Here is a 57671-nt window from a genome sequence, read left to right as displayed (position 1 = left end):
TTTTATTATTTGCTACATCATCATTTGCAACAAGAATAAGATTTGCGCCAATAACCTTTGTCCATTGAGTAGCAACTTGTCCGTGTAATAGTCTATTGTCTATTCTAGTTAGAACAATATTAGGCATAATAAAACTTCCTTTCAAATTAATTTAGTATTTCACTAATAGAGTAACGGCTAACTTTAATTTCAACATCCTTGGCAATTTTGATGATAGCATAATCTTCTTTCAAAGAAACAATTTTTCCATAAATACCATCAGTCAACATAACTTCCTTGCCAGGTTTAAGATTTTTGTGTAAGCTTTCAAAATATTTCTTTTTCTTTTTTAGATTTCTGTGGCTTAATATTTGACTAATTAGTACAAAAATAGCTATAAAAATCAATAAAACCAAGGATGTCCTTGCTATTTCACCTAACATAATCCTCCTTTCTTAAATTATCGAAATAATTTTAAAAATTTTTAGAAACATTTTCCCAAATTTTAAAAAAATTATTCTCTAAATTTGAAATATAATTGCCAAAATTTTAAAGTGAGAAAAATTTTATAAAAATAGGATATTTTCTAGAAAACCAGAAAAATAAAATCAAAATATTTATCTGGTAATTACCATTATTTTATATAAAATTAATTGATATGTCAAGAATTAATTAAAAAAATAATTTTAAAAGCTCATTTAAGCATAAAAAAGTCAAAGCAAACTAATAAAAAAACAAATTACAATAATAAAAATTCAATCAAAAATTATTCTTGCAAGAAAAATAAATTTTGCAAAGTAAAGAAAACGATACATTAAAAAAAAAGAAATTATAAAAAATTTTAAAGCTTAGAAAATTTTAATTTGAGATTTTTAAAATTAAAAATTATTTTTAAATCCTGAATTTAAATTTATTTCCTTGACCTTGGTCTTTATTTTATATATACTAATATTAGCAATGGTAGTTACCAATGAAAAACTTTTAAAAAGGATGGTATCATATGAGAGAAGTTTTTTTGGGGATTGATGGCGGTGGAACAAAGACGGCTTTTGTTCTTGAAGTTAATAAAAAATTATATGAGCACAATGAAAAAACTATTCACTTAAAGCAAATTTCTAGAGATGAATTTTTTAAAAGATTAAAAAATGGAATTGAAATTTTAGTTAAAAAGGCTGGAATAGAAATTTCTGATATTGATTTTACTTTTTTGGCTATGCCGGGCTTTGGGCAATTTAAGGAAGATGAATCTTTTATTCTTGAAAGTCTTGAAAAAATTTTGGGATCTAAAAATTTCAAAGTTGGAAATGATTGTTTAAATGGTTGGGCAGGCTCTTTGAATGCGAATGCTGGTATTAATTTGGTTCTTGGAACTGGCTCAATTGGTTTTGGTGTTGATAATAATGGAAATAGTATGATGTGTGGAGGCTGGGGACCTTTGCTTGGAGATGAGGCTAGTGGGTATTATATTGGTCTTAAAATTTTAAATATTTTTACAAAAATTTCTGATGGTAGATATGAAAAAAGTCCGATTTATGATCTATTGAAAAAGGAATTGGAAATCTCTGATGATTTTGAAATAATTACTTTGGCAAATAATATGCAAAGGGACGAGCTTGCAAGTCTTTCAAAAATTTTTTCTAAGGCAATTGATGAAAATGATCCTCATGCCTTAAATCTTTTGGATAATGTTGCAAAAGATGCTAGCCTTGTTATAAATACTCTTATCAAAAAACTGGATTTTAAAGGTGCTGTTAAGGTTTCATATTCTGGTGGCGTTTTTAATTTGGGTCAAAGATTGCTTGATAAGATTGAAGAATATGCTGATGATAGGGTGGAGATTGTAGAGCCTTTTGCAAATCCTTCTATTGGTTCTTTGATTTTGGCAAAGAAATTTTATGAAAAAGGAGAGATGATTTGATTTTAAGTATAACGGCAAATCCTTCTGTTGATATTTCATATAATATTGAAAATCTCAAAATTGATGATGTTAATAGGGTAGAGCTTGTAAATAAAGATGCAGGTGGCAAGGGCATTCATGTTTCTTATGTTTTGAATGAATTGGGAGAAAAGGTAATAAATTCTGGTTTTGTTGGCGGAAAACTTGGGGAATTTATTGAAAAAAGGCTTGATGAAAGAAAAATATCCCATGATTTTATTAAGCTTGATGATGAAACTAGAAATTGTATTGCAATAATTCATGATAATAAGCAAACGGAAATTCTAGAAAAAGGTCCAAAGATTGGCTTGGAAAAGGAAAAAGAATTTTTGGCTCATCTTGAAAAATTATCAAAAAATATTGAAATAATAAATATATCAGGTTCTTTGCCAAAAGGTCTTGATGCAAGTTTTTATCAAAAAATTATAAAATTTGCAAAAGAAAATAAAATATTTGTATCACTTGATACATCTGGAAATACTTTGAAAGAAATTGTTAAAGGCGAAATTAAGCCTGATTTGATAAAACCAAATGAAACAGAAATAAAAGATATTATTGAAAAAGAATTTCCAGAAAATGAAGAGGAAATAAGAAAAATATTTGAAAAAGCTCCCCTTAAAGATATTCCTTATGTAATTGTTTCTCAAGGAAAAGATGGTGCTTTATTTAAAATAAAAAATAAAATCTACAAGGCTAAAGTTCCAAAGGTTAAAGCTATAAATCCTGTTGGAAGTGGCGATTCGACCTTGGCTGGAGCTTTATCTGCAATTTTTAATAAGGAAGATGATGAAGATTTTATAAAAAAATCAATGACTTGTGGACTTTTAAATGTTCTAAATGAGGAAATTGCCCACATAAATATAAATGATTTTGATAAATACAAAGAAAAAATAGAAATTAAGGAGTTAATATGAAAATTTCAAAAGAAAAATTAGAAAATCTAGAAAAATTAGCAAATGAAGATGGAGTAATAGCAGCTCTTGCCATAGACCAAAGAGGTTCTATGGAAAAAATGATGAAAAAAGCAAACGAATCATTGAATAATGTTGAAGGAATTTCTGAATTTAAAAGACAAGTTTCAAAAGAACTTACACCTTTTTCATCATCAATTTTGTTAGATCCAATTTATGGAAAAACTGCTATTGATGCAAAAGATGAAAATGCGGGCTTAATTATAAGCTACGAGCAAACTGGATATGATGAATATGAAGTAGGCAGACTTCCTAAATTAATTGATTTTATGTCAGGACTTAGGGCAAAAGAAATGGGAGCAAACGCTCTAAAAGTTCTTTTGTATTATGATGTTGACGAAGATGAAAAAATAAATGATGTGAAAAAAGCTTGGGTTGAAAGAGTTGGTTATGAGGCAGAAGGCTTAGGACTTCCATATTTTTTGGAAATTGTAACTTATGATTATACACTTGATAGCGAAAAAGATGAAAATTATGCAAAAGTTAGACCAAAAAAAGTAATTGAAGCTATGAAAGAATTTGATAATCCTAAGTATAAGGTTGATGTTTTGAAAGTAGAAACACCAGTTAATATGAATTTTGTAGAAGGCTATGGAGAAAATTTTGTTTATAGCAAAGACCAAGCTAAGAAATTTTTCAAAGACCAAGCTGATACGACAAGTATTCCATTTATATTTTTATCAGGTGGAGTAAGTGCAGAACTTTTCAAAGAAACTTTGGTTTTTGCCAAAGAAGCAGGATCAAATTTCAATGGAGTTTTGTGTGGAAGAGCTACATGGAAAGATTGCGTTGATATATATGCAAAAGATACAGAAAAATCAAAACAATGGCTTAAAGAACAAGGAAAAGAAAATATTCAAAGCTTAAATGAAGTTTTGAAAGAAACAGCTGTTTCAATATTTGAAAAAATTGAAAAATAAAAAAATTTAAAAAACAAATTAAGATAATTATTAATAAAACAAGCAAATTGGTCTTGAATAAAGTACCAGAGAAGATATAATATTATTTATATGATGGTTACTACCAATGAAGGAGGGCGTAATGCTTTTAGATGAAAGTAAGTTGGAAGAAAAAGATTTTAAATACACTTACACAGAAATTTTAAATCAAGCAGATACATGGCTTGAAGTTTATGATTTATACGAAAAAAGAAAAAATGATATAGAAAATTTTTTAAAAAAAGTTGGTAAAGATTGCAAGGTTATTTTTACAGGTGCAGGAACAAGTGAATACGTGGGAAACATTGCCCTTGATTATTTAAAAACTCATGGAGAATTTGAATTTGAATCAGTTGCTACAACAGATTTGGTTTCAGCTCCTTACCTACATTTTGAAAAAAATCAAAAAACACTTTTGGTTTCTTTTGCAAGAAGTGGAAATTCCCCAGAATCTCTTGCAGCTGTAAAACTTGGCAAAGAAATCGTAGATGATTTTTATAATTTGCCTATAACTTGCGCAAAAGAAGGAAAACTTGCTCAAGCTTTGAAAGATGATGAAAATTCTTATGTATTTTTAGAACCAGAAATAACAAATGATAAAGGATTTGCTATGACAAATTCATTTTCATCAATGTTGCTTGCGACTTTATTAATTTTTGATACAAAAACACAAAATAAAAAAGAAATCGTAGAAAAAATTTCAAAACTTGGAAAAGAAATTTATAATAATTTGGAAGAAATTGAAAATTTAGTAAATTTTGATTTTAATAGGGTTGTATATCTTGGCTCAGGTCCTTTGGGAAAATTAACAAAAGAAGCAAGATTAAAAATTCTAGAATTAACAGCTGGAGAAGTTGCAACAATTTGGGAATCATCAATGGGATTTAGGCATGGCCCAAAATCATTTGTTGATGAAAATACCCTTGTAATTTCTTTTGTTTCATCAAATCCTTACACAAGATTATATGATTTAGATATTTTAGATGAAATAGCAAATGATAAAATAGCAAAAAAAATAATAGGAATTTCAAATTCAAAATTAGATAGGGATTATGAATTGATATTTGAAGAAGATGGATTAGATGATGTATATCTTTGCCTTGCCTATATAATTATTGGACAAATAATTGCCTTAGTAACTAGCCTTAGAGTAGGAAATACTCCAGACAATCCATCAAGAACACACACAGTAAACAGGGTTGTAAAGGGAGTTACAATCCACGATTATAAATAAAGGAGTAAAAATAAATGTCAGCTCTTTACTCAAAACTCATAGATGAGTTGATCACAAAAATTTCCTTTATGGAAAAAGGAGACAAGCTCCCATCAGAAAGGCAACTTTGTAAAGACTACAATGTATCAAGAACAACTGTAAGAAATGCAGTTGGCTCTTTGGTAAATTCTGGTATGCTTTATCAAATTCAAGGCAAGGGAACTTTTGTTAGAGAACAAAATAGGCAAAATCTTTCAAATTATTATTCTTTTACCGAACAAACAAAAAGAAATGGCAAAAAGCCAAAATCAATCGTTATAAATTTTGAAATAAAAGAAGCAAATAGCGAGCTAAAAAAATTGTTAAAATTGGAAAAAGATGACAAGATAATTCAATTTGATAGGCTTAGGCTTGCTGATGACATAGCAATGATGTATGAAACAACAATTATTCCTTACAAGAAATTTTCAAAAATAAATAAACAATTATTATCAAAAAAAGCCCTTTATGATATATTTGATGAATTATTTAATACAAAAATTTACCAAGTTAAGGAAAGTTTTTCAGTATCAAGTGTAGAAAATGAAAAGGCAAAAGCTTTAAATATAAAAAGCCAAAGTCCTTGTTTAAAAATTCAAAGAGAAAGTTTCGATATAGAAAATATAATGATAGAATATACAATTTCTTATGCGAGAGCAGATAAATTTTATTATGAAACATCTTATAATCCCCAATCATTAATTAAGTAGGTCAAAATGACCTGCTTTTTTATTTTCTAAAATATAAATCAATAAAATAGAAAATCAAATAAATATTATTAAAAAAATATCAAAACTTGTTTAATTTTTTAAAAGCAGTATATTAAGACTGTATAAATTTTAAAATATGGAGGCAAAAAATGAAATTTAATAAAAATTTAAAATATGGAGCATCTGCTCTTGCCGTTGCTCTTTTACTTTCAGCTTGTTCTGGAGAAAATGCAAAAAATGCAAAGGAAGATGCAAAAGATGCTGTAAGCAATACAAAAGCAGCAGTTTCAGAAGAAGTAAATTCAGTTAAAGACAAGGCTGAAGACAAAAAAGATGAGATGACAACAGGAATTGAAGATAAAGAATTTAAAATCTCACTTGATGATGCTGTTAAAAAATTTAAAGAAGAATTTAAGGCAGATGAGATAGAAGTTTCATCTCTTGAATTTGATGAAGATAATGGAAAATATGCTTATGACATCAAAGGATTTAGTGGAAACGATGAATATGAAGCAAAAATAGATGCTGATAGCGGAGAAATTTTGTCAAAAGAACAAGACAAAGAAGATGATTCTAGTGATAAAAAAGCTATCGACTTTACAAAAATAAAAGATGCAAAAGAAGCTATTAAAAAAGCACTTGAAAACAACAAGGGATTTGTAAAATCCTATGAATTAGATGTAAATGATGAAGGAAAAACTATTTACGAAATCGACGTTGTTGGCGGAGACGATGTAGAACTTGATGCTGAAACTTTGGATATAATTCAAAAATAATTGTTGAAAATTAAAAAAAATTTGATTTTAAATGCTTAGCTTGTATAATGAAAGTGTAAAGAAACTAATGTATAAGATGCATTAAAAAAGACAGGAATTGCACTTCCTGTCTTTTTTTGTGGCTTAATGTTTTGCTTGATTCTTATCGTCAAGCCATTTGCAAATAAAATCATAGATAAAATTTGCTATAACGCTAAGAATAATTGAAACTAATATATTTTTAAGATGCATAATACTCACCTCCTTTTTAAATTATGGAGATGTTAGCAAAACATCATTTATATTTTATCACAAGAATTATTTAAAAAATAGGAAATTTCAAAATGGATTTTCTAATTTTAACTTGTATAATGAAAGTATATAGAAGTTAACAAGTTATATGCATTTAAAAAGACAGGAATTGCGCTTCCTGTCTTTTTTGCTTTAATCATTTGTGTAAATTTCTATAAACTTAAGAATAATATCAACAAACTTATTCCTAATATTAATTCAATTAATCCTACTTTTTTTGCATAAGATTTATCTTTTAATCCGTTTTTATAATCTTTTTCAAAGTTATTTATAAAATTATATTTTTTCTTAAAATAAATATTGAATCCAAAAAATATAAAGGCAATTGCCAATATCAAACTTATTATTTTAAATAATTTCATAAATTTCTCCTAGTAAGGAGCATTTTCTGGTTGTGCTCCCAATTTTTTTATCTCTATTCGTAAAATTTTTGCAAGTTTTGGCAAAATTATTAACAAAACTACGGTGTGAAATACGAAATTTATTGCCATCGTCGGAACTCTCACAGCAAATTGTGCCATAAATGGATTGCCAGTAAGTTGGCTAGTCCAAAGGGTATTTAAAAATAAACTGGTTATAAGAGAGTTCAAAATCGTAGCAAATACAATATTTTTTCTTGTGATTTCTTTTCTATAAAAAAAGAAAGTATAGATTAGGGCTGTGGCAATTTTTGTTGTAACAAAGGGAAAATAAAATCCTCCAGCTGTTGGGAAAATTAAATTTGAAATTACATCAATAATTATTGATGCAAAAACAGCAAGTGATGGATTAAAAATCGAGCACATAGCTGACGTTACAATAAAACCTAGTCCAACTTTTTGGCTTACTGTAGTTATAGAAAAAAATCTTGAAACTACAATTGATAATGCTATAAAAAAAGATAGCAAAATCAAAGTTCTGATGTTCTTTAAATTTTTCATTTTTTCCTCCTATTTGGTAGTCTGCCATCATAGGAAATGATGTAGCGGATGCAGGTTAAAATCTTTCGTCTAGAAACAACATCCCATTTTCTAGCACTTAACGCCTTAACCCTACTCTACCTATTTTATTTTTCTATATAATTATATCACTTAAAAATTTAAATAGAAATTATCTTTAATTTTCATTCTCACGCCTAAGTTTATTAGCAAATTTTTCCATAATAAAAGGAGTAAAAAAACTTGTAAGCAAAACGCCAAGAGCGATTTGAGCCGTTGTAGTTTGACAAAGAGCTGCAAGAGTTTGGTCGCTATTAGCTAAAATTTCTGGAACAGAAGTTGAAAGACCAGCAATAGATGAAATTCCTATACTTGTTATACCATTTTCCTTTAAAATTTTTCTTTCATAGAAAAATAATATAGGCAAGGTTAAAATATAAAATAAAATACTTATAAAAATCCCTTGAAAACTAGCCTTGAAAGCACTAATTAAATTTATACCAGAACCAAAAGACCAACCCATAAAAGGAGTCAAAATATTAATAGCAGGATAAAAAAATTCAGCCATTTCACGGTCAAAATTTCCGATAATTATACCAAAAATCAAAGGAATTAAAATCGAAATAAGAGGAGTCCAATCAATTACAGAACTTTTTGAAATTGAAAAAATTAAAATAGGAAAAGCGGGCATACACAAAATTTCTGCAAGAGAAAAAGCTGCAATATCATCCTTATTCCCATAATCATAAGAAAGAGCAAGATATAAAGCAGGATTTAAAGAACAAATACAAGTGATAAAAGCAAGAGCAGAAATTCCAAAAATTCCATCAAGTCCAAAAAATTTAACAAATAAAATTCCAAAAATCAGAGAAATAATGAATTTTAATAAAAGGATAGAGCCTTGTTTTCTAATGATGTTTTTCAAATTTTTCAAATCAAGAGAAGTTGCCGATAAAAAACAAATCAAACCGAGAATATAATTTATCCCCTTTTTTGTAAAAAAAGTCCCAGAAACTGTACCAACATTAAAAAAATTTGGGAAAAAAGTATAAAAAATTGCAGAAATCAACATAGGAATAAGCAAAAGCCCTCCTGGGATTTTTTTCATAAATTTTAACATAAAAACTCCTTTTATCATTATAAAAAAAGAATTTTCCTAAAAATTTAAGAAAATTCTAATTTTTTTAATTATTTTCAATATCAAGTTTTAATTGAATATTGTATTCGTCCTTGATTTTTTCAATTAGTCTTTGAGCAAGATCCTCAATATTTTCATCAGAAAAAATTTCCTCTTTTTTAACTTCCTTGTAAGGAAGGACAATATATTTAATCTTGTTATTTTTCAAAATTACAGCAGAACCTTTTTTGTCAGCAAGCCTTGCAATTTTTGAAAAATTTTTGTTAGCAGTGGATATAGAAACTAAATTGTCGCCATTAATTTTCATACAAGCCTCCTATCCTATTTATAGCCATTTTACAAAAATTTAAAACAAAAATAAGAAAAGGCAATATGTAAAATTTAAAAATTCCATATTATTTTAAAACATAAATCCAATAAAAATTAAATTATATCAATTAATTAAAATGAAAAAAATAATTTAGAACAGATCCTCATCTTCATCATTTGAAAAATCAATATCTTCAAGACTTGACATAGTAGTTGCCCAGTTTTTTTCTAAAGCCTTTAAAGCCTTATCCAAATCTCTTTTTTTCAAAAATTTGATAATTTCTGCGTGTTCATCAAAACTTGACATCTTGTGGCTATCATCCTCAAAAAAATAAATATCCACCCTAGAAACTTTTCTTTTTAAACCATCAAGCAAAGATTCGATTTCTTTGTTTTGTGCAAGATCAATAATTTCTTTGTGAAAAGCTTGGTCTAATTCTAAAATTTTTATATGATTTTTTTTGTCTTGAACTTTTTTAATATTTTCATTAATATATTCAAGATTTTCTATAATTTCATCATTAACATTTGAAAAACCAAGCTCCAAAGCAAGTTTTTCCAAACTAGAAATTATAGGATAAATATTTAAAGTTTCATCAACATCAATAGGAGCAACCATTGTCCATCTGTTTGCCTTTGACAAAATAAGCCCTTCATCTTCAAGCCTTAAAATAGCCTCTCTAACAGGAGTTCTAGAAATCCCAAGGGCCTCAGACAATTCATTTATACGAATTTTTGATTTAGGTTTTAATTCGCCAGAAATGATTTTTTTGAAATAAGGTCATAGGCTTCATCTTTTATAAATTTTCTTTTAATTGGAGAAGGTGTAAAATCCATAATAATTCCTTTCTTATTTCTTATAAGTATTATATCACATATTAGAAAATTTTAACAATTTTCTCTAGATTTTTAAATAAAAATTCATAGGCAAGTGAAAATCATTTTGCTTTTATTGAAAAAATCCGAAAACATTTTTAAAAGAATTTAAAAATAAAATTTTTTAAAAATAAATTTGCAAAAAAATATTTTGCTAGTAACATAGATTTATAAGAAAAAATAGTTTAGATGACGGGAAGAGTAAGGATTTTACTTTTTTTACAGAGAAAAAGTGTTTGCTGAGAGCTTTTGATTAAGATTATCCCCAAGACCACCCCTGATATTTTCGCTAATACGAAAGGCATGACCTGCCTTAAAACATTAATGAGTATAAATTAAGGTGGAACCACGACACATCGTCCTTTGGGATGGTGTGTCTTTTTTATTTAAAATTTTTAAATTCTATCTTAAAATTTATTTAATGGTTGTGCTTTATTTGAAATTTGTTACTAAATCTTTCTGAATTTTTAAGAAAGTGTGGATAAAAATTTTTAAGGAGTGAGAAAATGATAAAAATTAAATTACCTGATGAAAGTGTAAAAGAATATGAAAAAGGCGTAAGTGTTGGAGATGTTACAAAAGATATTTCCGAAGGCTTATTCAGATCAGCTTTGGGCGCTGTAGTTAATGGAAAAGTTATGGGTTATGCTGAACCTATAAATGAAGATTCAGATTTTAAAGTTGTAAAATTTGAAGACAAAGAGGGAAAAGAAATTTTCTGGCATACTTCAAGTCACGTTATGGCTTCAGCTATTAAGGAAATCTGGCCTGATGCAAAATTTGCAATTGGACCTGCAATTGAAAGCGGATTTTATTATGATATAGATCTTGAACACAGATTTGTTCCAGAAGATCTTCCAAAAATTGAAGAAAAAATGAAAGAAATTGCCAAAAAAGATTTGAAAATGGTAAGAAAAGAAATTTCAAGAAATGAGGCTTTGGAATATTTCAAAAAAGAAAACCAAGAATACAAGGTTGAATTAATTGAAGATCTTCCAGAAGATGAACTTATTACTCTTTATGAAATGGGCGATAATGTATTTGTTGACCTATGCAAGGGACCTCATCTTCTTTCAACAAAATCAATCAAGGCAATCAAATTAAATTCTATAGCTGGTGCTTATTGGAGAGGCGATTCTGATAGAAAAATGCTTCAAAGAATTTATGGTATAAGCTTTGAAAAGAAAAAACAATTAGATGAATACATTGAACTTCAAGAAGAAGCTAAAAGACGTGACCACAGAAAAATTGGTAAAGAAATGAATTTATTTTCTTTCCATGATGAAGCTCCAGGATTCCCATTCTTTAAAGAAAACGGAATGATTTTAAGACATGAGCTTTTAAATTGGTGGACAGATGTTTTAGCTGAAAATGGTTACGGCGAAATTCAAACTCCACTTATAATGAATGAAGAATTGTGGCACAGATCAGGCCATTGGGATCATTACAAGGAAAATATGTATTTTACAAAAATTGACGGGGAAAATTATGCAGTAAAACCAATGAACTGTCCTGGATCAGTTTTAGTTTATGGAGAAGAACCACATTCATACAGAGATCTTCCAATTAGACTTGCAGAATATGGTCAAGTTCACAGACACGAATTATCAGGTGCCCTTCATGGACTTTTCAGAGTAAGAACATTTACTCAAGATGATGCCCACGTTTATTGCTTGCCAAGCCAAGTAAAAGATGAAGTATTTAAAATGATTGACCTTGCAGATCTTTTATATTCAACATTTGGTTTTAAATATAAAATAGAATTATCAACAAGACCAGACGATTTTATGGGAAAAATTGAAGAATGGGATTTTGCAGAAAAAGCCCTAGAAGATGCTTTGATTGAAAGAGGAATTGATTATACAATAAATCCAAAAGACGGAGCATTTTATGGACCAAAAATTGACTTCCACTTGGAAGATGCAGCAAAAAGAACATGGCAATGTGGAACAATCCAACTAGATTTCCAATTACCACAAAACTTTGACCTAACATATATAGACGAAAACGGCGAAAAGAAAAGACCAGTAATGCTTCACAGAGCCCTTCTTGGATCAATCGAAAGATTTATTGGTTCAGTTACAGAACAATTTGCAGGAAGATTCCCACTTTGGATAAATCCAAAACAAGTTGAAATAATTCCAGTATCAGATAAATTTGCAGATTTCGCAGACGATTTAGCTAAAAAAATTAAAAAAGCTGGCTACAGAGTAGAAGTTGACCACAGAAGTGAGGGAGTAGGATATAAGATAAGACAAGCTCAACTTATGAGAACAAACTACATGCTAGTAGTAGGCGAAAACGAAGAAAAATCTGGAAAATTAACAGTAAGAAATAGAGACGGAGAAGAAACAAAAGACGTATCTTTCGAAGAATTTATTGAAAAATTAGATGAAGAAAGAGATAATAAATCTTTAGAGTCAATATTTTAAATAGATATTTTAGAAGATTAGGGTTATAATTTAATCATTGGATTTAAGTCTAATGATGATTATTTCCCTTATTTTCTTTGTATATTGAATAAAATATTTTAAAACTTTATGATTTAGGAGGTTTTTTATTAATAATGGAAAAATTTAATGCTTTAATCTTGGGAACAGATTCCAATTCTTACTCCGTAGCAAGAAGTTTCTATGAGGCTTTTTCAAAAAAAGCTATTGTAGCTGGTAGTGCAGTATTAGTACCTTTTGTCGATTCAAAGATTGCTGATATTAATACAAAAAAGAATTTTTCAACAGATGATGATGTTTTTGTAAAACTTTTAAATAAGATAGGTAATAAACACAAGGATGAAAAATTAGTTTTTTTTGTACCAACTGAAGAATATATGTCAATGCTTTTAAAAAACATAGACAGATTAGAATTTGATTTTGAAATTCCTTATCCTAACAAAGAAATGGGGGAAAAACTTATAGAAAAATCAAATTTTTATAAGTTATTAGATAAAAACAATATCATTTATCCAAAAACTCAACTAATAAATAAGGATAATTTGGATCAGTTGGACCTTGATGGCGAGCTTTTTTTAAAAGCTGATGATTATTCACAATTTTTGGATTTAGACCTTAAAAATAAGAAAAAGGGTTATAAAATAAAATCAAAACAAGAGGCAATAGATATTTTAAAGGAAATATTTGAAAAAGGCTACGATCATAATATGATAGTCCAAGAATATATAAATGGAGTAGATGGAAGCGAATATTCCCTCAATGGATATAGGGCTAATGATGGAAAAGTTTCAATGACCTTAGCTAGAAATTTATTATCAGATCATAGAGATATGTGGGTTGGCAATCATCTTGTTCAAATCGACTATGAAGATGAAGAATTTTATGAAATTGCAAAAAAAATAGTTGAAAAAATAGATTATTATGGTTTATTTAACCTTGACTTCAAAAAAGATTCTAAGACAGGAAAGATTTATTGTTTGGAAATGAATGTCAGACAAGGTAGAACTTTCTACTATACAAATCTTTCAGGTGTAAATTTAATAGAGCTTGCTATAAAAGATAAGGTATTTGGCGAATCTTATGAAAAAAGACCAGACAAAAAATTTATGCTAAAAGCCTTGTCAGATAGCTTTATAAGAGAAAATATTAATAAAAACTTGCTTGACGATTTTAACGAAAGATTAAGTTTTTCCCAAAATCCATTAATAAATGATCAAGATGATTCTAGAAAAAGAAGAAAAACAGTAGAAAAAAGTATAATAAGAAGAGAAAAGCAAATTGAAAATGAAGAATAAATAGCGGCTTTTGCCGTTATTTTTTCTGTTTTTTTGTTTAAAGAAAGGAGTTTTGATGGCAGAAGTAAAATCAGAAAAACTTGGGAAAATGCCTGAGGGAAAATTGTTGTTTGAAATGAGTCTTCCAATTATAATATCCATGCTTGTTCAAGCGATTTATAATATTGTCGATTCAATTTTTGTAGCTAGATTATCAGAAAAAGCTCTTACGGCTGTAACAATTTCTTTCCCGATTCAAAATATAATTATAGCCTTTAGCGTTGGTTTATCTATTGGTGTTTCGGCGCTTTTGTCTAGGTATTTGGGAATGAAAAATGAAAAAAAGGCGAGCAGTGTTGCAGTTCACGGAATAATTTTGTCAGCGCTTATGTCTTTGATTTTTGTTTTTATTGCAATATTTTTTGTTGAACCTTTTATAAAAATGCAAACAAATGATCCTAAAATTATTTCTTATGGTATAGATTATCTTCACATAGTTTGCCTATTTTCTTTGGGAGTATTTTTCGAAATATTTTTTGAAAAACTTCTTCAATCAACTGGACTTACGGTTTATACTATGCTAACTCAAGTTATTGGGGCGGTTATAAATTTGATTTTAGATCCCATTTTTATCTTTGGACTTTTTGGATTTCCAAGACTTGAGGTAAAAGGTGCTGCCATTGCAACAGTTACTGGGCAAATTTTGGGAGCTTTGATAGGACTTTTATTAAATTTAGTAAAAAATAAGGAAGTAAAATTAACTTTCAAAGGCTTTTCAATGTCCCATTTAATTTTTAAAGAAATTTTTTCAATAGGACTTCCAGCAGCTTTGATGAATGCGATCACATCCTTTGCAACATTTTTTATAAATACAATCCTTGCAGGCTTTGGCCAATCAGCAATAGCTGTTTATGGGGTACTGTTTAAACTACAAAGTTTTGAATTTATGCCAGTTTTGGGCATATCAAACGCTATAGTTCCAATAATTTCTTATAATTTTGGGGCGGGAAACAAAGAGAGAATAAAAAAATCAATAGAATTATCAATCACGTGGGCAACCCTTATGATAATTTTTGGTATGATAATATTTATGGTATTTCCAGAGACAATTTTAAATTTATTTTCAGCCACAGATAGAATGAAAGAAATAGGAATACCAATGATTAGAATTGTTGCGATTTCATATTTGCCAGTAGGATTTTCCATAGTATGCGCATCAATTTTCCAATCCCTATCAAGTGCAGGCATAGCACTTTTTGAACCATTTTTGAGACAATTTATAATTTTATTGCCATTGATGTATCTTATTGGAGAAAAAACTGGAGATATTAATAAAATCTGGTATTCATTTATAATAGCAGAATTTTTGGCAGGACTTTATTGTGCATATTTTTTAAGACGTGATTACAAAGAAAAAATAGAAATTTTATAATAAATTATTTTTTACCAGACTTATGTTCTTAGGTCTGGTTTTTTTATTTTAAAATTTTTAATATTAAGAATATTTACACCTAGGAAAATGTTTTGACAGCTTTGAGCAAATAGTGTATTATAAATTTGAAATGGTAATTACCAAAATGTATATTGAAAACGATTTATAAAAGGGAGAAGATTTATGAAGTCAAAAAACCATGAAAAAAATAAATTGCCTAAAAAAATACTAGCTTGCGCGATAAGTTTATCTGTGCTTACTATTGCGTCAAATGAGGCTTTTGCATCTGAAGAAAAACCTACAAATGAACTTGTTGAAAAAGAAAATTTTGAAAAAAATGATAAAAATGAAACTGAATTAAAAAATGACCAAATAAATAATGATGTTTCTAAAGAAGATGAAAGCAAAAAAGCTTTAGAAAATGAAAATAATAAAGAAGTTGAAAAAGAAAAAACAAATTCTTTTGAAAATAATGAAAAGCCTAAATTAGAAGAAAATAAAAATGATTTGCCTAAAAAATCTCCAGCAAAAGAGAATGAACAAAAGGAAGTTATAGAATGGAATAAGGCTTCAAAAGAAGGAGAGGTTGAAGAAACTATAGTAGATAATACTCGCTATAATAATTTAAAATCAACTCAAAAAAATGATAATGGTCAAAATACTGCAAATTTTAAAAAAGAAGGCGTTGAATCAAATCCTTCTGGTAATACAAATGTAAATGTTGATTTTATAGATAATTCTAATGAAAACCAATCTAGATTTGGTGTGTTTTTATATCACAAAGATAATTCAAATAATATTTTTGTAGGCTATGATAGGGCAGGCTGGTTTTGGGAATATAAATTAAATGGAAAAGGCGATTATTATGGCGGAAAAAGAGTAGAAGCTCCTAAAAAAGGAGAGAAAAATTCTCTTTCAATTTCTATCAAAAGTGATGGTCAATTAAATGCAACTAATAATGGAAATGCTGTTTTTGATACAAAAGTTATTCCAAAAGAAATATTTGATGCTTTAATTAATAATAGGTCAGTATTATTAAAATTGGGTTCTTATGGAAATGAAACAACAAATATTTTAGTAAAAACTGACAATCAAGAAAATATTAAAGCTCAAGAAAAACCAATCGAAAAGGCAGATGAGGCTGATGATTCTAAGGCTGTTTATGACACCATAGAATCAAAAGAAATGAAAGCCACAATTGATACTTTATTTCCAAGAGTAAAAGAATATTCATATAAGGGAAAAACATTTAAGGCAAATGTAAATTTCACTGATACTCTAAATATAAATGGAATAAAAGTAAAACCAGATGTAAAATATGAAAAAATTTCAGCAAATGAAGCCAAATATACTCTAACAATAAAAGATGATGCAAATTATATAAATGCAATTCTTGATGTTAGAATGAAAATTCTAGATAATCAATTACATTTTAATATTGTAAATATAGTAAATAATAACAACATCAAAGGTGGCTCTACAATTGATAATCCAAAAAAATTGATAACTACGATTGATTTTAAAGATAATTTTTTAGCATCTGTTTCAAGCAGTGAAGAAAATGCAAAATTTGATGGGGCAAGAATGAGTGTAAATACTCATCAAAAAGGCGATGACCATATTGATGTTACAAATCCTATGGGAAAAATAGAAAACAAGGGTTATATGTATGGCTTTGTTTCTAATAAAAATATTTCAGCAGGAGTTTGGTCAAATTCACAATTTAATTATGGCGGTGGAGCAAATGATTACACTAGACTTACTGTAAACAAAAAAACTTATGGAAAAGAAAATTTTGTGGGAATTGGCTCATCAGCTTTTCTTTATCAATTAGCTCACAAAAATGAAGATGGAACTTATAAAGTTTATGATGAGAGAACTTGGATAAAACCTGAAGCTAAAGTTATTTTAGCAGATGATTTAAATAATGATGGTAAAGTAGATTGGCAAGATGGAGCTATTGCATATAGAAATATAATGAACAATCCAAAAGGATCTGAATATGTAAAAGATTTGATCGGACAAAGAATAGCAATGAATTTTGGTTCCCAAGCTCAAAATCCATTCTTGGCAACTCTTGATGGAATTAAAAAAGTTTATCTAAACACAGATGGACTTGGACAAATGGTTTTATTAAAAGGATATGGCTCAGAAGGACATGATTCTGGTCACTTAAATTATGCAGATATAGGAAAAAGAATTGGTGGCGCAGAAGACTTTGTAAAATTATTAGAATTAGCAAAAAAATATGGAGCAAGAATAGGAATCCATGTAAATGCATCAGAAACTTATCCTGAAAGTAAATATTTTACACCAGATAGACTAAGAAAAGATGAAAATGGCAATTTTAAATATGGATGGAATTGGCTAGACCAAGGAATAAATATAGATGCGTCATACGATTTGGCAAATGGTAGATATAATAGATTCAAAGACTTATATGATATAGTTGGAGATAAATTAGATTTTGTTTATGTAGACGTTTGGGGCAATGGTCAATCAGGAGATAACAATGCTTGGCAAACTCATCAACTTGCAAAAGAATTAAATGATCTTGGCTGGAGAGCAGCTTTTGAGTGGGGATTTGCTGGAGAATATGATTCTACATTCCAACACTGGGCAGCAGATTTAACATACGGTGGTTATTCATTAAAAGGAATAAATTCTGATATAGTTAGATTTATTAGAAATCATCAAAAAGATTCATGGGTAGGAAATTATCCTAAATATGGTGGAGCGGCAGTTAATCCATTACTTGGTGGCTATGATATGATTGATTTTGAAGGTTGGCAAGGAAGAAATGATTGGGATGGATTTATTAAAAATATTTTCAAAACAAATCTTCCAACCAAATTTATCCAACATTACAAGGTATATGAATGGAAAAATGGAAATCCGGTAAATATGTCTGACAATGGACAAAGCTATAAGTGGACTCCAGAAATGGAAATTAAATTAAGAAATGAAAAAGAAAATGGCAAATATGATGAGCTTATAATAACTAGAAAATCAAATGATGTAAATAATCCTTTGTACAAACAAAGAAAAATGACTTTAAATGGAAAAGTTGTGTTTGATGAAGGAAAATATTTGATTCCATGGACTCAAAATGGCGTTGAAAAACTCTACCATTTTAATCCACAAGCTGGAAAATCTACATGGGAAGTTTTAGATGGTTGGAGCGGAAAAGTTTACGTATATGAGCTTACAGATTTAGGAAAAACTAATGAGAAAATAGTAGAAATAGTAGATGGCAAATTGGAACTTGATGCAAAAGCAAATACAGCTTATGTAATCTACAAAGAAAAACAAGAAAAAGAAAATGTGAAATTTTCTGAAGGCATGGGAATTGAAGATGTAGGATTTAATTCAAAATCACTTGAACATTGGGATATAAAAGGAGATAAAAAATCCGCTGATGTATTCTTATCACAAGGTGCAAATCCAATGCTTAGAATAAATGATAATAAAGAAGAAGTAAGCCTTACACAAAAAATTACTGGACTAAAGAAAAATACTAAATACGCAATATATGTAGGAGTAGATAACAGATCAGATGCTAAGGCTTATTTGGAAATAAAATCTAATGGAAAAACTTATTCTAACTACACCGAAAAATCAATAGCAAAAAATTATGTAAAAGCTAACGCCCACAATACATGGCAAAAATCTGCAACTGTTGATGACACATCTTATTTCCAAAATATGTATGTTTATTTTACAACTGGAGATAATCCAGAAGATGTAACAATAACATTAAAAAGAGAAAAAGGCGAAGGAGCAACTTATTTTGATGACTTGAGAGTTTTTGAAAATAAATCACAAATGTATGAAAATAGCCACGATATTGGCGATGGAGAATTTTTCCAAAACTTTGAGCAAGTTGGACAAGGTATTTTCCCATTTGTAATAGGAAATGTTGAAGGAGTAGAAGATAATAGGACTCATCTTTCTGAAAAACACGATCCATATACACAAAAAGGATGGAATGGAAAAGTTATTAATGATGTAATTGAAGGAAACTGGTCCTTAAAAACAAATGGACTTACAGGAAGAAATGCCCTAGTTTATCAAACAATTCCGCAAAATTATAGGTTTGAAGAAGGAAAAACTTACCAAGTTGTATTTGATTACGAAGCAGGTAGTGATGGAACTTATGCATTTGTAATAGGAGAAGGAGAATATACAAATCCATCAAATTTAAAAGTGTATCATTTGCCAAAAACTTGGGAAGATGGAAATGATAAAAGTACAAAGAGAGTTAAATTTTTGGTAGAAGGAGCAAAAGGAAGATGGATTGGAATTTTGTCAACAACAAAAGCAGCTGATCTTCAAAAAACTTCAGGCTCAGTATCAGATTTTAGATCTTACAAGGATTTTGTTTTAGATAATCTTTTGATAAAACAAGTAGAAGTTACATCAAAAATATTAAAAGAAAATTTCTTGGAAAGTTTTGCTCCACAAAAAGATTTATCAAAATATAAGGAAGAATCAGTTAAAGATTACCAAGATGCTCTTGCAAAGGTAATATTGGCAGATGAAAATATGAAACCAGAAGATATGCAAAAATTGATAGATGATGTATATCAAAAACAATCCGAATTAGAGGCTGTAAAAGATTCAATAGGCCTTGAAGATATAGAAAGTCTTGATGCAGTTGCACAATCTGGCGAAGAATTGGAAAAAGCCTTTGATAAAAACACATCTACCACATGGCATTCTCCTTGGTATGATAATTCAATTGGAAAAAGTGCAACAGTAGAATTAAAACAAGCAACCTTGATAAAAGATTTTATATACATTCCAAGACAAATTGGACATAATGGAATAATAAAATCAGGAAAACTTGAAATAATTGACGATAAGGGAAACTCTACAATTATAGAATTTAAAAATTTTGCAAAAGATGCAAAAGCAAAAAAAGTAGAATTTGAAAAACCAATAAATGCCAAAAAAATCATAATCACACCAATCGAAACTTATGGAGATAATAATAACGTATTTTTATCAGCAGCAGAATTTATTTTCTCACTTCAAGATATAGGACAAGGACACGAAAAAATTGACTATGATAAATTAAAAGAGATTATAGATTCAGTAGATGATGAAAATTTAGATTCATTAAAAGAAAATTTTGAATTTATAAGAGAAAATGATTTGATAAGCAAAGATTCATACGAAAAAATCTTGGAATCTGTAGAAAAATACGAAAAACTAAAAAAAGCACAAGAAGATGCAATAAAGGAGCTAAATGATGCAGGAATAAAAGAAGATTTGTATTTGGAAAAAATAAGAAAGGCAAAAACAATAGAGGAAGTAGAAAAAATAAAAGAAGAATTACTAAAATTAAACGAACAAAAACTAGACGAACAAACTCCTCAAAATCCATCAAATCCACAAAATCCAGATGATTCATCAAATCCAAAAGATTTATCAAAAAATCCTAAAGAAAAAAATAATTCTAATAAGGATGATGACAATAAAGCTCAAAGAAAATCTAAAAAAACTATTAAAAACGAATACAGCAAACAATCAAATAATGTAAAAACAGGAGTAGCAAGTTCTACAGGAGCAATACTAGCACTATTGGGTTCAGCTGTTGGTCTATTTAAAAGTAAAAAAAGAAAATAATTAAAAAAATAAGGGCGAATGCCCTTATTTTTTGTTTTTATGGATTCCCAAAAATATATAATCTAAAAATCCTAATCTTATTTGATAAAAAATAAGAGATAGGAAAAATACTACAAGTCCTGTTGCTATTTGTAGCAGTGGGCTTGTTAGGTTTAGGAAGGAATTTAGGATTATTTTTGTAAAGGGGAATAGGTAGAGTAGTCCGCTCAAAAAATATTTTTCAAAATTCACTTCGTAAACATTTGTTTTTAGTATTAAATAAATTATCAAAACTACTGAAATGTGAAAGCCTATAAAAATTTTATATTTGTCTATGGCAAGGATTTCTATAAAAAATATCAATAGGGTTATTATATAAAGGTACTTATTTACTTCTTTTGCTGGAAGAATTCTTGCAAAGGAGAAATAAATAAAAATATAAAATAAGTATTTTTGATATTTTTCGATAGCTTCTAGATATTTTGTGTTATAGGCAAGTAAAAATAAAATTAGACTTATTATTCCAACTGCCATGGAAAAATAAGAGCCAAATATTTTGGTTGAGCATCTTTCTATAATATATAAAAAGAAAATTCCTAGTAAAATTCTGTAATTTTTATTAATTATAGTCAAAAAATTTTTTCTTACTACATTTATGTTGTAAATATCTACTTTATCTAATAAAATAAGTATAAGGCTTAGTGTCAAAAGGGGAATAAAAAAATAAAATACTTTTTTATCCTTTTGATTTGAAAAGATTACTGAAAAATATGCGCAAATATACAAAAAATATATTTGTGTAAAGGTTATTTTATTTGTAAATAAGGGTAAGTATATTGTAATTAAGGTAAAAATAATTGCTATAAGATCTGCTATTATTATTTTTTGTTTTTTCATAGTATCACCACTATGATTATATAATAATATCGGCTTAAAAGAAAATTATTTAGGGGAAATTATGACAAGGAAAAAAAGAAGTGAGGCTTTTTTGGAAAAAAGCCAGACAAACAGACAAAACACAAATAAATACAATAATAAAAAAATCCAAGATAAGAAAAGAAATAGAAGAAAAAGAAAACAAAGGGATAGATTAATCAAGCTCTTACTTGTTTTTATAATTTTAATGATACCATTGTTTTTATATCAAAAATTTATAAATACGCCTCAAAGGACTATAAAAAGGGCTGTTTCTTCAATTAAGAATTTGGATTATGAAAAACAAGAAAAATATTTTGATAAGATTACCAATGTAGAGGACATTTTGAAAAAATCTTATTCATCTGATAAAAAAGAACAAGAAGAATTTTTGAAGGCGAACTTTGCCAATTTAAAAGTCGATGTGAAAGGCAAAAAAAAGACAAAAGATGGATTGGAAGTTGAGGTTGATGTAACAAATATTTCCTATGTCGATGTATACGATAATTTAAAAAATAAAGACACCAACGTCCATGCGACCTATATAAAAAATTTATCCAATGATAAGCAAAACAAACTAACGATAAGGTCAAAACTTCTTCTAGAAAAGAAATTTACCTACTACAAAATATACGAATCTAAAGATTTTGTAAATGGACTTTTGGGTGGGGCATTGAAATATTCTGATAAATAATAATATAAAAAGCTGTAGATTGCTACAGCTTTTTTTGTAAAACACATTATAAAATTTTTAAATTTTTTTAATATCCTGGTTTACCTAATAATTTGAACATTTGAGATTTATATTCTTCAACTCCTGGTTGATTAAATGGATTTACTCCTAGCATATATCCACTTACTCCAACAACTATTTCAAAGAAATAGAATAATTCTCCCAAACTTTCAGCTGAAACATCATCAATTGTCAATAAAATATTTGGAACATTTCCCTTAACGTGGGCAATTATAGTCCCTTCCATTGCTTTTTCATTTACAAAAGACATTTTTTTGCCAGCAAGATAATTTAGACCATCAAGATTTTCCTCATCTTCCATAATAGTAAGGTCCTTATTGGCATTTTGAACTTTCAAAACAGTTTCAAATAAATTTCTCTTGCCTTCTTGAATCATTTGACCAACAGAATGAAGGTCGGTAGTATTATTTACAGAAACTGGGAAAATTCCCTTACCATCTTTTCCTTCACTTTCAGCAAATAATTGCTTCCACCATTCAGAAACATATTTTAATTTTGGCTCATAATTTACCAAAACTTCAAGGTCTTTGCCATCTTCATTTAACATATTTCTAATAGCCGCATATTGAATAGCCTTATTTTCTTCAAAAGAATCTACAGTATAATTTTCAATCCCTTTTTTAAATCCAGCGACAAATTTATCAATGTCTACTCCAGCCACACATAAAGGCAAAAGACCAACCGCAGAAATTACAGAAAATCTTCCCCCAATATCATCAGGAACTACAAAAGTTTCATAGCCTTCCTTGTTAGCTAAATCTTTTAAAGCTCCCTTTTGCCTATCAGTTGTAACAAATATCCTTTCTTTAGCCTCTTCTTTTCCATATTTTTCTTCCAAAAGCTCCTTAACAAATCTAAAGGCAATAGCAGGTTCAGTAGTAGTACCTGATTTTGAAATTACATTAATAGAAAATTCTTTTTCCTTTAGATAATCAAGAAGTTCATGCAAATATTCCCCAGAAATTTGATGACCTGCATAAATTAATTCAGTCTTATCATTTTTAGGAAAATATCCTTTCATAGCATAATCAACAGCCTTAGTACCAAGATAAGATCCACCTATGCCAATAGTTACCAAACAATCAGAATTGTTTTGGATTTTTTTGCTAGCTACTTTAATTCTTTCATATTCTTCCATATCTAGGTTATTTGGCCTATCAATCCAACCTAAAAAGTCATTGCCTTCTCTGTCTTTGTTCATTAAAGAAGAAAAAGCATCAAGACTTTTTTCCTTATAAGAATTGAGATTTGATAAGTCGACATTATTAAAATCAATTTTCATTACAAATCCTCCTTTGGATAAATTATACCCAAAAAGGAATAATATGGGAAATTTATTTTGCTAATATAGTTAATAAATAAAGTAAATAATTAATTAAATAAAATTAAAAAGCAAAAAATTATAAAACTAAAAGCTTATCTTTAATCCTTAACTAGCTAAATATAATTTTATAATTTGCTTACAAAATATTTTGAAATCTAAATAAGTCAAAACTTTAAAAGTAAGAAAACATTTCTAAATTGATAATGATAATAAAAATCATTATTTAGAATGATTAAAACTTTAGAATCATTCTTGACAAATCAAAATAAAAAGATATACTATAATTGTAAAGACGAAACGGTAAAAAAATACGTAGAAAGGAAGTACATATATGCCAGAATTAAAAGGAACAAAAACAGCTAGCAATTTAATTACATCATTTGCAGGTGAATCTCAAGCAACAATGAGATACACAATCGCAGCTAAACTTGCTAAAAAAGAAGGATATGTTCAAATCAAAGAAATTTTTGAAGAAACAGCAAGAAACGAACAAGAACACGCTAAAGTATTCTATAAATATTTAAAAGAAGAATTTAAATTAGATGCAATCGAATTAAATCCAGAATATACAGCATTTCCAGTTGTATATCATGATACATTAACAAATCTTGAAGGTGCAATCGGCGGAGAAAACGAAGAAGCTGAAGATATGTATCCAAAATTTGCAGAAGTTGCAAGAGAAGAAGGATTTGAAGAAATCGCAAGAAGCTGGGAACAAATCGCAAAAGTTGAAGCAGCTCACAGAGATAGATACCAAAAATTACATGACAATATAGAAAATGGAAAAGTATTTGAAAAAGAAGAAACAGTTAAATGGAAATGTTTAAACTGTGGATATATCTACGAAGGCAAAAAAGCTCCAAAACTTTGTCCAGCATGTAAACATCCACAAGAATACTTTGAAGTTGCAAACTTTAACTATTAATAAGTAAAAAATAAACACGAAAATATAAAAAAAACAAAAATTAGAATCTTTCAAAAAAAGTCCTGCATAAAGCAGGATTTTTTTTGTCCAAAATTATCTTATTTTAAATTTTGTTTCGATAAATTTTTAAAAAATTTAAAAGTGCAAATTAAAATTTCTTAGACTTTATTTTTAGTCCTTATTTTTTTGAAATTATTTTCAAAAATTATAAATAAATTTCAATATTTTCGCTAATGTGCTAAAATATTTGTAAGAAAATAAAAGGAGATTTTTATGAAAGCAATTTTAACCATAATTGGAAACGACAAACCTGGGATAGTATATAGGGTAAGCGAATTACTTTATAAATATAATATGAATATTTTAGATTTTAACCAAACTATAATGGAGAAAAATTTTGTGGGAATCATTAACGTTGATTTGACTAATTCCAATGAATCTTTTGAAAAAATAAAGGATGATTTGACAAAATTGGGCGAAGAAATTGGTCTTGAACTAAGACTTCAAAACGAAGACCTTTTTGATAAGATGGCAAGGATTTAATATGGATACAAAGCAAATTATTGAAACTATAAAAATGCTCGACCAAGAACACCTTGATATTAGAACCATAACTATGGGCATATCTCTTCTTGATTGTGCAGATAGCGATTATAAAAAATCTTGCCAAAAAATTTATGACAAGATGATGAAAGAAACTGAAAATTTTATCAAAACCACAAAACTTGCCCAAGAAATTTATGGTGTTCCTATAATTAATAATAGAATTTCTGTAACTCCAATTTCTCTTGTTGCGGCAAGCTCAAAAATTGATGATTATACGCCTTATGCAGAAGTTTTGGACAAGGTTGCTAAGGAAGTAGGCGTTGATTTTATTGGGGGATTTTCTGCCCTTGTTCACAAATCAATGACAAAATCTGACGAAGTTTTGATAAATTCCATTCCTCATGCCTTATCTACTACAGATTATGTTTGTTCATCTGTAAATGTTGGTTCAACAAGATCTGGAATTAATCTTGATGCTGTAAAACTTTTGGGCGAAAAAATCAAAGAATTGGCAAAATTAACCAAAGACCAAGATTCCCTTGGCTGTGCAAAATTTGTTGCCTTTGCAAATGCTGTTGAAGACAATCCATTTATGGCAGGCTCTTTTCTTGGAGTAGGAGAAGGCGATACAGTCATAAACGTAGGAGTTTCAGGTCCTGGCGTTGTAAAATCTGCCCTTGAAAAAGACAGGGGAAAACCAATCAACGAGGTTTACGAAACAATCAAGAAAACTGCTTTCAAAATCACAAGAATGGGAGATTTGATAGGTCGTGATGTTGCCAAAAGGCTTGGCAAAGAATTTGGAATTTTGGATTTATCACTTGCCCCAACTCCAGCAATTGGCGATAGCGTTGGAAGAATTTTAGAAGAAATTGGAATTGAAAATGTTGGAGGACACGGAACAACAGCTGCCCTTGCTATGTTAAATGATGCGGTCAAAAAAGGAGGCCTTATGGCATCATCATCAGTCGGCGGACTTTCTGGAGCATTTATTCCAGTAAGCGAAGATGAGGGAATGATAAAAGCTGCCCAAGCTGGACATTTGACTTTCGATAAACTTGAAGCCATGACTTCAGTTTGTTCTGTTGGTCTTGATATGATTGCAATTGCCGGTGATACACCAGCATCAACAATTTCTGCTATGATTTTGGATGAGGCATCTATAGGAGTTATAAATCAAAAAACAACAGCCGTAAGAGTTATTCCGGTTTATGGCAAGAAAAAAGGAGAATTTGCAGAATTTGGCGGACTTTTGGGCTATGCTCCAATTATGGAAATAAATAATTCAAGTGCAGAAAAATTTGTAAACAGGGGAGGAAGAATCCCGGCTCCAGTTCATTCATTTAAAAATTAGAACAAGGAAAAATCTTTTAAAAATCTAAAAGTCCAGTAAAATACTAATATCAAAACTTAGGCAAAATAAATTATATCCAAAGCCTAAGAGCAAAAAATATAGGATAAAAAATAAAAAGGAGAAAAAATGAAAGTAATAGTTTCAGAATCATACGAAGAATTATCACAAAAAGCAGCCGATCTTTTTATAAGCATTTTGCAAGAAAAACCTCAATCAAAATTGGGACTTGCAACAGGCTCATCCCCAATCGGATTATATAAAAACCTAATAAAAGCTCAAAAAGAAGGAGAAATTTCCTTTCATTGGGCAAAAACAATAAATTTAGACGAATACGTAGGAATTAGTCCACAAAATGAACAATCCTACCAATATTTTATGAATGAAAATTTATTTAACCACGTAAATATCAAAAAAGAAAATACCCACCTACCAAAAGCAGACACAAACGACGAAAAATACGCAGAAGAATACAATAAATTATTAGACGATTTTGGAACAAGAGATTTGCAAGTTCTAGGCCTTGGGCCAAATGGCCACCTAGCCTTCAATGAACCAGGAGAATTTTTAAACAAAAGAACATCAATAGTAAAATTAGCAGACGCAACCATCGAAGCAAACTCAAGATTTTTCGAATCAAAAGATGATGTTCCAAAATACGCCATTTCAATGGGAATGGCAGATGCCTTTAATGCTAAAACCCTAATAGTTGTAGCAAGCGGTAAAAATAAAAAAGATGTAGTAAAAAAATTAATAGAAGGCAAAGAAATCTCCCCATCTTTCCCAGCATCTTTCCTATCACTTCATCCAAACTGCTACCTATTTGTAGACAAAGAAGCAATGGGAGAATAAAAAAATAAGAGGCTGTTGCAAAAATGAATAAGTCATTTCAAATTGCTAGAAAAATATCTACAAAGATTTTTCCAATTAGCCTAAGGCTAAAAATCTTCGAAAGAATTCCTAGCATATAATGATGATTATTCATAATTTTGCAACAGCCCTTTTTTAACCCGAATTTTCAAATTCCATAATAAGAAAATCACAAAGCAATTTCATCAATGAAATCCATAGATCTTCTCATCTTTGCCATATCTCTTGCAAATTTCATATACATAATCTTGCTTGCATTGTTGAAATTATTTTTAATAGCCCTATCCCTATTTAGACTTGAAAGAGTCATACCATTTTTAAGAATTATAGTTGAGTTTTTAATATCCCTTACATAATAACAATTCACAAAACCACGCCTAAAATCGTCATTTTCGGTTTGGTTAATCTTAAAAGGAAAAAACACATTAAAAGCATCGATGCAATAAGGCAAATTCCTAGAAACCTTTAAAATTTCCCTGATATTTTTGTGCATAAGTTTAACAGAAATAGACCTTTCACAAGCCATGTGTTTCAAAAAAACTTCGCAAGATCTCCTATCAACAAAAACTTTTTTGTTGGTATAAACTTCACATCCAATCCCAACTCCCTTGATTATAGTTGGAAGAATTGCAACAACCTTGTCCATAAATCCTCCTTTCTTTAAAGAAGAAAGACTTCTCTAGACATTAAGTGTACAATAAATTAATAATTTAGTCAATAATAGACTAAACCAAATCCTCTTTCTCAAAATATTTCCTAAGTTTTTTAATAATAAGGTAGTGATAATTAGTAATAGATTTAGGAGAAAGATTCAAAAGCCTTGCAATTTCCTTGTGAGAAAAATTTTTATCATATTTTAAATACAAAATTTCCCTCTCTTGCTTTTTTAAAGATTTAAGAGCATTTTCCAGTTCCTTTATTTCAATCTTTCTTACAAAATCATCCTCAATTGAAATATCATCATCTATTTTTTCTATAATTTCCACACCTTGCATATCCTTAGAATTTAAAGAATAAATTTTTTCTTTCTTACACTCATTCAAAAAATAAAAATACAGCCTATATTTCAAATATCCACCAAAAGACCCCTTCTTAGCATCAAAGTCTTCTACAATTTCAAAAACCATATCCCTTGCCATAATATAAGCCTCATTTTTGTCAAAAATATCAAACCTATTTGCCATAGAAAGCAAAAGAGGTTGATATTTTTCAATAATCGCATCCAAATTTTCTATACATATTTTCATTAAATTTTCCTAACTGCGATCGCTTGTATTTGTCGACACCATAATTCTAGTAAAAATTTTGGAAAAAGTTTAATCAGATAAAATACAAAAAAATAAAAAAAATTCGCCTAAAAGAGATTTGGCGATAGAAAAATTAAAGTAAAAGGAATTTAATATAAAAATTATTATAAAAAAAGAGCAAAATAAAAGACGGGAAAACCCGTCTTTTATCTTATGCTAGTGTAAAATCATCTCTTGAAATATTTTCCATATAGGCTTTGTTCATAGTTGTGATTTTACCTTCTTTTGTTTGGAGAACTTTTGAATTTATCATCTCTCCCATTTGTGCTTTTACGATTTCGTCATTCAAATTTGCTTTTGGATGGTCTATACTTACCATTTTTGTTTTGCCCAAGGCATCTTTGAAAGATAGTTTTAGTTTTTTTGTTTGCATATTATCTCCTTTCTTTTAATTAAATAACTTCTTCAGTGATTTTTTCAAAACTATATGAATCTGTTTCGCTTAGCTTTATATAAGCATTAGCAAAATTTTTAAGCTCGTCATTAGTTAGAGCATCATCTAGATTTGAAAATGTTCTAGAAACTTTCTTTACTTCTTGTCCTTCGTTTACATCGAATTTAATTTTTAGTTTCATATTATCGCTCCTTTCATATATAGATAATCAAAATCGAGAAAATGTCCATAAAAATTTTATAGATTTTCAAATTTCTAGAAAAAAGCCTTTATTAATAAGTATTTTTGGTGTAAGATTAAATCTAGTAAGAAAGATTTATAAAAAATTTATGGTGATAAAATGGAAAATAAAAAGAAAAAATCAAAAAAAACGAATATAGTGTGGAAATTAATATTTTTAATAGGAATATTAATTTTGTTGTATCCTATTATATCCAGATTTTATTATAGGATTGAATCGAACAATCAAGTTGAAGTTTTTAATCAAGGAAAATCAAAACTTGATAAAGAAGAAATCCAAAGAAGAATGGGACTTGCCAAAGCCTATAATGACTCCTTGTCAGGAGGTCCTACAAATGATCCTTTCACTGAAAAAAGATACAAAGAAGGTAGGAAAGAATATGCTAGGATGCTTGAAGTTGAGGAAATGATCGGCCATATTGAAATTCCAAAAATAAACCAAGACTTGCCAATCTATGCGGGAACAAGTGAAGATATTTTGCAAAAAGGAGTTGGCCATTTGGAAGGAACATCCCTTCCAATCGGTGGAAATAATACCCACACAGTCCTTACAGCTCACAGAGGTCTTCCAGAAAAAACTTTGTTTACAAATTTAAACGAGCTTGAAGTAGGAGATAAATTTTATATTCATAATATAGAAAAAACTCTAGCCTACCAAGTTGACCAAATTAAAGTCATAGAGCCAAGCAATTTTGAAGATTTAATGATAGCACCAGGTCACGATTATGCAACCCTTTTGACCTGCACACCTTTTATGATAAATTCCCACAGACTTTTAGTAAGAGGACACAGAGTAGAATACGTAGAAAGTGTAGATGAAGAATTGATAAAAGAGAATAAAACAAATTGGATATTTAGAATTTTATTCTTCCTAGCTCTAATTATAATTATCATACTTTTATGGAGAATTAGAAAACTAAGGAAAGAAAATAAAAAAACATCAAGTAAAATTGACCAAATCAAAGAAAAATTAGACAAGATAGGTGAAAATAATGAAAAGAAAGATTAATATAAAGAAAAATCTTCCTTTTTTCCTAATATTTTTACTTGGATTTTTGATTTTTTCCTATCCATTTATAAGCCAAAAATTTTATGAAATAAAAGCCAATGATGAGATTGTTATTTTTAATAAAGAAAAAGAACAAATCGATAAAAAAGAATTAGAAAGAAGGATGGAGCTTGCAAGAATTTACAACCAAACTCTTGATCCATCAAAACTTGTAGACCCATACGATGAAAAAGTAAAAGACGCCAAAGCAGAATACGCAAAAATGCTAGAAGTTCACGAAATGTTGGGACATATAGAAATCCCAAAAATTGCAGTCGATCTTCCAATTTATGCAGGAACAAGCGATGATGTTTTGGAAAAAGGAGCGGGCCATTTGGAAGGAACATCCCTTCCAATAGGAGGCGAATCAACCCACACAGTTATAACAGCCCACAGAGGACTACCAAACGCACTTTTATTTAGAAATTTAAATCAAATGACAGAAGGCGATATATTTTATATCCATAATATAAAAGAAACCTTGGCATACAAAGTCGACAAAATTCAAGTTGTCGAACCATCAAACTTCGAACCGATTTTAGTTTCAGAAAAAAAAGATTATGCGACCCTTTTAACCTGTACACCATACATGATAAATTCCCACAGACTTTTGGTAAGAGGATATAGGATTCCATATACCCAAGCTATAGACGACGGAAAAGCAAACACACCAAGACTAAAACCAAATTTCTTCCAATTATTCTTAGTACTCTTGCCAATATTATTATTTACAATAATGGTATATCTAAGAGAAAAAAGATATTCAAAGAAAATAAAAATGGAGGTAATAGACATTGAAAGAAAACTCAGCGAAAAAGAAAATTAAAATCTTTGGCTATATATTAATACTTTTTGGACTGATAACACTTGCCTTTCCATTTTCAAAAAGAATCTATTCAAATATAGAAAACAAATATAAAATAGAAAAAATAATAAAAGCCCAAAAAGAAGACGAAAAGTTTGACCAAATAGAAGAAAAAGCCAAAGAATATAACGAAATAGTAAAAAAATCCGATATATCTATGGTTGACCCATTTACAAGCAAAAATCTTGGCTCAGTAAATATTTTAAATAATCAAGATGATATATTTGCCTACATTGAGATCCCAAAATTAAACAAAAAAATCCCAATCTATCTTGATGCAAGCTATGAGCATATAGCTTGGGGACTTGGACAAGTTTCAGGAACATCAATTCCCATAGGAGGCAAATCTACAAGAAGTGTCCTTGCAGGTCACAGAGGCTGGTGGGGAGATACCATGCTTTTGTATGCAGATGACTTAGTAGAAGGCGATAAAATTTATATAAAAAGAGCAGAAAAAACCCTAACATACGAAGTTTCATCAAAAGAAGTAATAGGACCTTACGATTGGGAAAAATTAAAAGTTGTAGAAGGAGAAGACATTATTACCCTTCTAACTTGCCACCCATTTAGATGGCCAAGACCAAAAAGACTTCTAGTAAACGCAAAAAGACTAGAAGAAAAAGAAGAAATAGCACAAGATGAAATCCAAACTACCCAAATAAGCAAAAATGTAAAAATTACAAATTATTTGTATGTCGGATTTTTGATAATAGATTTTCTTTTGATCTTGTTTGTAATATCAAAAATAATAAAAACTATAAGAAAATAAAAATAAAGAAAAATCAAAAAACTTGGAAGAAATTTCCAAGTTTTTTTGTGCTTAAAATTAATTTTTACATTTGGAAAATTTTTTTCCGTAAATAAATTCACTATCATTCATTTTCTATTGAAAAAATATTTTATGCTTTCTTATAAAAAACAGCCACATATTAACATGTATATGAAACATTTACAAGAATAAATAAACAAAAAAATCGAAAAATATTTGTGATAAATTGAGTAAGCAAATATTTTTAAATATATATTAAGTTTTTAAAAATATGTAAAAAATATGTTGACTAAAATTTTTTTTTTAGATATAATTAAGAAAACTTAGAATTGTCTAAATTCTAAATAAATATTTTAGGACGATTTAAAATTTAAATTAATTTTTTGAAATAAGATGATTTCAAAGAAATTTTTCCATGCTTAAATCAAAATCCTAAAGACATACTAATTTATTTAAGAAAAAATGTAGGCTGATACTTTAGCAATGCACAGGAAAAAAATGTGGCAATAATTTTACTGCTTAAAAATCATGTGCTATTTTTGGCTAAAAAACTAGACTTGTGGATAACAAGTCATAATTATTTAGGTAATTTTCAAAAAAAAAAAACATAAAATTGCCCTTGAGGAGTTCTTATGAAAAGGTTATTAAGAAAATTGACATCATTTGCAATCGCACTTTTTATGGTATTGCAAGTTATGCTACCAGCTTTTGCTACGAGGTCGAAGGCTGAAGAGCTTGAACCAAATACTATAAAAAACATTGAAAATCTTGAAACGAACGAAGATGCTTATTTGTCTATCACAGATTCCCAAAAAATTTATGATAAGAAAAAGGTAGATAAGGATGAAAGCAAATTTTCTATTGCAGTAGGTCTTCCTTCTACAAGTTCAAGTTTTAGACTTGTAAAAAGAAATGACCTCAAGCTTTATGAAGATAAATTTTTCCAAACAAATGAAGATGCCAGCAAGGAATATTGGCGTATAAAAGATATGCTAAACTTGCAAGGTCTTGATCTTGATCTTGAAATCATCAAAGAAGACCAAGGATATAAAATCCTTACAAAAAATGAGATGGAAAATCTTGAACAAGGCAAAAAAGATAATTTTTATGGAGAAAATTATTCATACATAGACTTTAAAATATTAGATGATTTCGATTTTAATGAAAATGGAAATCAAAAATTACTTAACCAAGATAAATTAGTATTCAATTTAGAATTTATTAAAAATATATCCCCTGACCCTAATTACAATTTGTTTGAAAAGGATGAACAAGGAAATTGGAATATAAAAAATGAGGGAGATATATTTTCCCTTATTAATGAAGATAAGAAAAATCTTTATGACACCAATTCTTTGACAAATGATTTAAATAGCTTGAATGCTTATAAAGAAGAAAGAAAACAAGCTGAAGAAGAAAAGGCACAAAAAGAGGCTGAAGAAAAAGCTGAAGAAGAAAGAAAAGCCGAAGAAGAAAAAAAGCAAGCCGAACAAAAAGCTAAAGAAGAAGAAAAGAAAGCCCAAGAAGAAAAACAAAAAGAAGAAAATGCAAATTTTGAAAAAGCCAACAAAGAATTAAAAGAGGCTTTGGAAGATGAAAATAATTCAATCGAAGATATACAAAAACTTCTTACACAACTTGGCGAAAAATATAATTTGTCATTAGAAAGTCAAGAAAAATTAATGACAGAAAATGATTCTGCAATAAAAGCTCTTGTAGAAAAAGATAGGGATGAAAATTTTAGGGCAAATATGCTTAGACAGTTGCCAAGAAAAGTCCCATCAAATTCATGGGATGGTAAACTTTTCCACCTAAATCTTGAAATGAATGTCAAAGCATCTCCAGCAAATCCTATACCTCAAGGCTGGTATTTTGAAGTTCAACTTGGACCATATTTAAAAGATGACATCGGTCAAACATGGAATGATTTGTATGATGGTAACAGACTAATAGCAAGCCCAGTATATGATAAAGCAAAACATACAATAAGGTATGTTTTCCAAACCCGTGTTACAAAAGATACTAAATTAACAGTAGACCAATATTTGGGTTTTGATTTAGCTAATATTGGGAGACAAACAGAAATTGACATTGACATCAAGGTTGCACCAAAAAACAACCCAATCCAATCAATGCCAACTAAACATGTAACTATAAATGATGAAAATCCTGTAGAAAGCTCTTACAATGTTGTAAGCCAAGGACAAAGTGAAGCAAAACATTATCCATTCCAACTAAATTGGACATCCGAACAACAATATAAAGGTGGTACAAATCCAACTGTAGAATGGAACATAGAAGTGGATACAGCTTCCCTAAAAGATAAGAATCTTGATTTTAATAATTTAAATGTTTCTATATTTGCAGGAGCGGAACAAGGTTTAAATAATTTCAAGTTCAAGGCATCAACAAATAAGTATGATCTTGACTATACAGATAATTATATTTCATCATCAAAATTGGGAGAAATTCTACAAAAAAACACTTCAATAGCTAAAAATGCTCTTGGAGAAAAATTATATATTAGAGTAAAAGCTGAAGTAAACAAAAATCGTCTACACGATTATTATTCTATAGGTCTAAGAATAAATCCAGATGGCAATTACATTAAAAAAATGCTTGACGAATTTATAGAAGAATATAACAAGCTTCCAGCAATCATCAAATGGATGAAGGGAGCTGAACAAGCAAGAGAATTTTCAAAACTTCCATTTAACCTAGTAGAAACAATGATTCCTGCAAAAAGTACCGAAAGAGATAACTTTACAAGCGAGAACTTCTACTACGATTCATCAAGAACAATCTATGCAAAAAGAGATTCTGATAAAAATGTCGACTGGTACGCACTAGACTTATTAAGACTTGGCGAAAAACCAGACCAAGCCTTTAACTATCCTAATTTTTTAATAAATAATACACCAAGCAAACCAATTAATCCAAAAGTGTTCTACTATGTCCCACTAGAAAATGGACTTTATAAAAGAACTCGTGATATAGGTGAAGTTGTAACAGAATATGGAGATTTTTATCCAGGAACTTTAATCTCTTATGAATATGACAACCAAATAGGTACAAGAGATGATACTTATCGTTTCGAAGCAAATATCAAAGAGAAAAAAGTAAACAATCTAGTAGGAGAAACAACTACTGGTGGACGTATAAACTTATTTACAAAAAAAGTTTCCAACAAAGACCTAACAGATAAATACCTAGCCTACCTAGAAAATCCATATCCAATAATGCGTATCAACAAAAACTTTGATATGGTACAATGTTTCAACAATGGTACTCCAGACCCGGCATTTAAAGGTAGTGATGGAATATTCCTAGATATTCACGAAGATCCATCAGGTGATTATTTAATATCAAGACTTAACGAAATTGTAGGAAATCCTAAGGGAAATTATAGACTTGTTAACCACTTAAATGGAACACCAACAGACGATGGTATCGTATTAAATCCAAACGGAATGAGCCAAGGTCAAGCCATGGAAGATTTGATGAAAAGAATTTATTTCTATGGTGAACAAGTCAAAAAAGAATATACCCTAGGTAAATTCAACGACTTAATTGGAAGCGAAACTAATGGCGAAGTAATGCACAGGCTCATCGAAAACTCCATGTACCAAAGAGTACTCCATCACTTTACTGATGGTTTAAGCATAGGAGAGGACTTTTTCGAAACTTCATCAAATTATAACGAAGATTCATGGAAAGTAAACTACACCCTAACAGGAGATAGAAATTCTGATGGTAGTTGGAAAGGTGATTATTTCGATGGAGAGAAAAAAAATCACAATACTTACGAAGGTCTTAGAAAATTAAAAGATAAAGAAACAACTATCAAAAATTATCCAATCGTAAAAAACACTCAATATGAGATGGCTAATGAATTATTAAAGAAAGTCATTGCATCTTACAAAAAAGGTTCTGATTGGAACAAAGATAAAGCAAACACAGTTCAATTAGTTTTCTACAGCCACACCAAAGAAGGACAATACCAAGAGCTAATCACAGGTCGTATTACAGAACCACTTGAAATTGACAAATATACAAATGATGGAAAGACAAAACTTGAAGGAGCAAAATTTACTTTTATCAACAAATACACAAATGAAAAAGTAGAATGGACTTCCAAAAAAGATAATAACGAAAAATTATATTTAAAACCAGGTTATTATATAGTTCAAGAAGAAGCTCCATCAGGATATGAGCCAATCAAAGAATTTGAAATTCAAGTAAAAAGAAGCTTAGTAAATGAAGATAAAGGACCATACAAATTCAAAAACTTACCAGAAATTCATGTAAACGATGGCTACAAAACAGAAGTAATAATAAAAGACAAAGAAATTCCAAAATCTGCTGAAGGCAAAAACTTGGTAGAAATTGACAAAGACAACAAAGTCAAAGTCAAATTAACAAATATCCAAGATAACCTTGGAGATTTAGAATTTGTAAAGAAAAATGAATTTACAAAACTAAATGGAGCAGAATTTACACTAAGAAAAGTAACAGCAGACTCTGTTGAAGATGTAAAAAATCAAATAAAAGATCCAGCTACAATTAAATACGATGATACTTACAAACAAACATCAAAAGGATATTATGGAGAATTCAAATTTGAACAAATTCCAAAAGGCTACTATATCCTAGAAGAAACAAAAGTACCAGCAGGCTACCAAAAAGCCCCACTTTATATTCTTGAAGCAAAAGAAGAAACAGTTGCTGGAAAAAATAAAGTAGTTTTACATTTTGTAGGCGATAATATTCCTAATGAAAAAGAAGATGATTTTACAATTGTAAGAAACTATCCAAAACAAACTAAGATTAGAATAAGGAAAGTTAGAAGCGAATATATTGGAGATAATGACAAAGAACACCTTGGATTAGCCAACGCAAGATTCAGGCTTACAGCCCTATCAACCATCGATGGAGATATCTATACTGGTGGTAAGGCAGGAGATGGTAGATTTGAAACCGATGCTCCTACTCATAGCGATGAAGAAGTTGATGGACAAAAATTCAGAGGCGGTGGATATATAGAATTCGACGAATTAAAAGTCGGTAGCTACCTACTCCAAGAAGAAGTAGCTCCAGATGGCTACAATAAAAGCAACCTATATGGATGGAAGCTTGTAGTATCTGAGATCAAAGACGGAGCTAACAAGGGAGAACTTCAATATAAATTATATGAAGTAGACAAAAAAGAAAATATCAATTCTGATAGTCTAAAAGAAGTGCCTTTGGATAGTATCATAAATGGCAAAGATCGTGTACAAGCTTTCCAAATAGGAAATGAAGCTAGAAAAAAAGATTTCGTATTTGATAAATACTTATCTACTGGAGATTTGGAAAGTCAACCACAAAAAGCCACTGAAATACTATATGATGAAGATGGAAACCCACTAGAGTTTGACTTATATGCAGCGGATGTATATGGACAAATTGTTGGACAACCTATAAATAAACATCCTATAGTACAAAATAAAGCGAAAAAAGAGGGTAACCCTAGAAAGTTTACAGACCCTAAATATGACTACTCATTTGAGCTTCACGATCTAGAATTTGATGGATATTACAAGTTGGTTGAGAGAAAACCTCCAAAAGGATATAGAAAAACATCTGGTATAACCTTATTAGTAAATGGTGCGACAGATGGAACAATGAAAATAATTGTAAGACATCCTACCCAATCTGCTAAGACAGGCCCTCATTCAATATTTGAAGGAGTTATAAACTTCAGTAAAGAACAAAAACTTGGAGAATTTTCAATCAAAAAGACCGGTAATGCAATAAAACCTTATACAGGTAAGGTTGGTCTAAGACGTGCTTACTTTAGACTAAGCAAGGCTGATGAAAATTATAATATCTATTACAAAGACAAGGAAAAGAGATTCCCTGAAGAATATATTGAAAAAGTAACGCCAGGTGATCCTATAACAGAACCAGGACCAGATCACAAAGAACATCCTAGAGATCCTAAATTACTTCCAGATTACCAAGGTATAATCACTTTCGATAACCTAAAACCAGGTTACTATGTACTAGAAGAGTTCAGAGGACCAGCAGGTTACGAAAAAGATCCTAACTTCTGGTATGTCCATGTTGATGAATTTGGTGTTGTAAAGAAATATAGAGAAAATCCAACAAAAAATAAAAATGCAAATCAAGTTGATTATTCTGCACAAAGTCTAAGATACAAAATGTCAGGACTTGATGTATCAGGCCAATTGCCAATAAACAGACTTCTTGCTCCAAGCTTGGAAGAAGATTTACAAGAAATAAAATACGATTCAAGCACTGACGATTTAAATGTCACAGTAAAGGCAAGCAAAGTTGATACAACAAATGGAGAAAGAACAATAAACTTTTCAATTAGCCCTAAAGAAAAACAAATTTCTGGAGAAGAAACTATAATTGGAAATAATATCCAATTAGTATTTGTTATAGATAGATCAAAAGATGTATCAGAACGCACAAATAAGAGTAATCCGAATGGAGCAACCTTAGATAAAAATATCAATAAGTTGATAACAGATATAGTTGAAAAGGCTAAAAAATCAAATGCAAACATAGATGTAACCTTTATCCAATATGATAATGCAACTAACGGAATAGTAGGAGGAGTAAATCAAGACTTACTAGCACTTGATAAGTCAATTACAGATACTCAAACTTACAAAATGACAACTCCATCAAATCCAAATGGAGAAGATGTTACAATCAAAGACTATCTTGGAAAAGTTGGAATCAAAAAAAGAGTTACAAATAATATTGACGGAAATGATAGATTAGCAAAAAATAGAGATGTTTATTATAACCAAATTACAAATACAACAAAGGCTTATGATAAGAGGATATTTATTGATATATCTAACTTTCTATCTACTGATGCAAAAACTTTTCGTGATAAAAACGATGGAAATCGTAAAAAGTTCCAAGCAGCAGAAATAATTTGGCAATTTAGAAATAAAGCTAAACCAGTTCATTTTGATACTTGGATGACACACGTAGACTTTTATTCTGGATTAAATAATGAATATATTACTTATATGTCAAATAACACTGCCAATGATATAAAAGGTAATGTACAAAGTGATCATTTTAAATTTTTCCAAAATGATGTTGACAATAACAACAGTAAAGGATTATATGTAAATAAAGATTTCTTTGATAAAAACATTTTAACTGATGATAATTTTATTAAAGAAAGAATACAAAATCCAACAGATGGTTATTTAGTAAAAGATGGAAAACTTGATATAGGATTAAGACCATCAATAAATCTATTAAGTACCAGTGCAAAACTTGGAACAAATGATATTTCTAATAACATTGTAAAAGATAGCACAAATAATACCATAAGCCTTGATGGAATTAATCTTAAAAAAGGCGAAAGTTTAGAATTTTCTTACACAATTGATTTAAAAGAAGGCACCGACTTTGGTAAAAATTATCCTATCAATAAATCTGATATAGATAAAGGTGTTAAATTTACAAATAATGGAAAAGAAAATCTAATAAGCAGTACTTATCCAAAAAGTAATGGGGAACTTTACACTAAAAAAATAAAAGAAACACCACCAGCACCAAACACTTACAAAATAACAATAAATCCAAGTGAAAATGGAAGTGTTACTGCAAGTAAATCAACAAATATTAATAAAGATGAAGAAATAACTCTTACAGTTAATCCATCTAATGGCTTTAGATTAAAAGACCTAAAAGTAACAGATGCTAATGGAAAAGAAATCACTCTTAATGGCAACAAATTCACAATGCCAGCATCAAATGTAACAGTAAATGCTACTTTTGAACAAATACCTCAACAAGGAGATGTAAATCTTAAGGCAATATTTACTTACTTAAATCAAAAAGATGGAAAAGATAATAGTAAGGAAGTACCAGAAGGATTTGCCGGAAAACTTACACTTAAAGTATTCCAAGAAGCACAAGGCTCTACACCAGAACAATGGGTTGTAGTTGGAGAAGAGAAAAATGCTCCATACCAAGGAGAATTAAACTTCACAAATCTTGATAAAAACAAAAAATATATTCTTGAATACGAAAGAGAAGAAAATAACGCAAGCTTGTGGGCTACAGAAACAATATCTCAAATCAAACTTGATATGACTAAGGTTGATGAAAACAACAATCTAACAGTCACAATCTCTAATGGTAACCTAACAGAAATTTTCAATAAAGACGAGTCTGGTTTTAGAATCCCTCTTAGAGTAAGTAAAGTAATAGATGGTATTGGTAAAACAAACGATGCACAATTTAGAGCTCGTAAAATTATTAATGGTGATAAAAAACTTTATAATAACATATTAGATGAAAAGGGCAAAAAGACTGGTCATGTTTCAGAAAGTCAAAATGAAGCCAAAGACTTCCCAAAATACCATGATGAGAAGTACGACGGAGTTACAGAAGCTACCGCAAGAGAAGGAGATCACTACTTTAGAGAGTTGACTCCAGGTATCTACGAACTTACTGAAATAATTACACCAAATGTGGCGAGAAAGCCAGTTGATGATGAAGGAAATCCAATAAAATGGTATTTCAAAGTCTTTGTATATGATGGGAAAGAGCCTAGTGATGCAGATTACATGGGAATTGATTTCTACTTCACACACAAATTTACTGAAAATGATGACTTCAACAAAGAAGTAGTTTCAGATGAAGAAAAGCAAAAGCTTATAGGAAAAGAAATCAAAGGTCTAGGAACAGCCGATTCTAATTTCAACAAATATATAAAGATAGTTCCAGACCATGGAAAGTCAAATCCAGCAAGACCAGATGCTCCTTATCAAGGAATAGATGATGCTCAAGTAACTAACTATTTGAAGACAACTGAGCTTGAGTTTAACAAAAAGGCTAAGGAAAACAACAAAGACCTAGAAGGCGCTGTATTTAGCTTAAGAAAAGTCAAGATGAAAACTGTTGAAGATGGTGCTGGTAATAAGACTCAAACAATAGTCAAAAATATAAAAAATAAACCTGAATACGATGAAACAGTAAGTAAGGAAAAAGGAAGTAGAGTAGAGCCTTTTGATGAACAAGCTGGCTATGCTAAAGATACATCAACAGGTCAAGGTAAATTGCATTTTACAAATATATCAGCGGGAACATATATATTAGAAGAAATCAAACCTGCCGATGGTTATAAATTAAAAGATGCGTTCATTACTATAACCTTCACAGAAGATGAAAAAGGTGCATGGAAACAAGAAGTCAAAGGCTACGTGATGGGTCCTGAAGGAAAATATATTGAAGTTGCTAACCCAGATGAAGCATTTGAGTTATCAAAAGATAAAAGCAAACTTCTTGCACTCTACAACGACAAAAATTATATCGACTTCAAATTCCAAAAAATCGAAGGTGTAAAAGATAAGGAAGGAAAAGATATTGCGGTAGATTCATCAGACTTTAGGGTAACCCAAGTTGATGAAGATGGAAAGCCAATCCCTGGTGGATATGATCAACCTCTATATGCTTACGCAGGTTCAAAATTCACTTTCAAAAATCTTGGCGTTGGTAGGTACAAACTACAAGAAACAAGAGTTTTGGAGAAATTTATAAAACCTGATCCATGGTATTTCAGAGTAGAGCAAGATCCAAAAACTTACAAACTAAAAATAGTCTTTGAAGACCACGATGCGTCAGTAAGATTTACGCCAGAAAATCAAACGGATGGCAAAAACAATCCACAACTTGACGATAAAGGTAATCCAAAAGACATCAAGATTGCAAACTACAAAAAAACTAGATTCGTATTTAAAAAACAAGACCAAGATGGAAATAGTCTTCCAGACGTATATTTCAACTTCAAAAAGTTAAGACAAACATTTGATAGCAAAGCTTATGACTATACAAATGATGCAGTATCAAGTGCAACTTATACCTACAACAAAAGCGCACGTTCTCAAAATTCTGGTTCAGTTACATTCGACACACTTGGCGAAGGAATCTATGAACTAAGAGAAACCGACAAACCAGAAGGTTACGACAGTAAGGCTATTCAAGATAGGTGGATAATAAAAGTTGTAAAAACTGAAAATGGTCTACAAGCAATCTACGATAAAGATTTAGAAAAAAGATACTACGAAAAATACGCAAATCATGATAAAAATCCAAATGAAGAAAAAGATAATTATTACACAACCTATATCAAAAATGGATTTGATAAAAAGAGCAATTTGGAACAAAAACAAGTTGGTGAATTTTCTTATATCCTAACAAACACCAAAACCACAGTTGATTTGAAGTGGAAGAAGGTAGATGTAAACAAAGGATTAATTAAAGATAAACAAACCAAATTCGTAATGCTCAAAAACTCTGATGATCCTACAAAATTAGATGAAGCTAAAGATGGAAATTCATCATCAGCACCTTATGAGCTCATAGAAACCGATGGTACATTTGAAGTTAAAAACCTATCCAAAGGTATCTACACATTAATAGAAACTAAGGCGCCAGATGGCTTCAAACAAATGACCAGGCAAATAGTTATCCAAATCTACGAAGACGAAAAAGATAACTACAAGCTTAAGAAGAAATTCTATGAAATGAAAAAGGATGCCGATAGCGGCGAAAATGTATTGGTAGATAAAACCCAAGAGTTCTCATACATCTTTACTAGAAATAGAAATACAGAAGTAGATACAGATGGAGCTGGCAATTTCTACGTCAAAAACGATGAAAAACAACAATACTTCTACTTAACAAAAGGATTCCTAACAGATTCAAATGGTAGAAAAGTATTCAACAACATCACAAAAGGTAAGTTACACTTAAAACTAACCAACACAGAAGACGATAAGGATGTATTTAAAACAACTATCGACCTTGCAAAAGATTCAAATGCTGGAATCTATAAGTTTGATGTAAATGGAATCAAAACTGGTAAGACTTATCTTCTAGAAGAAGAAAAAGCACCAGAAGGATATAAGCTATCATCAAATAAATACAAACTTTTATTTGTAAATGATACACAAAATCCTGGAAAAGTTATAGCTATATTAAAAGCTGTATTAGATAAAAATAACAAAGAGCTTAAAAATGCAAGAGGACAACTTGTTACAGAAGATGGAAAAGTAATCGGAGATGGAATAACAATCAATATTGCTGATCCAAATTCTATACTCAAAGTAATCAACGAAAAAAATAAAGTTGAATTTACAAAAGTTGGTAAAGACGAAGTAAAAGGAGAAGGTGGCAAACTTGTAACCAAGGAAGATCCACTACAAAATGTAGAATTTATCCTAGAAAAACAAGATCCAAAAGATTACTACAAAGAAAACAACGGCTACTATCCAGTAACAAAAGATATAGAATTTATCAAAAAAGATGACAAAGGTTTGTACATCGAAAAATCCGATGGAACAAAAGAGCGTAAAGCAGGTTTAGAAGATGTAACACTCAAAAACAGTGCTTACAAAGGAAAATCTGACGCAAAAGGTAAATTTACATTCGAAGGCTTAACAGATGGTTTCTATCAAATTATGGAACCAAATGCACCAGAAGGCTTCATGCAAGTAAATGGTCCAGTCAAGAAATTCAGAGTCCTAGATGGAAAAATCTACATCTACGACAAAGTCGGCGATGATTTCATTGAAAAAGAAGTTACCGATGATAACATTGGAACACTTGGTAAGATAGTAAACGAAAAACCAGGCAAGGGCGAATTTAAAATCAAAAAAGTTGACGAAAATAACATGCCACTTGCAAATGTAAAATACACCCTTCACAAAACCGACGAAAACGAAACACAAGTTGGAGAAGAAAGAATAACAGATGAAAATGGAGAAATTTCTTTCAAAGACTTGCCTTATGGTTACTATTGGTTAAAAGAAAGAAAAACAATAAACGGCTACATCCTAGATACCAAGAAAAAATTAATCACTCTTGGAGGAGGAGATTGGGGCGAAACTCCAGCAAGAAAAGAAGATGTTTCAAAATATATAACCTTTGATGGAGAACAAAAAGAATTAATTTCAACAGCTGATATACCTAATAAAACAACTGTATATCCAAACAAGGCTGAAGGAATGATTGCAAACCTTAAGTTTAAAATCGATCCTAATAAAGAAATTAGACCTGGAGATTATTTCACAATTGATTTTTCAGACAATATAGACTTAGATGGAATATTTAAAGATAATGATAACAAAGGAAAGAATCCAGATTCACAATTTGATATAATCGGACCTGCAGGAAAACTTGCCGAGGCAAAAATAAATCCTGATAGAACATCAATTACCTATACCTTTACAAAATACGTAGGAGACTACAGACCAGACTTTATGTCAATGTTTATGCAAATCTTCCCAGACAGAAGAGTTGTAGACCATACACAAGAAATAACAGTCGATGTAAACATAGGAGATAACACCGATAAAACAAATAGAGATTATCATTATTCAAATTCTATAAATATAAACTATAGAGGATGGAATGCTAAGGATAAATACGATGGATACCAAAATCCAAATACAGCTATATCATCATATATGCTAAGACTTGATCCAGATCAAAAGACCTTTACAGCAATACTTTATCTAAATCCTTGGAACAGTAATATTTGGAATAAGAATTTAACATTTACAACAGATAAATATATCAAGATAAATGATAAGCTATCAGTAAAAACCTATGTTAAAACTGGTTCAGGAAGTCATAAAACTCAATGGCAAAATGGAGACTTGCCAGACTCCTACGATATAAACGAAGATAACTTACAATTAGTAAGCGATTCGAAATATGACTATGATGTATATGCTAGGAGAGTTTACACAGAAGTTCAATACTATCAAGGTTATGACTTTCAGAATATGATTATTCTATTGGAAGATATAGATATTATAAAGTTACTAAAGACAATACATTAACCGATAAAATCGTATTGAATGATGTACTTAATGAAAATAACTATCCAAACAATGCAACCTACGTAATAGAAATCAAAGGAGAATTGGAAGGAGAAGCCAAATCCCTAGAGACAAGATCAGAAGCGGTATATAATAAGAATGACTATTATGGTAACACACGAACACACACAGATCACTTCGAAACCTGGTCAGAATTCTTTAATCCTGGAGCGATTGGAGATGCTAACAAAGAATTAAAACTTCTAAACTTCAAAAACAAAATAGAATTTGTAAAAATTGACGGCGGAGTTTTATCAAATGTAGTAGACCAATCAAGCGAAAATCCAGAATCGCTCAAAGATTTAGGCATAGGAAAAGTTTTAAAAGGAGCAACATTCAAACTCCAAAAACAAAACGGCTCATCATGGGATGAAGTAGAAAATTCAACAAGAATATCAGACGATAACGGAGTATTTTCTTGGGAAGGATTATCCGAAGGTGATTACAGAGTTATAGAAACCGTCACACCTGATGATGAACACTACGACTTGCCAACAAAAGAAGTTTCTTCTTTCAAAGTAGATGAAAAAGGAAATATTGTAGAAATAAAAAATAATAAACAAATCATAGAAAACTACAAGAAAGCAGAAATAAGAGTAAGAAAAACTGACGAAAATGGACAAAGTATCAAAGGAGCAGAGTTCCTACTAGAAAAAGATAATGATGATAAGTATACAGGAAATATAGGAAATGTAGAAGCTGATGGAACAATCTTATTTAATAATCTTCCAGCAGGAAAATACACCCTAACAGAGAGAAAAGCTCCACAAGGCTACACCAAATCTGACGCAGTTTGGAAACTTGAAGTAACAAGAGATGGTAAAGTCAAATGGCTAAACTCATTCGATGATACAAAAGACAAGATGAAAACTGTAGAAAATATAACCTACAAACAAAATGGCGACAAGCCAGAAAATCTTGACACAGAAATCATCGGAATAGACAAAGAAAACAAAACATTTAGACAAAAAATAACCATCAAAGCAAAACCAAGCGACATAAAGAAAACAAAACTAATCCTAGAATCCACAGACCCATCACTAAAACTAAGTCAAGCAAATACAAAAGTAAGATTAGTAGCAGGCGATGAAGCAAATCAGATAGGAAATAAAGACAACACTTCTTATAAAGTTAAAATCAACGGTGGAGCTAGTTCAAACTTGACCCTAACAATCACACCTCCATACAAGGAAGAAGATAAAAATAAACCAGTAGGATCAGAACAAGGACAAACACCACAAGAAGAAAAAGAAAAATACTATCAATTTATTGTGGATATGCCATACAAAGACGAAGGAAGAATAGGAGCAAAAGCAACCTATCAAATCGGCACAATCAATAAAACAAGTGGCAAAGTAGAATTTGGCGAAAATGACACAAAACTAGTCCTAGATAAATATCTAGAAAATGCAACGCAAATAACAGCGGGCGATAACAAAGTTGATATGACAGCCTACGATGGTAAATATCTAGACCGTGACGTCAATCTAATCACATTAGACATCGCCAATATCAAAAACCCAGACATCTACTTCAAAAAAGTAGACGCAGTTAAACCTGACAAGGCACTTGCCGGAGCGGAATTTGAAATTCATAGAAAAAATGATAAGGGCATTTTCGTTGCACTAAGAAAAGACGGAAAAGAATTTTTACCAAACGACGATGAAAAAGAAAAATGGAAAGTTACATCCAATGCCCAAGGTCAATTTGAATTTAAAGAAATTCCAAATGGCGAATACCAAATTGTCGAAACAAAAGCGCCAGAAGGTTACGCACTTGTTGAAAATATAGTCTTCAAATTTGATGTAGAAAATGGTAAAATAATATATAAGGATAAGAAAGACCATAAGATTTCTAAAATTGATTTGAATATTCAAGATAAAAATAAAGAAAATTCAGATACAAATAGAATTTTAGTCACAAACAAAAAGGCAGAATATCCTCACACAGGAGGCCCGGGAGTTTGGATAGGATACACAATCCTAGGACTAATAATAATGTTTGTCGCAGTATTGACCTATTCAAAAAGAAAAGATAAACTTATAGTATAAGATGTCTAAAAATTTTCGGTAATAAACCTAATAATAACTTGCAAGAAAAATAAAATTTTCTTGCAAGCTTGGGTTATTATAAATGTAGGAATGTTTCTAGTATAAATCTTGAAATACAGATTATACATAATTGATAAGGCGAAAGCCAAAACATATCAAGGCAAATTGACAAAAAATAAAAAGGAGAAAATTATGAAACACAAAATTTTGTCATTTTTAACAGCATTCGCAATGGTGTTCGGAATAGTTGCAGCACCTTTTGTAAATGCTAGTGCGGCTGATGTTACAGTACCAACTGGCACATTATCAGAAGGACAACTTTCTGAAACAAAGCCAACTAAAACAAAAGTTAATCTTTACAAATTAACAACTAAAGAAGATTACGCTAAAGGAGCACCATGGAAACACACTGGTGGTAAAATTGATGCTAAAGATTACGCTAACTTAGGTACTGGTGTTAAAGCTTTAGCAGGAGCTCAATTTACTTTCTACAAAATCAATGGAAAAGACGATGTAGAAAATGAAAAAATCTTAGAACTACTAAAAGCTAACTCATCTAAATTTGAGACAGTTGACCAAATGAACACACTAATCAATAATGGAGCTCAAAATTTAGATGCAAGTGCAGCTGACACTAATTTAAAAGCAATTGAAGCAAATAAACTTGCTCTAGCTACAGGAACAGGTCTTACTGATGGTCATACAGAAGACACAACAGCAGAAGGTCTTGCCACAGTAGAACTAGGCGAAGGTTATTACTGGGTAATTGAAAGTAAAATTCCTGAAAAAATTACAGGTCAAATTGCAGTACCATTTGGTTTAACCCTTCCTCTAACAAACTCAACAGATGTTGGAACAATCAAAAAAGGTACAAGATATCTAAAAGAACTATTCATTTATCCAAAGAATATCGAAACTGATAAGGTTAAAATCGATAAGAACCACGCTAAATACGATGCAGAAAACAAAAAATGGGTAGATGAAAATGGTAATGACGTTGCTGAGGCAGATTTAGGTGCTGATTACGCTAAATATCAAGCTAATAAGAAAACTGTTTCTGCAGAACTAGGCAAAAAAGTTCCTTACGATTCTAAGACAGAAATCCCAAGAAACTACAAGTTTGAAACATTCTCTTGGCAAGACGTTATGTCTGAAGGACTAACTTATAACAAAGACCTTGAAGTTACAATTGATTACATTGACGCTGATGGTCAAACTCAAAAAACAAATCAACCATTTATTAATGCAGGAACTAAAGCACAATATGTAACTGAAAGAGATAACGGTTTTGATGTCAAAGTTACAAAAGCTCAAGTAACTGATACTTTAGTAGAATATTTAAAACGTGGTCCAGTAACATTCCACTTCAAATATTCAGCAACTGTTAACAAAGATACAGTTGTAGATAAGCCACAAACAAACAGTATTACTTATACACCAGGCGAACCTAATGGTGGTGGTAAAGTAACATCTGGTAATGACAAGTCAATCACTGTAAACAAGACATGGGGAGATGGAAACGCTGAACCTACAGTAACAGAAGTAACTTACTATGTAGAAGATGCTAATGGAAAAGGCGTTGCATCTATAACTCTTACAGATAAAAATACACAAGGACAAAAATTAGTAGCAGGCCCTGGAATTGAATTTGAAGTAGGAGACAAATGGTACAAAGGTAAATTCACTGGATTAGAAGCAGGTAAAGAATACACTGTAAGAGAAGCAGTTGTTGGATATGACCCAACTTATACTACAACTGATGTGGCAGGAGTTCTTAATGTCAACAATAAGACTAACCCAGATACATTAAAACCAACTGAACCAAAAGTTGAAAATCACGGTAGAAAATTCGTTAAGTATGATCAATTAGATGGTACAAAGAGACTAGCAGGCGCTGAATTCGTTGTTAAAAACAATAATGATACTTACCCTGATTTTAAAGGTAAATATCTAGTAGCTAAAACATCTACACAAGCTGCTGCTGAAAAAGTTAACTTAGAAACAGCAAAAAAAGAATTAGATGCAAAAGTTGAAGCATACAACCAACTATCAGCAGAAGAACAACAAGGACAAAAAGGAACAGAAGCAAAAGCAGCTATTGATACAGCTCAACAAGCATACAACAAAGCTTTCAAAGACGCAGCAAATGCATATACTTGGGGAGACAAAGCTGATGCAGTAGTATTCGTATCTGACTCTAAGGGTGGATTTGAAGTAACTGGTCTATACGCTGGACAATATCAATTAGAAGAGATTAAAGCTCCAGAAGGCTATGCTCTAAATGATACAACTGTTGACTTCGAAGTTAAACACGGAACATACAAGAGTGCACAAGGCGAAACAGAACTTGAATACACATCTACTGAAACAATAACAGATGATTTCGGTAAGAAGATTCCAAACAAGAAAGTAACAATCCCACAAACAGGTGGAATCGGATCAATCATCTTTGTAGTAGCTGGTCTTATGATTATGGGACTTGCAGCTTACAAAATGAAAGCTAACAAAGAACAAGCATAATATTAACTAAATAGAGGAGTTACTATGAAAAAGTTCAATAAAAATTTAATATCTTCCATATTTCTTATGGTAATATTACAGCTAGTTGCTCCTCTTTTGGCTTATGCTGAAAGCGGAAATAGCCTAAGAATTAATACAAATTATACTGATGAAAATTCCAAACAAATCGTAGTTGACTATGTTGATTATTGGAAAGTACCTGATGGTAAAATCGAAAATATCGAAAAACCAGAAAAACAACTTGAGCTTATAAATTCTTATAAGGACAAGTATGATGAGGAAATTTCAAAAGATTTGGGAGAGATGAAAACTTCTATCAAATCAGAAGAAAAAAATGGGATGGCTTTTGCTTTAATTGAAGGCTTGGAAAAGGGAGTATATCTTTTAAGATATAGATCAAATGATCCATCAAGACCATACATTCCTTTCCTAGCAATCATTGACGAAAACACAGAAAATCCTCTCACAATTTATCCAAAAAAAGCTCCTGATACCCTAACTCTTACAAAAAGGGACAAGGATGACACAACAAAAGTCCTTTCTGGAGTTGGTTTTAATGTGATAAATAAAAAGGGCGAGATTCTTAAATTTAACAAAATTAAGGACGACAAGGGCAACGAACAATTGACCTACTCCCCAAATGGGAAGATAACAGAAATTTTCACAGACCAAAAAGGTCAAATTAAATTATTTGGCTTAGAAGAAGAGGTAAAGTTCAAAGAAACAAAACCTCTAAAAGGTTATGAAAAAAACGTCGGAAAAGAAAGTGAATTTAAAAGATCAGGAAGTATTGAGCTTTTAAACGAAAAAGACAAACCAGAAAATTATTTCTCATTCCAAAAAATCGACGGAACTAACAACGATCCACTTAAAGGGGCAATCTTTAAGGTTCAAGAAAAAACCAAAGATGGCTACAAAGACTTGGAAGAAAACGGAAAAGTCTACACCCTAACAAGTGGCGAAAACGGAGAATTTAAAACAAAAAATCTCCCTTACGGCGACTACAGACTAATAGAAACAAAAGCCCCACAAGGCTACGTTCCAGAATTAGACGCAGTAGATTTTACAATTGGAGAAACTTCATCAAACAAAACAATCAAAGTTAAAAACTACAAACCAACAACCCCAGGCCCAAAAGGAGGAAACAACAGATTAAGCAAAAGAGTAGACGCCATGGCAAAAACCGGCGACGCAACAATCTACCTAATCCTACTACTAGGCCTACTAATGATAGGAGTTGGAGTAAAATTTGTAAGGGCTAAAGAATAAAATATAATAAGAAAAAAACAAACTACCTTGCTTGGCGGGGTAGTTTTTTTGTGGAATTTAATATAATATTATAAATTATTTTTCTTCTACATATTTTATTGATAATTTGTATTTATTTTATATATAAAATCAAATAAAGGAGATTTTTATGAGATTATTTAATGAAATATCAATGAAAAAATATAAAATAAGTAATATTGTAATTGGAATAATTTTACTAATTATTAGAATAAAAATTTGGAAGATTGGCTCATATAATTTAAATTTGATTAAATATTATATAATAATCTTTATTATATTATTGATTTTGAAACTATTTATAGATATAAAGGCTAAGAAATCTATAAATTTAAAAAATAATATGGATTTTATGAGATTAAAGAGTTTAACTCATATTATTTTGATATTTATACTAATTATATATTTAAAATTTATTATAAGGTTAATTAATAATTGTATAAAAATAGAGAAAGTAAGTGAATATATTTATTTAATACTAATTATTTTATTTTATTTTAAACTATTTGATTTTATTAGAAAATATATTTTATGCATATCTTACAAAAAATTAATAATATTCGGTTCCTTGATTTTTTTAGCTGGAATAATAAGTATTAATAGTTGGCAAATAATATCTTTGTTATTCGCCTTTATTTCTTTATGTATTAATTATGATAACTATAGTTCAATTTATAAATACATATTTAAAGAAACATTAATTATAAATTCAATAAGAAAGCAAGAACTAAAGGATAAATTTGCATTTATGAGAATAATACTAGCTTTTCTTAATTTATTTATTTATATATTAATCATACTTACACAAAACTCTAAAATTAATCTTGCTATATATAGTTTTTTATCTAAAGTTGATATAAATGAGTTTCCAAATTTTGTAAAAATATTTTTCCTCGGTGTTGATAGATTTTTAATAATATTATTTATTTATTGTCTTTTTGTGTTCCGTTATAAAGATAAATTTAAAAATATATTAAAAAAACTAATGAATTCAGACAGTTTTTTAGATTTTCCTTTTAGTTTACTGTTTCTTAATTAATATAGAATAAAATTTTAATCTATAGTATATTTAATATAAGCTAGGTAATGGTCAAAGATAAATAAAAAATTAATATAATAATTAATTCGATATGTTATAATATCATATCTAAAACCAGTATTGGATTTTATTTGAAATTAATTTAATTAGGTCTTTTATTTAGTAAAACATAGTTTTTGAGTCAGGAGAATTTAATAATGAATTTTGATAAATTTTTAGATAAGGCAATTAAAAATGGTGAAGATGAACATATAGAATTTAAAGAAGCAAAAAATGATTTTCCTAAAGATGCATTGGAAACTATAAGTGCTTTTGCTAATACTGATGGAGGATATTTAATTTTAGGCGTTAAAGAAATTGAAGACGGCAAATTCGAAGCGGTGGGTGTTAAAAATATAGATAAAGTAAAAAGTAGAATGTATGACTTATTACTGCAACCAAAAGCTATAAATTATAATCCCATTGATTTTAATGATGTAAAAGAAATAAAATATAAAAATAAGGATATAGATTTATTGATAGTTCCTATACCTAAGATGAGTTATTCTGAAATGCCAATCTTTTTAAAAGATAATGATAGATATACTTATAGAAGAATTGGTAGAGATGATTATTTATGTGATAGAAAGACTATAGAGATGATGATAAGGGACTCTCTCGAAATATCTTTTGATAGCAAAATTATAAAAGGCTTTTCTATAAATGATTTCGATATTGATACTATTAATGAATATAGGTATAAGTTTGAGAAAGGAAAACCTGAACATCCTTTTAATAAACTAAGCAATATCGACTTTCTCATTAAAATTAATGCTTTAAGACAATCAAGACAGAATAGTGATATTGAACCTACAGTGGCAGGTCTATTAGTTTTTGGAAAGCATACTTCTATTAAAGAATATTTACCTCACTATAATGTTGAATATATTAGTAAAAAAGGTAATAACAAGAATTACGGTTTTATTGACAGATTGATATATGATGGAACATGGGGAGAGGATAATTTATATAATTTTTTTAATAAAACGGCAGACAAATTGTATCTTACTGTAAACGAATCTTCAGAGATATTGTCTGATTCTATAACTAGAAAATCATCTTCTAAATTTAAAATTGCAATTAGAGAGGCTTTAGTAAACTCTATAATACATTGTGATTATCAAGTTGATTTAGGTATAGTTATAACTAGATATTCTGATAATATAACATTTAAGAATGGTGGCTCTCTTAGAATAAGTAAACTTGATTTTTTCAAAGGGGAGCATTCTAAACCTAGAAATTATTATATACAGGAAATATTTAGATTGGTAAATTTATGTGAAAAGGCTGGATCTGGGGTGCCTAAAATAATGGAAGCTGTAGAATATAATAAATATAGATATCCATCTTTAATTACTGAAATTGATAAGTTTGAATTTACTCTTTGGGATACTTCCATTATTGATAGCTTTGATATAAAAAATGAAATAGAAAGGAATATACTTGAATTCATTTTAGCACACAAAACAGCTACAGTTAATGAAATTGTAAATAATTTAAATATTCATAGAAATACATCTTATAAATATTTGAATGGACTCAAAGATAAAGGGATATTATATCAATCCAAAATAGGAAATAAATATGTGTACATGATAAATATTAATAAGGATTTTGCTAAATATAGTGTTATTGAAGTAATGTATTCTATGATTGACGTATTAAAAAATCATATGTAATTATATAACTTTTATTGGATTAATAAATTTATAGTAAAATTATATAATTAAATTAGCTTTATGTTTTTAAAAATGATTAATGTTAATACAAATGTGAAGATATATTATAACAATTAGCTATTTTAAAATTTAAATAAAGATTGATATTTCAATATTCATTTATTAATTAAATATTGAAAATAAAATTAATGTTAATACAGATGTGAAGACAGATGTGAAGACATATAATTATGATTGTTTGCTCAATAAATTAATAGAACATTAATATTTCAATGTTTTATTAAAAATAGCTGTATATAGATGTGAATTAAAATGAAATCTGTGTGAAGATAGATGTGAAGTAATAATGGAATATATATTTACTTAAAAGTGCCAATAAATATGAAAAATTCAACAATATCATAAATTGTATTTGATTCTAATTATTTTAAAAGAAGATTATTGTGAAAATAGATGTGATGGTATTTATAAGTCAATTTAGAAAAAACTTATGTATTTATTTATTTATGAACTAAGATAGATAATTATAGAAAATAATTGTTATTTTATTTTTTAGCGAAAATAAAATATTTAAATATAAATTTACCCTAGATTTATTAAGGATAAATTTATATTTATAAAATATCTACAAGCCAAACAAAAACCTACAAATCCCAAGTATCAACAAATGCACCGGATAGAACAAATAATTAAACCATTTATTTTGCTTTCCTTTTTCTCCGTTGTAAAAATTAATGGTTGCAAATCCTAATATTGAGTAGATTTCTTTTATTATTACAAGGTATGCCAAAAGGCTTCCAACTAATCTTTTGTCGTAGAAAAGGTAGAGGATAAAAATTATTATTATGGAATAATAATCGTAGTCAAATGATAGCAAGGTTGCTGATATTGCGCTTATTGCAACGATTAGTATTGAAAGAAAAATCCAGATATATTTGTTTTTGATTTTTTCTTTTAATTTGTCAACAATAATCAAGGTAAAAAGTCCAAGGGCAAGAGCCCACATTATATTTTGTGACCTGTTATTTATAAAAACTTTTGATTGGAACATATCGTAAGGTATTTCTGAAATTAAGGCGAAAATCAATAGATTTCTTAGATATTTGAATCTTGATTTTGTTTTATAAAAGCCTTCTACAATCATAAAGGCAAAAATCGGAAAGGCGATTCTGCCTAGTATATCAAAAATCATTGATATTGTAACTAGTGGTTGTTGGTAATTTAGTTTTGGTGTGATGATTGCCTTGTTAAAATGGTCGATAAACATTGAAATAAAAGCAATATATTTCATCTGGGCACCATTTAATTGAAAATTTTTCTGTATTTGTTTAAATTTTTCCATTTTCTATTCCTTTCTATTTTTAAATTGTATGTTTTTATAATTAAGTTTTTTATATTATACTATATTTTTTCTTGAAAATAAATATAGTATTTTTTATTGCTTATGTTGAAGATTCAAATATATAAACTTGTGATTTGTAATGGAAAATATAAATATTAATTATCAAAGTCTCAAATTAAAATTTCAAAAAAGGGATTAATTTGTACTTAAAGCTAATAAAAAAGATTTTAAAAGAAAGAATAAATCGTAATATAAATTTAATTCAAGAGCTATCTCTATTCATTATATTCGATTGAGATGGGTAATAGTTAGTTTTATTTTTTAGAATATTAAGTAATTATAAAATCCCCATTAGATTTAATAAAAAAATGGAAAAAAATAAGCTGTTACAAAATAATTATATTTCGTAACAGCTTTTATTTTTATATTAGATAAATAATCCTGCGCATACTACAGATACTACTGTAATAAGTTTTACTAGGATATTTAGTGATGGGCCGGATGTATCTTTGAATGGATCTCCTACTGTATCACCTACTACTGCAGCGTGGTGGGCTGGTGAGTTTTTGCCGCCTTCTGCTCCAGTTTCTATAAATTTCTTTGCATTATCCCAAGCTCCACCTGCGTTTGACATAAATATTGCCATTAAAACGCCTGTTACTAGGGCTCCTGCTAATAGTCCTCCTAGGGTTTCTGGTCCAAATGCTTTTCCTATAAATAATGGTACTACGATTGCTAATGCTCCTGGTATTACCATTTCTTTTAGGGATGCTCTTGTTGAGATGTCTACGCATGATGCGTAATCTGGATTTTCTGTTCCTTCTAGGATACCTGGTTTTTCTCTAAATTGTTTTCTTACTTCGTTAATCATTTCTGTTGCAGCTTTTCCTACTGAATTCATTGTTAAAGCTGAGAATAAAAATGGTAACATTCCTCCTACAAACATTCCTGCTACTACTTTTGAATCTAGTAATGAAAGGTTGTCAAGGTTTAATGTGTCGGTGTAGGTTACAAATAGTGAAAGTGCTGTTAATGCTGCTGATCCTATTGCAAATCCTTTACCGATTGCTGCTGTTGTGTTTCCTACTGAATCAAGGCTATCTGTGATTTCACGAACTGATTCATCTAGTCCGCTCATTTCTGCGATTCCACCGGCATTGTCTGAGATTGGACCGTAAGCGTCAACTGTTACTGTTGTTGCTGTGATTGATAACATTCCTACTGCTGCAAGGGCAATTCCGTACATTTGCATTGTGTGGAATGAAACTAAAATTCCTATTGCTATAAGAATGATTGGTCCTACTGTTGAAAGCATACCACTTGATAATCCTGCGATTATATTTGTAGCTGCTCCTGTTTGACTTTCTTCTGCAATTCTTTTTACTTGGCTATATTTTTCAGATGTAAATACTTCTGATAAAAATCCGATTGCAATTCCTACAAGTATTCCCACAATTATACAAATTGCTGCTTTCATATTTCCAAAAAATATTGGTGAAAGGATAAATGATGCTACAAGAACAATTGCTCCTGATAGATAAATTGTCATCATTAGGGCAGATTGTGGGGATTTTTGTTTCTTTCTTAGGAATAAGAATGCTGCAAGAACTGATGCAAGTATTCCTATTGATGAAAGAACAAGTGGAAATCTAATTCCAGCATCTCCAAAGATTGAAAAACCTAGAACCATTGATGAAAGTATTGCTCCTGCATAAGATTCAAAAAGGTCAGCTCCCATTCCTGCAACGTCTCCTACGTTATCTCCTACGTTATCGGCGATAACTGCTGGGTTTCTTGGATCGTCTTCTGGAATTCCTTTTTCAACTTTTCCTACAAGGTCAGCTCCAACGTCTGCAGCTTTTGTGTAGATTCCTCCACCTACTCTTGCGAAAAGTGCAACTGAACTTGCTCCAAATGAATATCCCATAAGGATTGTTGGGTCTCTAAAGATCAAATAAACAATTCCAACTCCCAAAAGTCCAAATCCTGTTACTGCAAATCCCATAACAGATCCACCAGCAAAGGCAACTTTAAGGGCAGATGGAAGTCCACTTTCCATAGCTTCGTTTGTACATCTAGCATTTGAGGCTGTAGAAATTCTCATACCTACATAACCTGCTGCCATTGATAATAAAGAGCCAAGGATATAACAAATCATGGTATTAATGTTAATAAAAATTGCTATAAGAATTGAAACAATAATTACAAAGATAACAACGTATTTATACTCACGAGATATAAATGCCATAGCTCCTTCTTTAATATTTCCTGATATAGTTCTCATTCTATCGTTTCCTTCGCTAACTGGAAGTATATTTGTTTTAATTTGAAGTCCCATAAAACAAATAGCGATAACTGCCACTATAACAGGTAGTAAATCAGATAACATAAATTCCTCCTATTATTAAATTTTACTCTTACTATTATATAACATAAAATTGATATAAACAATCATTTTTGAAAGAAACTTGGAAAAAAAGAAGAAAATTCTTGAGATTTATGAAAAAATTTGTAAATTTATGGGAAAATTAGAACTTCAGCAATAAAATAAAGAAAATCCAAACCCATCTAGATCAGATAAACAACCACCCGTTTCGGTTGTTTATCCCGATTTATCG

39 protein-coding genes and 1 riboswitch (1 of these 40 cut by a window edge) are annotated in these 57671 nt (G+C 29.7%); of the genes, 24 read left to right on the top strand and 15 right to left on the bottom strand.

The features are described 5' to 3' along the window. Both agaV and yajC read right to left on the bottom strand, forming a co-directional pair. Positions 1-127 carry the 5' end (the start) of a PTS N-acetylgalactosamine transporter subunit IIB gene (gene agaV, locus HMPREF2852_RS02635; protein ID WP_004839538.1) on the bottom strand. The gene continues 350 nt to the left of window position 1, outside the view, so only the first 127 of its 477 coding nucleotides appear in the window; the start codon lies at positions 125-127; its stop codon lies beyond the left edge, outside the window. A gap of 19 nt (positions 128-146) precedes the next feature. After that, positions 147-422: a preprotein translocase subunit YajC gene (yajC, locus tag HMPREF2852_RS02630; protein WP_004839537.1), complete on the bottom strand. Its 276-nt coding sequence runs from the start codon at positions 420-422 to the stop codon at positions 147-149. Positions 423-979: 557 nt separating this feature from the next. On the opposite strand from yajC, the gene HMPREF2852_RS02625 reads away from it, so the two are divergent. The 6 genes from HMPREF2852_RS02625 (at position 980) to HMPREF2852_RS02600 (ending at position 6562) form a co-directional block, all read left to right on the top strand. Next, positions 980-1897 carry an N-acetylglucosamine kinase gene (locus tag HMPREF2852_RS02625; RefSeq protein WP_070605822.1) on the top strand — a complete coding sequence of 306 codons (918 nt, stop codon included), beginning with the start codon at positions 980-982 and terminating at the stop codon, positions 1895-1897. Next, the gene (locus HMPREF2852_RS02620; protein WP_070605821.1) at positions 1894-2829 is read left to right on the top strand and encodes a hexose kinase; all 936 of its coding nucleotides are present in this window, start codon (positions 1894-1896) and stop codon (positions 2827-2829) included. The genes HMPREF2852_RS02625 and HMPREF2852_RS02620 overlap by 4 nt, the downstream gene beginning before the upstream one ends. Then, a complete protein-coding gene (locus HMPREF2852_RS02615) occupies positions 2826-3806 on the top strand; it encodes a tagatose 1,6-diphosphate aldolase (protein ID WP_070605820.1) in 981 nt (326 codons plus the stop codon). Before HMPREF2852_RS02620 ends, HMPREF2852_RS02615 begins: the two co-directional genes overlap by 4 nt. Positions 3807-3927: 121 nt before the next feature. Further along, the gene (locus HMPREF2852_RS02610) at positions 3928-5058 is read left to right on the top strand and encodes an SIS domain-containing protein (RefSeq protein WP_070605819.1); all 1131 of its coding nucleotides are present in this window, start codon (positions 3928-3930) and stop codon (positions 5056-5058) included. Positions 5059-5072: 14 nt separating this feature from the next. Beyond that, complete coding sequence (locus HMPREF2852_RS02605) at positions 5073-5786, top strand: GntR family transcriptional regulator (protein WP_070605818.1); 714 nt, start codon at positions 5073-5075, stop codon at positions 5784-5786. Positions 5787-5935: 149 nt separating this feature from the next. After that, on the top strand, positions 5936-6562 hold the full coding sequence (locus tag HMPREF2852_RS02600; protein ID WP_070605817.1) for a PepSY domain-containing protein: 627 nt from the start codon (positions 5936-5938) through the stop codon (positions 6560-6562). A 443-nt stretch (positions 6563-7005) separates the two neighbouring features. On the opposite strand, the gene HMPREF2852_RS02595 is transcribed toward HMPREF2852_RS02600, so the two are convergent. The 5 genes from HMPREF2852_RS02595 to HMPREF2852_RS02575 all read right to left on the bottom strand — a co-directional run bounded on the left by HMPREF2852_RS02595 (position 7006) and on the right by HMPREF2852_RS02575 (position 9935). Further along, positions 7006-7215 carry a DUF3784 domain-containing protein gene (locus HMPREF2852_RS02595; RefSeq protein ID WP_070605816.1) on the bottom strand — a complete coding sequence of 70 codons (210 nt, stop codon included), beginning with the start codon at positions 7213-7215 and terminating at the stop codon, positions 7006-7008. Positions 7216-7224: 9 nt separating this feature from the next. Beyond that, entirely contained in the window at positions 7225-7773 is a 549-nt protein-coding gene (locus HMPREF2852_RS02590; RefSeq protein WP_070605815.1) for a folate family ECF transporter S component, read from the bottom strand. A 40-nt stretch (positions 7774-7813) separates the two neighbouring features. After that, a riboswitch (THF riboswitch) is annotated at positions 7814-7894 on the bottom strand. 54 nt (positions 7895-7948) lie between these two features. Continuing rightward, positions 7949-8890, bottom strand: a complete 942-nt coding sequence (locus tag HMPREF2852_RS02585) for a 2-keto-3-deoxygluconate permease (RefSeq protein WP_070605814.1) — start codon at positions 8888-8890, stop codon at positions 7949-7951. Between the two features lie 64 nt (positions 8891-8954). Further along, positions 8955-9215 carry a prevent-host-death protein gene (locus HMPREF2852_RS02580; RefSeq protein WP_070605813.1) on the bottom strand — a complete coding sequence of 87 codons (261 nt, stop codon included), beginning with the start codon at positions 9213-9215 and terminating at the stop codon, positions 8955-8957. Positions 9216-9368: 153 nt separating this feature from the next. Further along, positions 9369-9935, bottom strand: a complete 567-nt coding sequence (locus tag HMPREF2852_RS02575) for a GntR family transcriptional regulator (RefSeq protein ID WP_261667929.1) — start codon at positions 9933-9935, stop codon at positions 9369-9371. A 664-nt stretch (positions 9936-10599) separates the two neighbouring features. Between HMPREF2852_RS02575 and thrS the strand changes: the two genes are divergently transcribed. From thrS to HMPREF2852_RS02555, 4 genes are all read left to right on the top strand, one after another. After that, positions 10600-12525 carry a threonine--tRNA ligase gene (gene thrS, locus HMPREF2852_RS02570; protein ID WP_070605812.1) on the top strand — a complete coding sequence of 642 codons (1926 nt, stop codon included), beginning with the start codon at positions 10600-10602 and terminating at the stop codon, positions 12523-12525. 134 nt (positions 12526-12659) lie between these two features. Continuing rightward, entirely contained in the window at positions 12660-13838 is a 1179-nt protein-coding gene (locus HMPREF2852_RS02565; RefSeq protein ID WP_070605811.1) for a carboxylate--amine ligase, read from the top strand. Positions 13839-13893: 55 nt separating this feature from the next. Further along, positions 13894-15249, top strand: coding sequence for an MATE family efflux transporter (locus HMPREF2852_RS02560; RefSeq protein WP_070605810.1), 1356 nt, complete (start codon positions 13894-13896; stop codon positions 15247-15249). A gap of 183 nt (positions 15250-15432) precedes the next feature. Then, positions 15433-20880: an endo-alpha-N-acetylgalactosaminidase family protein gene (locus tag HMPREF2852_RS02555; protein ID WP_070605809.1), complete on the top strand. Its 5448-nt coding sequence runs from the start codon at positions 15433-15435 to the stop codon at positions 20878-20880. Positions 20881-20904: 24 nt separating this feature from the next. Here HMPREF2852_RS02555 and HMPREF2852_RS02550 read toward each other — a convergent pair whose 3' ends face one another. Continuing rightward, on the bottom strand, positions 20905-21756 hold the full coding sequence (locus HMPREF2852_RS02550) for a hypothetical protein (protein WP_070605808.1): 852 nt from the start codon (positions 21754-21756) through the stop codon (positions 20905-20907). Positions 21757-21817: 61 nt separating this feature from the next. Between HMPREF2852_RS02550 and HMPREF2852_RS02545 the strand changes: the two genes are divergently transcribed. Continuing rightward, complete coding sequence (locus HMPREF2852_RS02545) at positions 21818-22468, top strand: hypothetical protein (RefSeq protein WP_070605807.1); 651 nt, start codon at positions 21818-21820, stop codon at positions 22466-22468. 67 nt (positions 22469-22535) lie between these two features. On the opposite strand, the gene HMPREF2852_RS02540 is transcribed toward HMPREF2852_RS02545, so the two are convergent. Continuing rightward, positions 22536-23810, bottom strand: a complete 1275-nt coding sequence (locus tag HMPREF2852_RS02540; protein WP_070605806.1) for a glucose-6-phosphate isomerase — start codon at positions 23808-23810, stop codon at positions 22536-22538. A 373-nt stretch (positions 23811-24183) separates the two neighbouring features. On the opposite strand from HMPREF2852_RS02540, the gene rbr reads away from it, so the two are divergent. The 4 genes from rbr to nagB all read left to right on the top strand — a co-directional run bounded on the left by rbr (position 24184) and on the right by nagB (position 27526). Further along, positions 24184-24777, top strand: a complete 594-nt coding sequence (gene rbr, locus HMPREF2852_RS02535; protein WP_070605805.1) for a rubrerythrin — start codon at positions 24184-24186, stop codon at positions 24775-24777. 273 nt (positions 24778-25050) lie between these two features. After that, positions 25051-25320 carry an ACT domain-containing protein gene (locus HMPREF2852_RS02530; RefSeq protein ID WP_070605804.1) on the top strand — a complete coding sequence of 90 codons (270 nt, stop codon included), beginning with the start codon at positions 25051-25053 and terminating at the stop codon, positions 25318-25320. Position 25321: 1 nt separating this feature from the next. Further along, entirely contained in the window at positions 25322-26677 is a 1356-nt protein-coding gene (locus tag HMPREF2852_RS02525; RefSeq protein ID WP_070605803.1) for a PFL family protein, read from the top strand. A 126-nt stretch (positions 26678-26803) separates the two neighbouring features. Further along, on the top strand, positions 26804-27526 hold the full coding sequence (gene nagB / locus HMPREF2852_RS02520) for a glucosamine-6-phosphate deaminase (RefSeq protein WP_004839514.1): 723 nt from the start codon (positions 26804-26806) through the stop codon (positions 27524-27526). Between the two features lie 187 nt (positions 27527-27713). On the opposite strand, the gene HMPREF2852_RS02515 is transcribed toward nagB, so the two are convergent. From HMPREF2852_RS02515 to HMPREF2852_RS02500, 4 genes are all read right to left on the bottom strand, one after another. Beyond that, positions 27714-28190: a hypothetical protein gene (locus tag HMPREF2852_RS02515; RefSeq protein ID WP_070605802.1), complete on the bottom strand. Its 477-nt coding sequence runs from the start codon at positions 28188-28190 to the stop codon at positions 27714-27716. Between the two features lie 79 nt (positions 28191-28269). After that, positions 28270-28791 carry a sigma-70 family RNA polymerase sigma factor gene (locus HMPREF2852_RS02510; protein WP_070605801.1) on the bottom strand — a complete coding sequence of 174 codons (522 nt, stop codon included), beginning with the start codon at positions 28789-28791 and terminating at the stop codon, positions 28270-28272. Between the two features lie 211 nt (positions 28792-29002). Further along, positions 29003-29224, bottom strand: a complete 222-nt coding sequence (locus tag HMPREF2852_RS02505; protein WP_004839511.1) for a DUF2922 domain-containing protein — start codon at positions 29222-29224, stop codon at positions 29003-29005. A gap of 19 nt (positions 29225-29243) precedes the next feature. Next, complete coding sequence (locus tag HMPREF2852_RS02500) at positions 29244-29426, bottom strand: DUF1659 domain-containing protein (protein ID WP_070605800.1); 183 nt, start codon at positions 29424-29426, stop codon at positions 29244-29246. 159 nt (positions 29427-29585) lie between these two features. Between HMPREF2852_RS02500 and HMPREF2852_RS02495 the strand changes: the two genes are divergently transcribed. The 9 genes from HMPREF2852_RS02495 (at position 29586) to HMPREF2852_RS02460 (ending at position 53711) form a co-directional block, all read left to right on the top strand. Beyond that, positions 29586-30494 carry a class C sortase gene (locus HMPREF2852_RS02495; RefSeq protein ID WP_070605799.1) on the top strand — a complete coding sequence of 303 codons (909 nt, stop codon included), beginning with the start codon at positions 29586-29588 and terminating at the stop codon, positions 30492-30494. Beyond that, positions 30478-31359: a class C sortase gene (locus HMPREF2852_RS02490; RefSeq protein ID WP_070605798.1), complete on the top strand. Its 882-nt coding sequence runs from the start codon at positions 30478-30480 to the stop codon at positions 31357-31359. The genes HMPREF2852_RS02495 and HMPREF2852_RS02490 overlap by 17 nt, the downstream gene beginning before the upstream one ends. Further along, positions 31328-32167 carry a class C sortase gene (locus HMPREF2852_RS02485; protein WP_070605797.1) on the top strand — a complete coding sequence of 280 codons (840 nt, stop codon included), beginning with the start codon at positions 31328-31330 and terminating at the stop codon, positions 32165-32167. Before HMPREF2852_RS02490 ends, HMPREF2852_RS02485 begins: the two co-directional genes overlap by 32 nt. 632 nt (positions 32168-32799) lie before the next feature. Beyond that, on the top strand, positions 32800-45057 hold the full coding sequence (locus tag HMPREF2852_RS02480; protein ID WP_261667918.1) for a SpaA isopeptide-forming pilin-related protein: 12258 nt from the start codon (positions 32800-32802) through the stop codon (positions 45055-45057). A 14-nt stretch (positions 45058-45071) separates the two neighbouring features. Next, the gene (locus HMPREF2852_RS09975; protein ID WP_261667916.1) at positions 45072-47147 is read left to right on the top strand and encodes a SpaA isopeptide-forming pilin-related protein; all 2076 of its coding nucleotides are present in this window, start codon (positions 45072-45074) and stop codon (positions 47145-47147) included. Positions 47148-47339: 192 nt separating this feature from the next. Next, positions 47340-49667, top strand: a complete 2328-nt coding sequence (locus HMPREF2852_RS02475) for a SpaA isopeptide-forming pilin-related protein (RefSeq protein WP_070605796.1) — start codon at positions 47340-47342, stop codon at positions 49665-49667. Positions 49668-49691: 24 nt separating this feature from the next. Further along, the gene (locus HMPREF2852_RS02470) at positions 49692-50936 is read left to right on the top strand and encodes an MSCRAMM family protein (RefSeq protein WP_070605795.1); all 1245 of its coding nucleotides are present in this window, start codon (positions 49692-49694) and stop codon (positions 50934-50936) included. 148 nt (positions 50937-51084) lie between these two features. Then, a complete protein-coding gene (locus HMPREF2852_RS02465) occupies positions 51085-51993 on the top strand; it encodes a hypothetical protein (protein WP_070605794.1) in 909 nt (302 codons plus the stop codon). Between the two features lie 197 nt (positions 51994-52190). After that, positions 52191-53711: an RNA-binding domain-containing protein gene (locus HMPREF2852_RS02460; RefSeq protein ID WP_070605792.1), complete on the top strand. Its 1521-nt coding sequence runs from the start codon at positions 52191-52193 to the stop codon at positions 53709-53711. Between the two features lie 625 nt (positions 53712-54336). Here the strand turns inward: HMPREF2852_RS02460 and HMPREF2852_RS02455 are convergent. Beyond that, positions 54337-55053 carry a TraX family protein gene (locus tag HMPREF2852_RS02455; protein WP_070605791.1) on the bottom strand — a complete coding sequence of 239 codons (717 nt, stop codon included), beginning with the start codon at positions 55051-55053 and terminating at the stop codon, positions 54337-54339. Positions 55054-55480: 427 nt separating this feature from the next. After that, positions 55481-57442: a sodium-translocating pyrophosphatase gene (locus HMPREF2852_RS02450; RefSeq protein WP_019118758.1), complete on the bottom strand. Its 1962-nt coding sequence runs from the start codon at positions 57440-57442 to the stop codon at positions 55481-55483. Between the last annotated feature and the right edge of the window lie 229 nt (positions 57443-57671).

The organism is Anaerococcus sp. HMSC065G05, from assembly GCF_001812365.1.
Lineage (GTDB): Bacteria > Bacillota > Clostridia > Tissierellales > Peptoniphilaceae > Anaerococcus > Anaerococcus vaginalis.
This window is presented reverse-complemented; position numbering and strand designations above follow the sequence as displayed.

Bases quoted from the DNA above. Each gene is read 5' to 3' on its own strand.
- HMPREF2852_RS02455 (WP_070605791.1), bottom strand. From the start codon at position 55,053: ATGGAAAAATTTAAACAAATACAGAAAAATTTTCAATTAAATGGTGCC.
- HMPREF2852_RS02590 (WP_070605815.1), bottom strand. From the start codon at position 7,773: ATGAAAAATTTAAAGAACATCAGAACTTTGATTTTGCTATCTTTTTTT.
- HMPREF2852_RS02625 (WP_070605822.1), top strand. From the start codon at position 980: ATGAGAGAAGTTTTTTTGGGGATTGATGGCGGTGGAACAAAGACGGCT.
- HMPREF2852_RS02530 (WP_070605804.1), top strand. From the start codon at position 25,051: ATGAAAGCAATTTTAACCATAATTGGAAACGACAAACCTGGGATAGTA.
- HMPREF2852_RS02495 (WP_070605799.1), top strand. From the start codon at position 29,586: ATGGAAAATAAAAAGAAAAAATCAAAAAAAACGAATATAGTGTGGAAA.
- HMPREF2852_RS02505 (WP_004839511.1), bottom strand. From the start codon at position 29,224: ATGCAAACAAAAAAACTAAAACTATCTTTCAAAGATGCCTTGGGCAAA.
- HMPREF2852_RS02500 (WP_070605800.1), bottom strand. From the start codon at position 29,426: ATGAAACTAAAAATTAAATTCGATGTAAACGAAGGACAAGAAGTAAAG.
- HMPREF2852_RS02555 (WP_070605809.1), top strand. From the start codon at position 15,433: ATGAAGTCAAAAAACCATGAAAAAAATAAATTGCCTAAAAAAATACTA.
- HMPREF2852_RS02470 (WP_070605795.1), top strand. From the start codon at position 49,692: ATGAAAAAGTTCAATAAAAATTTAATATCTTCCATATTTCTTATGGTA.
- HMPREF2852_RS02545 (WP_070605807.1), top strand. From the start codon at position 21,818: ATGACAAGGAAAAAAAGAAGTGAGGCTTTTTTGGAAAAAAGCCAGACA.
- HMPREF2852_RS02525 (WP_070605803.1), top strand. From the start codon at position 25,322: ATGGATACAAAGCAAATTATTGAAACTATAAAAATGCTCGACCAAGAA.
- HMPREF2852_RS02550 (WP_070605808.1), bottom strand. From the start codon at position 21,756: ATGAAAAAACAAAAAATAATAATAGCAGATCTTATAGCAATTATTTTT.
- HMPREF2852_RS02475 (WP_070605796.1), top strand. From the start codon at position 47,340: ATGAAACACAAAATTTTGTCATTTTTAACAGCATTCGCAATGGTGTTC.
- HMPREF2852_RS02540 (WP_070605806.1), bottom strand. From the start codon at position 23,810: ATGAAAATTGATTTTAATAATGTCGACTTATCAAATCTCAATTCTTAT.
- rbr (WP_070605805.1), top strand. From the start codon at position 24,184: ATGCCAGAATTAAAAGGAACAAAAACAGCTAGCAATTTAATTACATCA.
- HMPREF2852_RS02490 (WP_070605798.1), top strand. From the start codon at position 30,478: ATGAAAAGAAAGATTAATATAAAGAAAAATCTTCCTTTTTTCCTAATA.
- HMPREF2852_RS02450 (WP_019118758.1), bottom strand. From the start codon at position 57,442: ATGTTATCTGATTTACTACCTGTTATAGTGGCAGTTATCGCTATTTGT.
- yajC (WP_004839537.1), bottom strand. From the start codon at position 422: ATGTTAGGTGAAATAGCAAGGACATCCTTGGTTTTATTGATTTTTATA.
- HMPREF2852_RS02465 (WP_070605794.1), top strand. From the start codon at position 51,085: ATGAGATTATTTAATGAAATATCAATGAAAAAATATAAAATAAGTAAT.
- nagB (WP_004839514.1), top strand. From the start codon at position 26,804: ATGAAAGTAATAGTTTCAGAATCATACGAAGAATTATCACAAAAAGCA.
- HMPREF2852_RS02580 (WP_070605813.1), bottom strand. From the start codon at position 9,215: ATGAAAATTAATGGCGACAATTTAGTTTCTATATCCACTGCTAACAAA.
- HMPREF2852_RS02610 (WP_070605819.1), top strand. From the start codon at position 3,928: ATGCTTTTAGATGAAAGTAAGTTGGAAGAAAAAGATTTTAAATACACT.
- HMPREF2852_RS02480 (WP_261667918.1), top strand. From the start codon at position 32,800: ATGAAAAGGTTATTAAGAAAATTGACATCATTTGCAATCGCACTTTTT.
- HMPREF2852_RS02615 (WP_070605820.1), top strand. From the start codon at position 2,826: ATGAAAATTTCAAAAGAAAAATTAGAAAATCTAGAAAAATTAGCAAAT.
- thrS (WP_070605812.1), top strand. From the start codon at position 10,600: ATGATAAAAATTAAATTACCTGATGAAAGTGTAAAAGAATATGAAAAA.
- HMPREF2852_RS02605 (WP_070605818.1), top strand. From the start codon at position 5,073: ATGTCAGCTCTTTACTCAAAACTCATAGATGAGTTGATCACAAAAATT.
- HMPREF2852_RS02585 (WP_070605814.1), bottom strand. From the start codon at position 8,890: ATGTTAAAATTTATGAAAAAAATCCCAGGAGGGCTTTTGCTTATTCCT.
- HMPREF2852_RS02600 (WP_070605817.1), top strand. From the start codon at position 5,936: ATGAAATTTAATAAAAATTTAAAATATGGAGCATCTGCTCTTGCCGTT.
- HMPREF2852_RS02515 (WP_070605802.1), bottom strand. From the start codon at position 28,190: ATGGACAAGGTTGTTGCAATTCTTCCAACTATAATCAAGGGAGTTGGG.
- HMPREF2852_RS02460 (WP_070605792.1), top strand. From the start codon at position 52,191: ATGAATTTTGATAAATTTTTAGATAAGGCAATTAAAAATGGTGAAGAT.
- HMPREF2852_RS02595 (WP_070605816.1), bottom strand. From the start codon at position 7,215: ATGAAATTATTTAAAATAATAAGTTTGATATTGGCAATTGCCTTTATA.
- HMPREF2852_RS02560 (WP_070605810.1), top strand. From the start codon at position 13,894: ATGGCAGAAGTAAAATCAGAAAAACTTGGGAAAATGCCTGAGGGAAAA.
- HMPREF2852_RS02565 (WP_070605811.1), top strand. From the start codon at position 12,660: ATGGAAAAATTTAATGCTTTAATCTTGGGAACAGATTCCAATTCTTAC.
- HMPREF2852_RS02510 (WP_070605801.1), bottom strand. From the start codon at position 28,791: ATGAAAATATGTATAGAAAATTTGGATGCGATTATTGAAAAATATCAA.